Origin of the sequence: Pseudomonas retamae, from assembly GCF_043496865.1 — a bacterium.
Classification (GTDB): domain Bacteria; phylum Pseudomonadota; class Gammaproteobacteria; order Pseudomonadales; family Pseudomonadaceae; genus Aquipseudomonas; species Aquipseudomonas retamae.
The window spans coordinates 1-56,670 of the sequence record NZ_JBIEIL010000003.1 but is presented as its reverse complement, the minus strand read 5'-3'; the positions used below and the strand labels follow the sequence as shown (position 1 = coordinate 56,670).

Annotated in this window: 51 protein-coding genes and 1 pseudogene (1 of these 52 only partly in view); 25 read left to right on the top strand and 27 right to left on the bottom strand. The window is 59.8% G+C overall.

All coding sequences use genetic code 11. The annotated features are described in order from the left end of the window. The 3 genes from rpoD to rpsU form a co-directional block, all read right to left on the bottom strand. A protein-coding gene (rpoD, locus tag ACGSLL_RS05410; protein ID WP_394503902.1) for an RNA polymerase sigma factor RpoD crosses the window boundary here: on the bottom strand, positions 1–1,838 show its 5' portion. 10 nt of this gene lie to the left of the window's left edge; the window shows 1,838 of its 1,848 coding nt (coding positions 1–1,838); it begins with the start codon at positions 1,836–1,838; its stop codon lies off the left edge, out of view. A 67-nt stretch (positions 1,839–1,905) separates the two neighbouring features. Continuing rightward, positions 1,906–3,870 carry a DNA primase gene (dnaG, locus tag ACGSLL_RS05405; RefSeq protein ID WP_093097779.1) on the bottom strand — a complete coding sequence of 655 codons (1,965 nt, stop codon included), beginning with the start codon at positions 3,868–3,870 and terminating at the stop codon, positions 1,906–1,908. 485 nt (positions 3,871–4,355) lie between these two features. Beyond that, on the bottom strand, positions 4,356–4,571 hold the full coding sequence (gene rpsU, locus ACGSLL_RS05400) for a 30S ribosomal protein S21 (RefSeq protein ID WP_002551877.1): 216 nt from the start codon (positions 4,569–4,571) through the stop codon (positions 4,356–4,358). Positions 4,572–4,770: 199 nt separating this feature from the next. On the opposite strand from rpsU, the gene tsaD reads away from it, so the two are divergent. Further along, the gene (gene tsaD, locus ACGSLL_RS05395; protein WP_394503899.1) at positions 4,771–5,796 is read left to right on the top strand and encodes a tRNA (adenosine(37)-N6)-threonylcarbamoyltransferase complex transferase subunit TsaD; all 1,026 of its coding nucleotides are present in this window, start codon (positions 4,771–4,773) and stop codon (positions 5,794–5,796) included. 23 nt (positions 5,797–5,819) lie between these two features. Here the strand turns inward: tsaD and plsY are convergent, their stop codons facing one another. After that, positions 5,820–6,389 carry a glycerol-3-phosphate 1-O-acyltransferase PlsY gene (plsY, locus tag ACGSLL_RS05390; protein WP_394503897.1) on the bottom strand — a complete coding sequence of 190 codons (570 nt, stop codon included), beginning with the start codon at positions 6,387–6,389 and terminating at the stop codon, positions 5,820–5,822. A 74-nt stretch (positions 6,390–6,463) separates the two neighbouring features. Here plsY and folB point away from each other — a divergent pair, with 74 nt between their 5' ends. Together folB and folK are read left to right on the top strand one after the other, a co-directional pair. Then, positions 6,464–6,820, top strand: coding sequence for a dihydroneopterin aldolase (folB, locus tag ACGSLL_RS05385; protein ID WP_394503894.1), 357 nt, complete (start codon positions 6,464–6,466; stop codon positions 6,818–6,820). Further along, complete coding sequence (gene folK / locus ACGSLL_RS05380; protein ID WP_394503892.1) at positions 6,811–7,329, top strand: 2-amino-4-hydroxy-6-hydroxymethyldihydropteridine diphosphokinase; 519 nt, start codon at positions 6,811–6,813, stop codon at positions 7,327–7,329. Before folB ends, folK begins: the two co-directional genes overlap by 10 nt. A gap of 96 nt (positions 7,330–7,425) precedes the next feature. Here the strand turns inward: folK and ACGSLL_RS05375 are convergent, their stop codons facing one another. The 11 genes from ACGSLL_RS05375 to ACGSLL_RS05325 form a co-directional block, all read right to left on the bottom strand. Then, positions 7,426–8,655 carry a multifunctional CCA addition/repair protein gene (locus ACGSLL_RS05375; protein WP_394503890.1) on the bottom strand — a complete coding sequence of 410 codons (1,230 nt, stop codon included), beginning with the start codon at positions 8,653–8,655 and terminating at the stop codon, positions 7,426–7,428. A gap of 64 nt (positions 8,656–8,719) precedes the next feature. Then, the gene (locus tag ACGSLL_RS05370; protein WP_394503888.1) at positions 8,720–10,282 is read right to left on the bottom strand and encodes a SpoVR family protein; all 1,563 of its coding nucleotides are present in this window, start codon (positions 10,280–10,282) and stop codon (positions 8,720–8,722) included. Further along, positions 10,279–11,550 carry a YeaH/YhbH family protein gene (locus ACGSLL_RS05365; RefSeq protein WP_090286856.1) on the bottom strand — a complete coding sequence of 424 codons (1,272 nt, stop codon included), beginning with the start codon at positions 11,548–11,550 and terminating at the stop codon, positions 10,279–10,281. Before ACGSLL_RS05365 ends, ACGSLL_RS05370 begins: the two co-directional genes overlap by 4 nt. 117 nt (positions 11,551–11,667) lie before the next feature. Then, positions 11,668–13,590 carry a PrkA family serine protein kinase gene (locus ACGSLL_RS05360; RefSeq protein WP_090286853.1) on the bottom strand — a complete coding sequence of 641 codons (1,923 nt, stop codon included), beginning with the start codon at positions 13,588–13,590 and terminating at the stop codon, positions 11,668–11,670. Between the two features lie 295 nt (positions 13,591–13,885). Beyond that, positions 13,886–14,215: a thiosulfate sulfurtransferase GlpE gene (glpE, locus tag ACGSLL_RS05355; protein WP_394503885.1), complete on the bottom strand. Its 330-nt coding sequence runs from the start codon at positions 14,213–14,215 to the stop codon at positions 13,886–13,888. Positions 14,216–14,249: 34 nt separating this feature from the next. Next, positions 14,250–15,131: a symmetrical bis(5'-nucleosyl)-tetraphosphatase gene (locus ACGSLL_RS05350; protein ID WP_394503883.1), complete on the bottom strand. Its 882-nt coding sequence runs from the start codon at positions 15,129–15,131 to the stop codon at positions 14,250–14,252. Next, a complete protein-coding gene (gene apaG / locus ACGSLL_RS05345) occupies positions 15,131–15,511 on the bottom strand; it encodes a Co2+/Mg2+ efflux protein ApaG (RefSeq protein WP_394503881.1) in 381 nt (126 codons plus the stop codon). Before apaG ends, ACGSLL_RS05350 begins: the two co-directional genes overlap by 1 nt. Positions 15,512–15,624: 113 nt before the next feature. Beyond that, on the bottom strand, positions 15,625–16,443 hold the full coding sequence (gene rsmA, locus ACGSLL_RS05340) for a 16S rRNA (adenine(1518)-N(6)/adenine(1519)-N(6))-dimethyltransferase RsmA (RefSeq protein ID WP_394503879.1): 819 nt from the start codon (positions 16,441–16,443) through the stop codon (positions 15,625–15,627). After that, on the bottom strand, positions 16,440–17,429 hold the full coding sequence (gene pdxA, locus ACGSLL_RS05335) for a 4-hydroxythreonine-4-phosphate dehydrogenase PdxA (protein WP_394503877.1): 990 nt from the start codon (positions 17,427–17,429) through the stop codon (positions 16,440–16,442). The genes rsmA and pdxA overlap by 4 nt, the downstream gene beginning before the upstream one ends. Further along, positions 17,426–18,748 (bottom strand): peptidylprolyl isomerase SurA, encoded by a 1,323-nt coding sequence (gene surA, locus ACGSLL_RS05330; protein WP_208939535.1) that lies wholly within the window; start codon positions 18,746–18,748, stop codon positions 17,426–17,428. Before surA ends, pdxA begins: the two co-directional genes overlap by 4 nt. Next, positions 18,723–21,545 (bottom strand): LPS-assembly protein LptD, encoded by a 2,823-nt coding sequence (locus ACGSLL_RS05325; RefSeq protein WP_394503874.1) that lies wholly within the window; start codon positions 21,543–21,545, stop codon positions 18,723–18,725. Before ACGSLL_RS05325 ends, surA begins: the two co-directional genes overlap by 26 nt. A gap of 130 nt (positions 21,546–21,675) precedes the next feature. Between ACGSLL_RS05325 and ACGSLL_RS05320 the strand changes: the two genes are divergently transcribed. The 3 genes from ACGSLL_RS05320 to ACGSLL_RS05310 are packed head-to-tail and all read left to right on the top strand — an operon-like array spanning position 21,676 to position 24,132. Next, positions 21,676–22,695, top strand: coding sequence for an aminoglycoside phosphotransferase family protein (locus ACGSLL_RS05320; RefSeq protein ID WP_394503872.1), 1,020 nt, complete (start codon positions 21,676–21,678; stop codon positions 22,693–22,695). Beyond that, positions 22,692–23,363 (top strand): N-acetylmuramate alpha-1-phosphate uridylyltransferase MurU, encoded by a 672-nt coding sequence (gene murU / locus ACGSLL_RS05315; RefSeq protein WP_394503870.1) that lies wholly within the window; start codon positions 22,692–22,694, stop codon positions 23,361–23,363. Before ACGSLL_RS05320 ends, murU begins: the two co-directional genes overlap by 4 nt. Before the next feature lies 1 nt (position 23,364). Beyond that, positions 23,365–24,132: a TerB family tellurite resistance protein gene (locus ACGSLL_RS05310; RefSeq protein ID WP_394503868.1), complete on the top strand. Its 768-nt coding sequence runs from the start codon at positions 23,365–23,367 to the stop codon at positions 24,130–24,132. 124 nt (positions 24,133–24,256) lie between these two features. Here ACGSLL_RS05310 and ACGSLL_RS05305 read toward each other — a convergent pair whose 3' ends face one another. Further along, entirely contained in the window at positions 24,257–25,246 is a 990-nt protein-coding gene (locus ACGSLL_RS05305) for an alpha/beta hydrolase family protein (RefSeq protein ID WP_394503866.1), read from the bottom strand. Positions 25,247–25,319: 73 nt separating this feature from the next. On the opposite strand from ACGSLL_RS05305, the gene ACGSLL_RS05300 reads away from it, so the two are divergent. The 10 genes from ACGSLL_RS05300 (at position 25,320) to trpE (ending at position 37,888) form a co-directional block, all read left to right on the top strand. After that, positions 25,320–27,707, top strand: a complete 2,388-nt coding sequence (locus ACGSLL_RS05300) for a PAS domain-containing sensor histidine kinase (protein ID WP_394503864.1) — start codon at positions 25,320–25,322, stop codon at positions 27,705–27,707. A 113-nt stretch (positions 27,708–27,820) separates the two neighbouring features. Then, a complete protein-coding gene (locus ACGSLL_RS05295; RefSeq protein ID WP_090286829.1) occupies positions 27,821–28,450 on the top strand; it encodes a response regulator in 630 nt (209 codons plus the stop codon). 348 nt (positions 28,451–28,798) lie between these two features. After that, positions 28,799–29,923, top strand: coding sequence for an ABC transporter ATP-binding protein (locus ACGSLL_RS05290; RefSeq protein ID WP_208939542.1), 1,125 nt, complete (start codon positions 28,799–28,801; stop codon positions 29,921–29,923). Positions 29,924–29,971: 48 nt separating this feature from the next. Beyond that, positions 29,972–31,015, top strand: coding sequence for an ABC transporter substrate-binding protein (locus ACGSLL_RS05285; RefSeq protein ID WP_336356735.1), 1,044 nt, complete (start codon positions 29,972–29,974; stop codon positions 31,013–31,015). Between the two features lie 193 nt (positions 31,016–31,208). After that, a complete protein-coding gene (locus ACGSLL_RS05280) occupies positions 31,209–32,456 on the top strand; it encodes an ABC transporter permease (protein WP_203419715.1) in 1,248 nt (415 codons plus the stop codon). Positions 32,457–32,468: 12 nt separating this feature from the next. Continuing rightward, on the top strand, positions 32,469–33,293 hold the full coding sequence (locus ACGSLL_RS05275; RefSeq protein WP_093097808.1) for an ABC transporter permease: 825 nt from the start codon (positions 32,469–32,471) through the stop codon (positions 33,291–33,293). Positions 33,294–33,583: 290 nt separating this feature from the next. After that, positions 33,584–34,732 carry an iron-containing alcohol dehydrogenase gene (locus ACGSLL_RS05270; RefSeq protein WP_394503859.1) on the top strand — a complete coding sequence of 383 codons (1,149 nt, stop codon included), beginning with the start codon at positions 33,584–33,586 and terminating at the stop codon, positions 34,730–34,732. Positions 34,733–34,846: 114 nt separating this feature from the next. Continuing rightward, positions 34,847–35,521, top strand: coding sequence for a ribulose-phosphate 3-epimerase (gene rpe / locus ACGSLL_RS05265; protein WP_007918813.1), 675 nt, complete (start codon positions 34,847–34,849; stop codon positions 35,519–35,521). Further along, the gene (locus ACGSLL_RS05260; protein ID WP_394503856.1) at positions 35,518–36,336 is read left to right on the top strand and encodes a phosphoglycolate phosphatase; all 819 of its coding nucleotides are present in this window, start codon (positions 35,518–35,520) and stop codon (positions 36,334–36,336) included. The genes rpe and ACGSLL_RS05260 overlap by 4 nt, the downstream gene beginning before the upstream one ends. Positions 36,337–36,406: 70 nt before the next feature. After that, positions 36,407–37,888 (top strand): anthranilate synthase component I, encoded by a 1,482-nt coding sequence (trpE, locus tag ACGSLL_RS05255; protein ID WP_394503854.1) that lies wholly within the window; start codon positions 36,407–36,409, stop codon positions 37,886–37,888. A 174-nt stretch (positions 37,889–38,062) separates the two neighbouring features. Here trpE and estP read toward each other — a convergent pair whose 3' ends face one another. Beyond that, positions 38,063–39,970: an esterase EstP gene (gene estP / locus ACGSLL_RS05250; RefSeq protein WP_394503852.1), complete on the bottom strand. Its 1,908-nt coding sequence runs from the start codon at positions 39,968–39,970 to the stop codon at positions 38,063–38,065. A gap of 409 nt (positions 39,971–40,379) precedes the next feature. Here estP and ACGSLL_RS05245 point away from each other — a divergent pair, with 409 nt between their 5' ends. The 4 genes from ACGSLL_RS05245 to ACGSLL_RS05230 all read left to right on the top strand — a co-directional run bounded on the left by ACGSLL_RS05245 (position 40,380) and on the right by ACGSLL_RS05230 (position 43,691). Then, positions 40,380–40,973 (top strand): aminodeoxychorismate/anthranilate synthase component II, encoded by a 594-nt coding sequence (locus tag ACGSLL_RS05245; protein WP_258451390.1) that lies wholly within the window; start codon positions 40,380–40,382, stop codon positions 40,971–40,973. A 9-nt stretch (positions 40,974–40,982) separates the two neighbouring features. Next, a complete protein-coding gene (trpD, locus tag ACGSLL_RS05240) occupies positions 40,983–42,032 on the top strand; it encodes an anthranilate phosphoribosyltransferase (RefSeq protein ID WP_090286810.1) in 1,050 nt (349 codons plus the stop codon). Continuing rightward, positions 42,029–42,868: an indole-3-glycerol phosphate synthase TrpC gene (gene trpC / locus ACGSLL_RS05235; RefSeq protein ID WP_394503849.1), complete on the top strand. Its 840-nt coding sequence runs from the start codon at positions 42,029–42,031 to the stop codon at positions 42,866–42,868. Before trpD ends, trpC begins: the two co-directional genes overlap by 4 nt. A gap of 121 nt (positions 42,869–42,989) precedes the next feature. Beyond that, on the top strand, positions 42,990–43,691 hold the full coding sequence (locus tag ACGSLL_RS05230) for a lipoate--protein ligase family protein (protein WP_394503847.1): 702 nt from the start codon (positions 42,990–42,992) through the stop codon (positions 43,689–43,691). Positions 43,692–43,701: 10 nt separating this feature from the next. On the opposite strand, the gene crp is transcribed toward ACGSLL_RS05230, so the two are convergent. After that, the gene (gene crp / locus ACGSLL_RS05225) at positions 43,702–44,346 is read right to left on the bottom strand and encodes a cAMP-activated global transcriptional regulator CRP (protein ID WP_394503845.1); all 645 of its coding nucleotides are present in this window, start codon (positions 44,344–44,346) and stop codon (positions 43,702–43,704) included. Positions 44,347–44,593: 247 nt separating this feature from the next. On the opposite strand from crp, the gene ACGSLL_RS05220 reads away from it, so the two are divergent. Continuing rightward, positions 44,594–45,016 (top strand): OsmC family protein, encoded by a 423-nt coding sequence (locus ACGSLL_RS05220; protein WP_186620984.1) that lies wholly within the window; start codon positions 44,594–44,596, stop codon positions 45,014–45,016. Between the two features lie 237 nt (positions 45,017–45,253). Beyond that, positions 45,254–46,048, top strand: a complete 795-nt coding sequence (gene speD / locus ACGSLL_RS05215; RefSeq protein WP_090286802.1) for an adenosylmethionine decarboxylase — start codon at positions 45,254–45,256, stop codon at positions 46,046–46,048. A gap of 118 nt (positions 46,049–46,166) precedes the next feature. Here speD and coq7 read toward each other — a convergent pair whose 3' ends face one another. From coq7 to hemJ, 6 genes are all read right to left on the bottom strand, one after another. Beyond that, positions 46,167–46,814: a 2-polyprenyl-3-methyl-6-methoxy-1,4-benzoquinone monooxygenase gene (coq7, locus tag ACGSLL_RS05210; RefSeq protein WP_394503842.1), complete on the bottom strand. Its 648-nt coding sequence runs from the start codon at positions 46,812–46,814 to the stop codon at positions 46,167–46,169. Between the two features lie 194 nt (positions 46,815–47,008). Then, positions 47,009–47,347, bottom strand: a complete 339-nt coding sequence (locus ACGSLL_RS05205) for a histidine triad nucleotide-binding protein (protein ID WP_017128660.1) — start codon at positions 47,345–47,347, stop codon at positions 47,009–47,011. Positions 47,348–47,403: 56 nt separating this feature from the next. Beyond that, positions 47,404–48,192 carry an SDR family NAD(P)-dependent oxidoreductase gene (locus ACGSLL_RS05200; protein ID WP_394503839.1) on the bottom strand — a complete coding sequence of 263 codons (789 nt, stop codon included), beginning with the start codon at positions 48,190–48,192 and terminating at the stop codon, positions 47,404–47,406. A 61-nt stretch (positions 48,193–48,253) separates the two neighbouring features. Beyond that, positions 48,254–49,204 (bottom strand): DUF805 domain-containing protein, encoded by a 951-nt coding sequence (locus tag ACGSLL_RS05195; RefSeq protein WP_394503837.1) that lies wholly within the window; start codon positions 49,202–49,204, stop codon positions 48,254–48,256. Positions 49,205–49,283: 79 nt separating this feature from the next. After that, positions 49,284–50,252 (bottom strand): NAD(P)H-dependent flavin oxidoreductase, encoded by a 969-nt coding sequence (locus ACGSLL_RS05190; RefSeq protein WP_394503835.1) that lies wholly within the window; start codon positions 50,250–50,252, stop codon positions 49,284–49,286. A 32-nt stretch (positions 50,253–50,284) separates the two neighbouring features. Continuing rightward, positions 50,285–50,713, bottom strand: a complete 429-nt coding sequence (gene hemJ, locus ACGSLL_RS05185; protein WP_208939554.1) for a protoporphyrinogen oxidase HemJ — start codon at positions 50,711–50,713, stop codon at positions 50,285–50,287. A 134-nt stretch (positions 50,714–50,847) separates the two neighbouring features. On the opposite strand from hemJ, the gene argC reads away from it, so the two are divergent. Both argC and erpA read left to right on the top strand, forming a co-directional pair. Further along, positions 50,848–51,882: an N-acetyl-gamma-glutamyl-phosphate reductase gene (gene argC / locus ACGSLL_RS05180; protein WP_090286789.1), complete on the top strand. Its 1,035-nt coding sequence runs from the start codon at positions 50,848–50,850 to the stop codon at positions 51,880–51,882. A gap of 146 nt (positions 51,883–52,028) precedes the next feature. Next, positions 52,029–52,379, top strand: a complete 351-nt coding sequence (gene erpA, locus ACGSLL_RS05175) for an iron-sulfur cluster insertion protein ErpA (RefSeq protein WP_003176443.1) — start codon at positions 52,029–52,031, stop codon at positions 52,377–52,379. An 84-nt stretch (positions 52,380–52,463) separates the two neighbouring features. Here the strand turns inward: erpA and ACGSLL_RS05170 are convergent, their stop codons facing one another. Both ACGSLL_RS05170 and ACGSLL_RS05165 read right to left on the bottom strand, forming a co-directional pair. Next, positions 52,464–53,555 carry an anhydro-N-acetylmuramic acid kinase gene (locus tag ACGSLL_RS05170; protein WP_394503831.1) on the bottom strand — a complete coding sequence of 364 codons (1,092 nt, stop codon included), beginning with the start codon at positions 53,553–53,555 and terminating at the stop codon, positions 52,464–52,466. A gap of 3 nt (positions 53,556–53,558) precedes the next feature. After that, positions 53,559–54,986 carry a peptidoglycan DD-metalloendopeptidase family protein gene (locus tag ACGSLL_RS05165; RefSeq protein ID WP_394503829.1) on the bottom strand — a complete coding sequence of 476 codons (1,428 nt, stop codon included), beginning with the start codon at positions 54,984–54,986 and terminating at the stop codon, positions 53,559–53,561. Between the two features lie 212 nt (positions 54,987–55,198). On the opposite strand from ACGSLL_RS05165, the gene tyrS reads away from it, so the two are divergent. After that, on the top strand, positions 55,199–56,398 hold the full coding sequence (gene tyrS / locus ACGSLL_RS05160; protein WP_394503827.1) for a tyrosine--tRNA ligase: 1,200 nt from the start codon (positions 55,199–55,201) through the stop codon (positions 56,396–56,398). A gap of 87 nt (positions 56,399–56,485) precedes the next feature. Here the strand turns inward: tyrS and ACGSLL_RS05155 are convergent. Further along, positions 56,486–56,670, bottom strand: a pseudogene (locus tag ACGSLL_RS05155) (hypothetical protein); the annotation flags it as partial.

Genomic DNA, 56,670 nt, shown 5'->3' with positions numbered 1-56,670 from the left:
AGGAAGGAGCGCAGATGCTCGCTTCGCGTCGGGTGGCGCAGCTTGCGCAGCGCCTTGGCTTCGATCTGACGGATCCGCTCACGCGTTACGTCAAACTGTTTGCCCACCTCTTCGAGCGTGTGGTCGGTGTTCATGTCGATACCGAAACGCATGCGCAGAACCTTGGCTTCACGAGCAGTGAGGCCGGACAGTACTTCGCGAGTCGCTTCTTTGAGGCTCTCAACGGTGGCGACATCGATTGGCGACTGCATGGTCGAGTCTTCGATGAAGTCGCCCAGATGGGAGTCTTCGTCATCACCGATCGGGGTTTCCATGGAGATCGGCTCTTTAGCGATCTTCAATACCTTGCGGATCTTGTCCTCAGGCATTTCCATGCGTTCGCCCAGCTCTTCCGGGGTCGGTTCGCGACCCATTTCCTGCAACATCTGCCGGGAAATGCGGTTGAGCTTGTTGATCGTCTCGATCATGTGCACCGGAATACGGATGGTGCGGGCCTGGTCGGCGATCGAGCGAGTGATCGCCTGACGGATCCACCAGGTGGCATAAGTCGAGAACTTGTAACCACGACGGTATTCGAACTTGTCCACCGCTTTCATCAGGCCGATGTTGCCTTCCTGAATCAGATCGAGGAATTGCAGGCCGCGGTTGGTGTACTTCTTGGCGATCGAGATCACCAGACGCAGGTTGGCTTCAACCATCTCTTTCTTCGCGCGGCGGGCCTTGGCCTCACCGATCGACATGCGACGGTTGATGTCCTTGATTTCTGCGATGGTCAGACCGGTTTCGGTTTCCAGCGCGATCAGTTTCTGCTGGCAACGAATGATGTCCGGCTGTACGCGACCGATGGCTTCGGCGTACTTGCTCTTGCCTTTGGCCAGGGCGTCGGACCAGCTTTCGTCGACTTCGTTGCCCGGGAACTGACGCAGGAAATCGGCGCGCGGCATACGTGCATCACGTACGCACAATTGCATGATCGCGCGCTCTTGCTGACGCAGGCGATCCAGGGCGCTGCGAACACGCTCGACCAGGCCTTCGAATTGCTTCGGCACCAGTTTGATCGGCATGAACAGCTCGGCCAGTGCGAGCAACTCGGCAATCGCTGCCTTGTTGTTGCGACCGTGCTTTTTCAGGGCCTTGCGGGTGATTTCCATCTGGTCGGCGACGGCGCCAAAACGCTGCGCAGCGACGACCGGATCCGGACCACTTTCGGCTTCTTCTTCGTCATCGGAAGCTTCGGCATCATCGTCGTCGGTATCGTCGTCGGCCTTGACGGCCTTCGGGTCAACCGGCGGCGGCACTTCTGCCGCCGGCGGCGCAATGCCGTCGTCCGGGTCGATGTAACCGCTCAGCACGTCGGACAGGCGACCACCTTCGGTGGTGACACGCGTGTACTCGGAGAGAATGTGGTCAACCGTGCCAGGGAAGTGCGCGATCGCGCTCATCACTTCACGAATGCCTTCTTCGATCCGCTTGGCGATTTCGATTTCGCCTTCACGAGTCAGAAGCTCTACCGTACCCATTTCACGCATATACATGCGCACAGGGTCAGTGGTGCGACCGATATCGGTCTCCACCGCTGCCAACGCAGCGGCTGCTTCTTCCGCAGCGGCCTCGTCGGTATCGGCGTCGGCCAACATAAGGGCGTCCGCATCCGGAGCACTCTCGTGTACGGGGATCCCCATGTCGTTGATCATGCGGATGATGTCTTCCACCTGCTCAGGATCTGAAATATCCTCGGGCAGGTGGTCGTTGACCTCGGCGTAAGTCAGATACTTCTGCTCACGACCCAGTTTGATCAACTCAATAATACGAGACTGCTGTTGCGCTTTTCCGGACATAACACCCTATCCACTGAAGGTCTTGGCGGGCAAAAAACAAGCCGAGGATTATACCTGAGCTATGACCTCACGCGCCAGTTGAGGTCGGGTTTGATGCGGAAACATTGCGACTTAAAAGGTCGCGCAGTTGATTTTTCTCTTCGACGCTCAGTTCGCTTTGCCGCGCTTTCCTGAGTAACTGTTCGAGATTTCGCTCGCGTTGGCGGGCTGACAAGCTAGTAATGGTGTCGAAAAACTGTTGTTCAAGGTTCTCTCCGTCAATCAGCCACTCCTTTTCTGCCAGTGCCTTGAGCAAGCGTCCCTGTTCAGTGCCGTGCCATCGCGCGATCAACTGAAATGAGTTTAGCTGGGGATTCTTCTGTACGGCTTCGAGCAGTGCCACAAGTAACTGGGCATTGGTCTGATTTTCGTCGGCGATATGACCGGCATCTTCGACGCGCTTGGCCAATTGCGGGTGATGAAGCAGTGTGCGCAGGGCTGTCAGAGTCGGCGACTCGACACCGATTGGCGTGCGCGGACGCTGCTGATCACGATCGCCGCCACGCTTGCCGTTCTTGTCCCAGGGTTTCTTGTCCCACTTCTTGCCGCCGGCGCCGGGTTTCTTTGGCGTCCACTCCTGCTGGGGCACATACATGTCCTGTGCCTGCGGCTGATGGTAGTCGCTGTAGTCCGGCATGGCGTCGTAATCGATGCCGGGATCGTAGGCGGGTGGCGCTTCCTGGGGGGCGCTTTGCGCGAGCTGGCTGACGGTTTCGCTGCTCAGTCCAGTGATTTCGCTCAGGCGCTGACGCATCAGAATACGCAGGTTGGCACCCGGAACTTTATCGATCAGCGGGGCGGCGAGGGTGGCCATGTGGGCCTTGCCTTCGAGCGAGCGCGGATCAGCTTCTTCGGTGAGTTGCTGGAAAAAATAATCGGCCAGCGGCTGCGCATGCTGATTGATTCGTGCCTTGAAGGCATCGGTGCCCTCGGCGCGAACCAGAGTGTCCGGGTCTTCACCTTCGGGCAGAAACAGGAACCGCGCACGACGGCCGTCCTGCAGGCAGGGCAGGGTGGCTTCCAGTGCTCGCCAGGCAGCGTTACGGCCAGCCTGGTCGCCGTCGAAGCAGAACAGCACGTTCGGTACGACGCGGAAAAGCCGCTTCAGATGTTCTTCGCTGGTGGCGGTGCCGAGCGTCGCGACGGCATTGCGCAGGCCTTGCTGGGCGAGGGCGATGACGTCCATGTAACCTTCGACGACGATGATCTCGTCAAGGTTGCGATTATTCTTGCGGGCTTCATAAAGGCCGTAGAGTTCCTGGCCTTTATGAAATACCGGGGTTTCCGGGGAGTTCAGGTACTTGGGTTTGTCGTCACCCAGCACGCGGCCGCCGAAGGCGATGATCCGGCCGCGGGTGTCGCGGATCGGGAACATCACGCGATCGCGGAAGCGGTCGTAGCGTTTGCCGGTTTCGGCGTTCTCGATCAGCAGGCCGGCATCGATCATGGCCTTTTGTTGCAGGGTGTCGCTGCTCAAATGCTTGAACAGGTTGTCCCAGCCCGGCGGCGCAAAGCCGAGGCCGAAGTCCCGGGCGATCTCGCCGGTCAGTCCGCGGCCCTTGAGGTAATCGACCGCGGCTTTACGCGCGGGATGGCTCTTGAGCGCCTGTCGGTAAAAATCGGCGGCGGCGGTCAACAGTGGGTATAGCGGCGAGTCGGTCGGCTGGCGGGGCTTGCGCTCGCGGCCGCTTTCTTCGCGGGGAATTTCCATGCCGGCGGCTTTGGCCAGATCTTCGACGGCCTGGGGGAAATCCAGATTGTCGTGATCCATGAGAAAGCCGAGGGCATTGCCGCCGGCGCCGCAGCCGAAGCAGTAGTAGAACTGCTTGTCGGGGCTGACGCTGAAAGACGGGGTTTTCTCTTTGTGAAACGGGCAGCAGGCGGTGTAGTTCTTGCCGGCCTTCTTCAATTGCACGCGCGAGCTGACCACGTCGACGATGTCGGTGCGGTTCAGCAGGTCGTCAATGAAGCTCTGGGGTATCAGCCCGGCCATGGCGTTCTCGTCGTCTGCGCTGCAAAAAGTCCGTTGCGACAGGCTGTCGGACGCGGGTCTTTGTTGGAAGCGCGCAAAATGTGCGGCTCGACCGGTGTCGTCTGCATGATCGCTGTCGGGAAGTGTATCTGCCGAAAATCCACTGACGTTAGTACCTATCAGTCTTCGACCATATGAAAGTGTTGCGCTGAGTCCGCTGACGGCCGGTGAAAGGCCTCGGATAGCTCAATAAAGCGGGCACGCATGAGGTGCCTTGGGCTGATCGTCGTAAGAGGAATCAGTGGGTGTGCTCGTCAGTAGCCTTGAAAGGCTCGTCAGAAAAGACGTGCACCGCTGGCAAAAAAGCCAGGCCTGACGCGGTGAAGCGGATTTGTCTCGGTCGCATCTGCGGCGTCGACGATGAAGCATCAAGCGTTTTACGCAAATGCCATTAGCCCGGCAGTGAGCCGGGCTTAGGCAAGAAGCTTGCTACGAACGTCTGTGTATTAGTACAGACGAACGGCGCGGCGCTGTTCGCGCTGAACTTTCTTGGCGTGACGCTTGACAGCAGCTGCTGCCTTGCGCTTACGCTCAGAAGTTGGCTTCTCGTAAAATTCGCGGCTACGAACTTCAGCCAGTACACCGGCTTTTTCGCAGGAGCGCTTGAAACGACGCAGAGCTACGTCGAAGGGTTCGTTCTCTTTTACTTTGACGGCTGGCATCCAGAGCTACCTTCATTCATTACCGGGGTCAACATCCTCGCGGCAAAAGAGCACTTGAAGACGTCGGTTTTTAAGGGTTGCGGATGTTAACCCCTCATCGCTCGGAATGCAAAGCCTCTGATCGAAAACCGCTGGTCGGGGCATCCCGCGGCGACTATTATGCGCGCCTTCGAATTCAGCCTAAACAAGGCGCAAACCCATGCTAGTACTGGGATTAGAAACCTCCTGCGACGAAACCGGCGTCGCATTATATGACAGTGAACGCGGTCTGCTGGCCGACGCGCTGTTCAGCCAGATCGACCTGCACCGCGCTTACGGCGGCGTAGTGCCCGAGCTGGCCTCGCGTGACCACGTCAAACGCATGCTGCCCTTGATCCGTCAGGTGTTGGCCGAGGCCGACTGCGTGCCCACCGAGATCGATGCGATCGCCTATACCGCAGGTCCTGGCCTGGTCGGGGCGTTGCTGGTCGGTGCTTCCTGCGCCCAGGCGCTGGCGTTCGCTTGGGGCATTCCGGCGCTCGGCGTGCACCACATGGAAGGCCACTTGCTGGCGCCGATGCTGGAGCCGAAACCGCCGCAATTCCCGTTCGTCGCTTTGTTGGTTTCCGGTGGTCATACGCAGCTGGTTCAGGTCGACGGCATCGGCCAATACAGCCTGCTCGGCGAGACACTTGACGATGCCGCCGGCGAAGCGTTCGACAAAACCGCAAAAATGATGGGCCTCAATTATCCGGGCGGACCCGAAATCGCCAAATTGGCGGAGAAAGGAGTCGCAGGACGTTTCACCTTTCCGCGTCCGATGTGCGATCGCCCGGGTCTGCAATTCAGCTTCAGCGGTCTGAAAACCTCTGCTCTCAACGCCTGGCAGCAATGCGTGGGCGCCGGGGACGACAACGAGCAAGCCCGTTGCGACATCGCGCTGGCGTTCCAGCAGGCCGTGGTGGAGACTTTGACCATCAAGTGCAAGCGCGCACTGAAACAGGCGGGCATGAAGCGTCTGGTGATCGCCGGCGGCGTCAGTGCCAACAAGGCTTTGCGGGTTTCCCTGGAAAAAATGCTCGGTGATATGAAGGGCGATGTGTTTTATGCGCGCCCGGAATTCTGTACCGACAATGGCGCAATGATCGCCTTTGCCGGATGCCAGCGGCTGAAGGCCGGTCAGCAGGAAACCCTGGCGATCAGCGTGCAGGCGCGCTGGCCGATGGAGCAGTTGTCGGCGTTGTGATGAACGATGCTCGGCGGCGTTATTTAGAAATGCCGTTCGCGCCCGGCAAACAGGTCGCGTAGATTGCCGCGGTGGCGCCAGACGATCAGCAGCGTCAGTGCGCTCATCGGCAGCAGCGCTGCCGGTTCCTGCCAGGCCAGCAATGGCAGGGTCAGCGGCGTGGCAATCAGTGCCGCCAGCGAGCTGGTGCGGGTCAGGTAGAACGTCAGCAGCCAGGCGCAAACGGCCAGCAGCGCGGCGGGCGGATACAGCCCCAGTAGCATGCCGGCAGCAGTGGCGACGCCTTTGCCGCCACGGAAGCGGAAATACAGCGGGAACAGGTGACCGATCACGGCGCACACGCCGACCCACGCCTGGTCCTGCACCGAGAGGCCCGCAGCCGCTGCGATCAGTACCGGCAGCAGGCCTTTGCATAGATCACCCAGCAGGGTCAGGATCGCCAGTTTGCGACCGGCCAGGCGCAGCATGTTGGTGGCGCCGGCATTGCCCGAGCCACTCATTCGCGGATCCGGATTTCCGGTCAGGCGGCTGAGCAAAATGGCGAAGGACAGCGAGCCGAGCAGGTAGGCGAGAGTCGCCAGTAACCAAAACATGCTAACTATTCCGGGCGAGGACGCCCTGATTCTAACGGCGCATTGCGCCCTTGTCGTGCAGCGGAGAGAAGTGCTTGGACAGAGTGTTTATCGAGGGCCTGGAAGTCGACACCGTCATTGGTGCCTATGACTGGGAGCGCGGCATCCGCCAGTGCCTGCGACTTGATCTGAGCTTCGCCTGGGACAATCGCCCGGCCGCCGCCGGTGACGACCTGACCCTGGCCCTCGACTATGCCAGTGTTTCCGCGCGCATTCAGGCGTTTGCCGAGCAGGCACAGTTTCAGCTGGTCGAGACATTCGCCGAGCGTCTGGTTGAAGTGCTGATGGGCGAATTCAATATCACCTGGGTGCGGCTGAAATTGACCAAGCCTGGCGCGGTACCTGCGGCCAAGGGCGGCGTGGGTGTGGAGATCGAGCGCGGATGTCGCTGACTCAGGTCTATCTCGGGCTCGGTAGCAATATCGACCGCGAAACCCATTTGCGCGCCGGGCTCGACGCTTTGGCGACGTTTCTGGTGGATATCCGCTGTTCGGCGGTGTTCGAAAGTCAGCCGGTCGGTATCAAGAGCGGTCCGTTTTTCAATTTCGTGGTGTCGGCGCAGACCGACCTGCCGCTGATGGAACTGGATCGGCGACTGAAATTCATCGAGGCGGACAACGGCCGCTATGCCCCGGATCGCAAAGGCTTGCCGCTGGATATCGACGTGCTTTTGTATGGCGATCTGACCGGTAATTTCGATGGGCTGGTGCTGCCACGGGCGGAAATTTTGAAAAATGCGTTCGTGCTGTGGCCGTTGTCACTGATTGCTCCGGATCGGGTTCATCCGGGTGTAGGCAAAACTTTTGCAACGCTATGGGCCGAGGCGCAGATTGATCAGGTGCTGGCGCCGGTGGGGTTTGAGTGGCGAGGGCAACAGCTTACGCCTCCGGATTTGCGCTGAGTTCAAGGGCGCCATCGCGAGCAGGCTCACTCCTACAGAGGAACGCGTTCCAAAATGTGAGAGTGAGTCGCCTCCGGGCTGTGGTCCGACGAAGCTTTATGCAGTCGCCGCGTCTTTATAGGCTTTCAACACCTTTAGTCTTTCGCGCTTCAGCGCTTCGCCCAGCGCCGGTCCCGTGAATCCCTTTTCCAGCAACGGCTGCACCGCTACGCCGCGCGCTGCGGTTGCGGCGCCGCGCAGATAATCTGCCTGTGGATAACTTCGCTGTTCCAGACCTTTGCGTCCACGAGCGTCCATTTCGCAGGCTGCAATAAACTCTTCAAAACGCTGCGGGCGGCGATACACATCGAAACTCTGCAGCAACTCCAGCAGTGTCGAAGCCTTCAATTCCAGCGCCCGGTGACCATGGGTGTGGTAATGGCCGACCAGCAGTGCCAATTCCTGGCAATCCTTTGGTGCCTTGAAGCGCTCATTGACTGCTTTGATCAGCTTCAATCCGCTGTGCTCGTGGGCAATGTGTCGAGGCCACTCTTCTTGCGGCGTCAGTCCTTTACCGAGATCGTGCAGCAGACAGGCCCAGCGTACCGTCAGCGGTTGTTTGTGCAGCGCGGCCTGTTGCAGCACGCTGAGGGTGTGCAGCCCGGTGTCGATCTCCGGGTGGTGTGTTTCCGGCTGCGGCACGCCGAACAGTGCGTCGACCTCCGGCATCAGCACGTTCAACGCGCCGCAGTCACGCAGCACCTGAATGAACACCTGCGGCTGATCTTCCATCAAGGCTCGGGAAATTTCCTTCCAGCTGCGCTCAGCGGTCAATGCCTGCAGTTCACCGGAGGCGCTGAGCTGGCGCATCAACTCCACGGTTTCTGGCGCAACGGTAAAGCCAAGACCGGCATAACGCGCGGCGAAGCGGGCAACGCGCAGCACACGCAAGGGATCTTCGGCGAATGCCGGGGAAACATGGCGCAGGATTCGCGCTTCGAGATCGCGCTGGCCATGGTATGGATCGGTCAGATTCTGCTGATCGTCTTCGGCCATGGCATTGATGGTCAGGTCGCGGCGGACCAGGTCTTCTTCGAGGGTAACTTCAGGGCTGGCGTAAAACGTGAAACCGCCATAACCGCGGCCACTCTTGCGTTCCGTACGGGCCAGGGCGTATTCCTCGCCGGTTTTGGGGTGCAGGAATACCGGAAAATCCGCGCCAACCGGGCGAAAGCCCTGAGCGAGCATTTCTTCGGTCGTTGCGCCGACGACGACCCGGTCGATATCGGTGACCGGCAACCCCAACAGGCGATCGCGTACCGCGCCGCCAACCTTGTAAACCTGCATAAAAAAACCTCCGTTTGCCTGACAGGATAACCCTTGTGTCGGACTTTCGGAGGTCAGAACCGGCTCAAAGGTGAATCACGGCCAGATCGAGTCGACCGTAATCGCCTTCGCTGTGTTCGCTGCGAGGCGGAACGTGATGGGTTTTCATGATCTGATCGCCCTGCAGGGTTTCCAGGTGAATGTCGAAACCCCAGAGTCGGTGCAGGTGTTTGAGCACCTCATCAGTGGAGTCGCCCAGCGGTTTGCGGTCGTGCTGCTGATGGCGCAGGGTCAGCGAACGGTCGCCGCGGCGATCAATGCTATAGATCTGCACGTTCGGCTCACGATTGCCGAGGTTGTACTGCGCCGCCAGGGTTTCGCGGATGATCCGATAGCCGCTTTCATCATGAATGGCAGGCACGAGCAGATCGTCTTTCTGATCATCGTCGAGAATGCTGAACAGTTTCAGGTCGCGAATCACTTTCGGCGAAAGGTACTGCAGGATAAAACTCTCATCCTTGAAGCTGCTCATGGCGAACTTGATGGTCGACAGCCAATCGGTCCCGGCGATTTCCGGGAACCAGCGACGGTCCTCTTCGGTAGGCTCCTCACACATGCGCCGAATGTCACGATACATGGCAAAGCCCAGTGCGTAAGGGTTGATGCCGCTGTAATAGGGGCTGTCAAAACCCGGCTGGAACACCACACTGGTGTGCGAAGTGAGGAACTCCATCATGAAACCGTCGGTGACCAGCCCCTCGTCGTACAGATCGTTCATGAGGGTGTAGTGCCAGAACGTCGCCCAGCCTTCGTTCATCACCTGAGTCTGGCGTTGTGGATAAAAGTACTGGGCGATCTTGCGCACGATCCGCACGATCTCGCGCTGCCAAGGTTCCAGCAGCGGCGCGTGCTTCTCGATGAAGTAAAGAATGTTTTCCTGCGGTTCGGCGGGGAAGCGAGCGCTGTCCTTGTCGCTGTACTTGTCCGCGCCTTTGGGGATGGTGCGCCACAGATCGTTGATCTGCTTCTGCATGTGCTCTTCGCGATCCTTCTGCCGGCGCCGCTCTTCTTCGGCCGAGATCGGATAGGGACGCTTGTAACGGTCGACCCCGTAGTTCATCAGTGCATGGCAGGAATCGAGCAGGTCTTCTACCGCATCGATGCCGTGGCGCTCCTCGCATTGCATGATGTACTGCTTGGCGAACACCAGATAGTCGATGATCGAGCTGGCATCGGTCCAGGTGCGGAACAGGTAGTTGCCCTTGAAGAAACTGTTGTGACCATAACAAGCGTGCGCCACCACCAGCGCCTGCATGCAAATGGTGTTCTCTTCCATCAGGTAGGCAATGCACGGATCGGAGTTGATCACAATCTCGTAGGCCAGGCCCATCTGCCCGCGGCTGTAGGATTTCTCGGTGCTGAGGAAGTGCTTGCCGTAGGACCAGTGGTGGTAACCCAGCGGCATGCCCACCGAAGCATAGGCGTCCATCATCTGTTCGGCGGTGATCACTTCGATCTGGTTGGGATAGGTATCCAGCGCATAGCGGGCCGCAATCCGAGCGATCTCGCGGTCGTAGGTCTGGATCAGCTCGAACGTCCATTCCGAGCCGGTGGAAATGGGTTGGCGCTTCTGCTCTTTGGCGGTCATGTCACTAACCTGCGCTGGAAGAGTTCACGGAAGACCGGATAGATATCTCCGGCCGAGACCAGTTGCTGCTGGGCAAACGTGTCAGAAAAGGCTTCGGCGATGCGTTCATATTCGTACCACAAGGCCTGATGTTCGCGCGGGGTAATCTCCACGTAAGTGTAGTACTGCACGAACGGCATGATCTGGTTGATCAGGATGTCGCGGCAGATCGGCGAGTCATCGTTCCAGTTATCGCCGTCGGAGGCCTGAGCGGCATAGATGTTCCACTCGTTGCTCGGATAACGCTCGGCCATGATCTCCTGCATCAGTTTCAACGCGCTGGAAACGATGGTGCCGCCGGTTTCCCGCGAGTAGAAGAACTCTTCCTCATCGACTTCCCGGGCGCTGGTGTGATGGCGGATGAACACCACGTCGATCTTGTCGTAGTTGCGCTTGAGGAACAGGTACAAAAGGATGAAGAAGCGCTTGGCGATGTCCTTGGTCGCCTGGGTCATCGAGCCGGAAACGTCCATCAGGCAGAACATCACGGCTTTCGAGCTGGGGTTCGGTTGCTTGATCAGCAGGTTGTACTTCAAGTCGAAGGTATCGAGGAATGGCACGCGATGGATGCGCGCGCTGAGTTTTTCGATTTCCGCTTCCAGTTCCTGAATATCGCCGAAGTTGTCCGGCTCTTCGCGTCTCAGACGTTCAAGTTCCGCTTTGACTTCGCGCAGCTTGGCCCGGCTGCTACCGGACAGGGCGATACGCCGCGCATGGGCCGAGCGCAGGGTACGGATGATGTTGATGCGTGACGGGTTGCCTTCGTTGCTGATCCCGGCGCGCACGGTCTTGAAGGTGTCGGTGCCGCTGAGGTTGCGCTTGACCAGGTTCGGCAGTTCGAGGTCTTCGAACATGAATTCGAGGAATTCTTCCTGGGTGATCTGGAAGACAAACTCGTCCATGCCCTCGCCGGAGTTGCCGGCCTTGCCCGGACCGCGTCCGCCACCGCCGCCCGGCGGACGGGCGATGTGTTCGCCGGCGGTGAATTCCTTGTTGCCCGGATGAACCACGGTCTGTTTGCCGCCGCGGCCGTGGTGAAGCACCGGTTCGTCGATGTCGCGACCGGGAATGCTGATCTGTTCGCCGTGTTCCATATCAGTGATGGAACGCCGGCTGACCGCCTCTTCGACGGCCTTCTTGATGTGGTCACGGTAACGCCGCAGGAAACGCTGACGGTTCACCGTGCTCTTGTTCTTGCCATTGAGGCGTCGGTCGATCACATAGCTCATAGGCCCCTCCGGGGAGCTTCAAGTTTTGAGCTGCAAGCTGCAAGTAGAAGCGAGTGGCCCTGATTCAGGGGTTGAGCGCTCTTTCTTGCAGCTTGTGGCCTGTAGCTTGCAGCTGCCTCACTGCGACTTGCGGACCCGCAGGTACCATTCGGACAGCAGTCGTACCTGTTTATCGGTGTAGCCACGTTCAACCATGCGTGTAACGAAGTCGTTGTGTTTTTGCTGATCCTCTTTGCTGGCCTTGGCGTTGAAGCTGATGACGGGCAGCAGGTCTTCGGTGTTGGAGAACATTTTCTTCTCGATGACCACCCGCAATTTTTCGTAGCTGAGCCACGTCGGGTTCTTTCCGTTGTTGTTGGCCCGGGCGCGCAGGACGAAGTTGACGATCTCGTTGCGGAAATCCTTCGGATTGCTGATGCCGGCCGGTTTTTCGATTTTCTCCAGTTCTTCGTTCAGCGCGACGCGATTGAGGATTTCGCCGGTTTCCGGATCGCGGTATTCCTGATCCTGAATCCAGAAGTCCGCGTAGAGCACGTAGCGGTCGAAGATGTTCTGACCGTATTCGCTGTAGGACTCGAGGTAGGCAGTCTGGATTTCCTTGCCGATGAATTCGATGTAGCGCGGCGCGAGGTATTCCTTCAGATAACGCAGATAGCGCTCGCGGGTCTCGGCCTGGAACTGTTCCTGTTCGATCTGCTGTTCCAGCACATAAAGCAGGTGCACCGGGTTGGCGGCGATTTCATGCGGATCGAAGTTGAATACCTTGGACAGAATCTTGAAGGCGAAGCGGGTCGACAGGCCGTTCATGCCCTCGTCGACACCGGCAGAGTCGCGGTATTCCTGAATCGACTTGGCCTTCGGATCGGTGTCCTTGAGGTTTTCGCCGTCGTAGACGCGCATCTTCGAATAGATATTGGAGTTTTCCGGCTCCTTGAGACGCGACAGCACGGTGAACTGCGCCAGCATCTTCAGGGTGTCCGGCGCGCAGTGCGCCTTGGCCAGAGAACTGTTGAACAGCAGTTTGTCGTAGATCTTCACTTCGTCGCTGACACGCAGGCAATACGGCACTTTGACGATGTAGATCCGGTCGATAAAGGCTTCGTTGTTCTTGTTGTTGCGGAAGGTGTGCCACTCCGACTCGTTGGAGTGAGCGAGCAGGATCCCGGTGAACGGGATCGCGCCGAGGCCTTCGGTGCTGTTGTAGTTACCTTCCTGTGTAGCCGTCAGGAGCGGGTGCAGCACCTTGATCGGTGCCTTGAACATTTCGACGAATTCCATCAGGCCCTGGTTGGCCCGGCACAGCGCACCGGAATAGCTGTAGGCGTCGGCGTCGTTCTGTGGGTATTCCTCGAGTTTACGGATGTCGACCTTGCCGACCAGTGCGGAAATGTCCTGGTTGTTTTCGTCACCCGGTTCGGTCTTGGCCACGGCAATCTGATTAAGGATCGACGGATACAGTTTGACCACGCGGAACTGGCTGATATCGCCGCCGAATTCGGCCAGGCGCTTGGTCGCCCACGGCGACATGATGGTATTGAGGTAGCGCCGCGGGATACCGAAATCTTCTTCGAGGATCGCGCCATCTTCGGTGGCGTTGAACAGACCCAGTGGCGATTCGAATACCGGCGAACCCTTGATCGCATAGAAGGGCACTTTTTCAATCAGCTGTTTCAGCTTCTCGGCCAGGGACGATTTACCGCCGCCGACGGGGCCGAGCAGATAAAGGATCTGTTTCTTCTCTTCCAGGCCCTGAGCGGCGTGGCGGAAATACGAGACGATCTGGTCGATGCATTCTTCCATCCCATGGAAGTCTTCAAAGGCCGGATAGCGGCGGATCACCTTGTTGGAAAAGATGCGCGACAGCCTCGAGTTGGTCGAGGTGTCGAGCAGTTCCGGTTCGCCAATCGCCAGCAGCAGACGTTCGGCAGCGGATACATAGGCGCTGCGATCCTTTTTGCACAGTTCCAGGTATTCCTGCAGAGAGAATTCTTCCTGGCGTGTGGATTCGAAGCGTTGTTGGAAGTGGCTAAAGATACTCATGACGTCACCTCGCTCGATACGTGGAGCCGACGCCGGATCACTCAGTCGATGCTGGCAACAGCCACAGTGGCAGCCGTTGTTTACCCCCCAGAACTCTCCCGCAGTGGACAACCACGGAAGCTACTCCCGATGACCCGTGCGCCGGTGTACCGGCTCTCCCCTGTTTTGGATGGCCTGCGCTTAAGGATAGTTGGGAATTCGAGAGGTAAAGGCGAGATACGTAATTAGTTGTGGCAGACCGTTCGTCTGCCTCGCGCAGGCCCGCGGAAGCCGGGGGCTGCGCGTGACAAAAAAATTATTCGGCGCTGCCTTGCGCAGTTTCCGAAGGATAGGTCGTACGCCACAGCTCAAAGCCACCGTCCATGCTGTAGACCTCGGAAAAGCCTTGGCTGATCAGGTAGGCCGCAGCGCCCTGACTGGAATTGCCGTGGTAGCAGACCACAACGGTCGGTGCATCGAGGTCGGCGCCCTGAATGAAAGCGTGCAGCGAATGATTGTCCAGATGCTTCGAACCGCTGATGTGCAGGGCGGCAAAAGTCGCCGGGTCACGCACGTCGACCACGACGGCGCCTTGTTCACGAAGGGCCTGGGCCTGTTCCGGGGGGATGCGTTTGAACTCGGTCATGACAGTGTTCCTGTTGCTCAACTGATAACGCAGTCTAACGCGGCGCGTTGACTGGCGAAGTTTCGGGATCAAGCGGTGCGACTGACGGAGCGAGTCCGCCGCGTTCATCGCATTTGCACGACAGGCGTTCACCGCTGTCGACGTTCATCAGGGTCAGGCTGCCACCCCAGACACAACCGGTGTCCAGCGCCGAGATACCCGGTTCGTGGATGTTGCCCTCCAGCGCCGCCCAATGGCCGAAGATGATGCGCAGGCCGCGGGTCTTGCGTTCCTTGTGCTGAAACCACGGTTTATAGCCTGGCGGCGCGGCATCGAGACCTTCCTTGCTCTTGAGATCGAGCTTGCCTTCGGCGGTGCAGAAACGCATGCGCGTGAAATAGTTGGTGATGACGCGCAAACGCTCGACGCCTTTGAGATCGCTGTCCCATTTCGCCGGATCGTTGCCGTACATGCCGTCGAGAAACGCCGGCAACATGTTGTCATCACGCAATGCCGTCTCGACTTCGGCGGCGCACTTCAGGGCGCGGCGCAGCGACCATTGCGGTGGAATACCGGCGTGAACCATGGCGACATCGCGTTGCTCGTCATAGTGCATGAGTTTTTGCTGGCGTACCCATTCGAGCAGTTCGGCACAGTCCGGCGCTTCGATGATTTCACGCAAGGTGTCGGACTTTTTCAGACGCTCGATGTTTTTCGCGGCAGCGAGCAGGTGCAGATCGTGATTGCCCAGTACGCAGACCAGTGACTCGCGCATGCCATAGAGAAAGCGCAGGGTTTCCAGCGATTGCGGGCCACGATTGACCAGATCACCTACCAGCCATAGACGGTCAAGCTGTGGATCGAACGCCACTTGCTTGAGCAGGCATTTGAGCGGTTCGAGGCAGCCCTGCAGGTCGCCGACGGCGTACGTCGTCATCAGTGCAGGGCTCCGGGCACGGCAAGGCGGAACGGTTTGATGATCGCGTCGAAATGCTTGCCGTCGTCGGCGACCATTTCATAGGAGCCCTGCATGGTGCCGACTTTGGTGGTCATTACCGTGCCGCTCGTATATTTGTGGCTCTCGCCAGCGGCGATCAGTGGCTGCTCGCCGACAACGCCTTCACCGCGGACTTCTTCGACATGGCCGTCACCGTCAGTGATCACCCAGTGCCGGGACATAAGCCTGGCGGGAATCTGACCGTTGTTCTGCACAGTGATGGTGTAGGCGAAAGCGAAGCGGTCATTTTCGGGTTGCGATTGTTGTATCAGGTAGCGGGTGACAACGCTGACATCAACCTTATAACGGGAATCGGACATGCAAAAAGGCCTTAACGAAGCGGAACGCGGGGCGTAGCTGATGGGGATTCAGTCTAGGCAAGTATCGGGCAGTAAACCAGAGTGGTGTGCTACCCGATAGCGTTCATCGCCGGTCAGTCGGCGGCAGGGGCGGCCGGGACTTGTATGGCGAGCTGGTCGGCCAGGCGCACGAATGCGGCCAGGTCCAGTTGCTCGGGGCGCAGGCTGCCGTCGACGCCGGCGGCTTCGATTTCGGCATTGCTGAGCAGTTGCTTGAGGGTATTGCGCAAGGTTTTGCGGCGCTGATTGAACGCTTCGCGTACAACACGCTCCAGCAACTTGTGGTCCTTGGCCGGGTGCGGCAGCACGGCGTGCGGCACCAGACGAACGATCGCCGAATCGACTTTCGGCGGCGGGTTGAACGCGCCCGGGCCGACATTGAACAGGTGTTCGACGCGGCAGTGGTACTGAACCATGATCGACAGACGACCCCAGTCACCACCGCCAGGGCCTGCGGCCAGACGCTCGACTACTTCTTTCTGCAGCATGAAGTGCATGTCGCGAATGATGCCGGCGTTGTTCAGCAGGTGAAAAATCAGCGGCGTCGAGATGTTGTACGGCAGGTTGCCGACTACGCGCAGGCTGTTCGGAGCGGCGTTGAGCGTGTTGAAATCGAACTTCAGCGCATCGCCCTGATGCAGGTTGAAGTTGCTCTTGCCGGCAAACTGCTGGTTGAGGATCGGGATCAGATCCTTGTCCAGTTCCACGACATCGAGCTGCGCGCCGGAGGACAGCAGACCGGCGGTCAGTGCGCCCTGGCCCGGGCCGATTTCCAGCAGACGGTCGTCAGTCTTGGCATGGATGGAGCGCAGGATGCGGTCGATAACGCCGGCATCGTGCAGGAAATTCTGGCCAAAGCGTTTGCGCGCCTTGTGTTGGTATTGCTCGTTCATAAACGGGTCTCGGCCATCTGGTAGGCGGTTTCCAGGGCGACTTGCAGGCTGCCGGTGTCGATCTTGCCGCTGCCGGCCAGATCAAGCGCGGTGCCGTGGTCGACCGATGTGCGGATGATGGGTAGGCCCAGCGTCACGTTGACGGCTGCGCCGAAGCCTTTGTACTTCAGCACGGGCAGGCCCTGGTCGTGGTACATCGCCAGCACTGCGTCGCAGTGCTCCAGATATTTGGGGGTAAACAGAGTGTCGGCAGGCAGCGGGCCACGGAGGTCCATGCCCTCGCCGCGCAGGCGTTCCAATGTCGGTTCGATGATGTCGATTTCTTCACGGCCCAGATGACCACCTTCGCCGGCGTGCGGGTTGAGTCCGCACACCAGAATCCGTGGCTGGGCGATGCCGAATTTGTTTTGCAGGTCGGCATGCAGGATGCGCGTAACCTGCTCCAGCCGCTCCGGTGTGATCGCGTCGGCAATCTCGCGCAGGGGCAGGTGAGTGGTGACCAGTGCCACGCGCAAACCGCGTGTGGCGAGCATCATCACCACTTGCGCGGTGTGAGTCAGGTCAGCGAGAAATTCGGTGTGCCCGGAGAACGCAATGCCTGACTCGTTGATCACGCCCTTGTGCACGGGTGCGGTAATCATCCCGGCGAAGTCGCCGTTCAGGCAGCCGTTGCCGGCGCGGGTCAGGGTTTCGAGGACGAACGCCGCGTTGGCCTTGTCCAGTTGCCCGGCGACCACGGGGGCGCTCAGTGGCGTATCCCAGACATACAGGCTGTCGGCGGGCGCCGGAGCGTCCGGCCAGTTATCAGGGCCAACATCCAGCAGATCGACAGCCAGCCCCAACTGCGCGGCCCGCTCAAAGAGCAGGTCGCGGCTGGTGATGGCGATCAGGGGGTGTGGCTGGGCTTGCGAGGCGAGCAGCAGGCACAGGTCGGGACCGATGCCGGCTGGTTCGCCGGGTGTCAGCGCGAAACGCTGGGGTTTCACTGCGCTGCCTGGTCTGCACCAGGAAGTTTGATCTCTACGTACGCTTCGTCACGGATCTGACGCAGCCAGGTTTGCAGCTCTTCGTCGTATTTGCGGTTACGCAGGACGGTCATGGCTTGCTGCTCACGGGCCTGTTCAGTGCTGTCGGTGGCGCGACGGCCGAGGACTTCCAGAACATGCCAGCCGTATTGGGTCTGGAATGGCTTGGACAGTTGACCTTGCGGGGTCTTGGCCATCACTTCGCGGAATTCCGGAACCAGTACGTTCGGATCGATCCAGTTGAGATCGCCGCCGTTGAGCGCCGAACCCGGGTCTTCGGAGTAATTTTTCGCCAGGGTGGCGAAATCTTCCCCGGCGGTGATGCGCTCATACAGCGACTTCACCAGCGCCTCGGTCTTGGCTTCGTCGCGAATCGGGCTCGGTTTGACCAGAATGTGACGAACATGCACTTCGTCGCGCATCTGCGCTTCGCCGCCACGTTTGCCCAACAGTTTCAGGATGATGAAACCGCCCGGCGTGCGTGCAGGTTGAGTGATGTCGCCAACGGCCATGCTGCTCAGCTCACGGTCGAACGGCGGTGGCAGTTGTGCGGCTTTACGCCAGCCCATGTCGCCGCCTTCCAGTGCGTTGTCGCTACCGGATTTGGCCACGGCCATCTGACCGAAGTCGGCGCCTTGCTTGAGCTGCTGGTAAACCTCCATGGCCTGACGCGCGGCGCTCTGAATGGCTTCGGAGTTGGCGCTTTCCGGGGTCGGAATCAGGATGTTGGCCAAGTGCAGTTCTTCAGACAGTTGCATCTTGCCCAGGTCGGAGGCGAGGAAGTTCTTCACTTCCTGCTCGGAGACCTGAATGCGTTCTGCCACACGACGCTGACGCACGCGGCTGATGATCATCTCGCGGCGGATCTGGTCGCGGGCGTCGTCATAGGACAGGCCGTCGCGCGCCAGAGCCGCACGGAACTGGTCAATGCTCATGTTATTGCGCTGGGCAATGGTACCGACCGCCTGGTTCAGTTCTTCATCGGTGATGCGGATGCCGGAACGTTCACCGATCTGCAACTGCAGGTTTTCGACGATCAGGCGCTCGAGCACCTGTTGGTCCAGCACGCCCGGAGGCGGCAAGCCGCCGCCACGCTTGGCAATGGTCTGCTGCACTTCGTGAACACGCTGGTCCAGTTGGCTCTGCATGACCACGTCGTTGTCGACGATCGCTACCACTTTGTCGATGGACTGCACGGCGGCGTTGGCCGCCGTACCCAGGAACAGCGCGCCCAGCATCAGCGGGCGCAGACAATCAGAAAGCTTGGTCTTCACGTTCACGATAACCTTGAATGCCTTTGTCGAGGAAGCTCTCTACCTTGGCGCCGGTGAGGCCGCCGAGTCCCTTCAGAACAATTTGGAGGAAGACGCCATGGTCGCCTTTTTCGTTTTGCGGAGCTTCCTGGCTGAACTCGTCATAGGAAACCCAGTAACGGTTGATCAGGCGCAGTTTCCAGCAGCAGTTGTCGTACTCGAAACCGCCGAAGGCTTCCAGCGTGCGGTTGCGGTTGTAGTCGTACTGCCAGCGGCTGATCGCGTTCCACTGCGGAACGATCGGCCAGATGACCGAGAAATCATGCTGCTGGATCTTGTAGTAGTCCTTCACGTAGCCAGGGGTGCCCGGCGTGCCGTAATCACCGCCGCCCACCGACCATTTGCCGGTGTTCTGATCGTAACGAACCTGGTCATTGCGATAGCGATAGCCGGCGTTGATGACCTTGTTCGGATTGTCGGCTGGCTGGTAGTGGAACATCGCACTGCCGGAGCGAGGGCTGCGGCTGTCCGGGTCCCAGTTGTAATCAGCCGTGGCGCGCCAATCGCGGTTCCAGCGGTATTCATATTCCAGAGCGTATGGCGAAACGTTTGACTTGGCATCGTCACGGGTTTTCGCATCGATACCCGGCAATTGGACTTCACGATCCTTGAAGTACAACGCCTGACCAACACTGATGCGCTGGCGCTCGAAACCGTTGTCTTCGATCCAGCGGCTGGTCACGCCCAGCGACAATTTGTTCTCGTCGCCCACACGATCAGCACCGGTAAAGCGGTTGTCGCGGAACAGTGAGGAATAGCTGAACGTGGTTTCGCTGGTGTCGAAGACCGGAATGTCTTCCTGGTCCACCTCAGGTACATAGAGGTAGAACAATCGCGGTTCCAGGGTCTGACGGTAGTTCTTGCCAAAGTACGAAGTGTTGCGGTCGAAGTACAGGCCACCATCGATGCTGGCGATTGGTACGCCGCGGTTCTGGTTGCTGTCGAATTCGCCGTTGAGCTTTTTCTGCTCGGCGGTCAGCGCATCGATCTGCGATTTGCCGGTGTTGTCCAGATCAAGCTGGTACTGAGTGTACTGATACTTCAGCGATGGCTTGAGGAAGCCATACGTCCAGTTCATCGGCAGGCTGACACCCGGCTTCAGATTCAGACGGTCGCCGTTGGCGCGGGCGAGGCCGGTAATGTTGTTGTCCAGACGCGGAGTGCCTACAGTGCCGTTAGCGTTGATCGGCCCGCCATCTTTATCCACGTAGTTACCCGTCAAAAGATCACGATCGAAACGAACCAGCTCGGTCTCGTAATCGAAGTTCAAGCCTTCAGGGTGGTAGGGCAGTTGACCGTTGAAGGTGATCTGCGGCAAACGACCATAAGGCGTAATGTTGGAAACGGTCGCCAGCTGGTACTGCTGAGCATTCAGGCGTGCGGTATAGCTGTCACCACGGTAGGTGACTGCGCCCTGCTGATTCACGTAGTCAGAGCTTTTCACACCGATCTGGTCGGTCTGCAGATCCTGGAAGTAATACGGATCGCTGATCTTGGTGTAGTCAACTTCGGTGAGCACGCGGGAGTCGAGACCGCCCTTGTGCTGCCAGTTGTACATGTAGCGAGTCTTATCGTAGTCAGTCTGAGCTTTGCGATCGTCATCCTCGTCATTGAGGTAAGCCGCACCGAACTGACCTTCGCTCGACTTGGTCAGATAGCGGAATTCGCCTTCGACCAGCATGCCGCGCTTGCTCATGTAGCGCGGGTACAACGTGGCGTCGTAGTTCGGCGCCAGGTTGAAGTAGTACGGCGTGACCAGCATGAAGCCGGTATCGCTGCCGCTGCCGATGGTCGGCGGCAGGAAGCCCGACTGACGACGGTCATCGATCGGGAAGTAGATGTACGGCGTGTACAGGATCGGTATGTCCTTGACGCGCAATGTCACGTTGGTCGCAGTACCGAAACCGGTGGCCGGGTTCAGGGTGATGTTGTTGCCCTTGAGCTGCCACGCGTTGCTGTTCGGTTCGCACGTGGTGTACGTGCCGTCCTTCAAGCGGATGATCGCGTTCTCGGCACGCTTGGCGTACAGCGCGTTACCGCGGATGCGTGATTTGTGCATCACGTATTCGGCGTTGTCGACCTTGGCTTCGCCGGTGTCGAGCTGCACATCGGCGTGGTCGCCGACGATCAGCGCGCCGTTGTCGCGAATGCGTACGTCGCCATTGAGTTCGGCGCGGCTCTCGGCCTGATACAGGCTGGCCTCGTCGGACTCGACCTGCATGCTGCCCTGACGCAGGACGACATCACCGGCCAGCGTACCGACTTGATCATCGGTGTTATAGCGCGAGGCTTTTGCGCCGATAAAGGTCGGAGCATCGCTTTTGTTCGTCTTGTCGTTCATGCCAGGACGAGTCGGCTCGATGTAGGCGCCGGAGCAATAAGGCCCCGTCTCGGCCAGTTGGGCGGCGGTGAGCTTCTCGCGCGGGACCCAGTCGAGGTGACTGTAGTCTTCGCTACGGGATTTCAGACCGCGGCCCTTGGCTTCGGTGACGAGTGCGGTTTTCGGGCCGGTGTCGGCCGTCGAACCGTTCTCGCTCGGCGCCTCGCCGGTGGCGCTGACGGCACTGCCGTCATGCACCGGGCGCGGCGGCAACGCAGCGGCCGGTGATTTGGGCGCACAGTCCCAACCACCCGTAGCCGAGACGGAGCAGTCATACTGCTCGGCGGCAACAACGAATTGACTGGCCAGAGGTTGCATAGCCAGCAGACTGCCGGTTACCAACAACGGAAATTTTTTACGAAACGCGGGGGATTTCAATGCCATCTTATTAGTCCGGGCTTCCTGCGTGCCATCTGCCCGCGGTGTGGGCCGCACGCCTCTCGATGGTCTGAAAAAGATGCTGGATAATAAAGCATGACCCGCTTGACGGCTAGCGCCGTCGGAGACCCTTGCAATGCCTGACCAAGATGTACGCTTGCAACACCTGAAAGTTTGGCTCGATGAGCAGTTGGCGAATCTGTTTGCACAACAGGGCTGGGGCTCCGTGCCCCCGGCCACGTTGACCGCGGCCAGCAGCGACGCGAGTTTTCGCCGTTACTTCCGCTGGGAAGGTGAGGGTCGCAGCTTCGTCGTGATGGACGCGCCGCCGCCGCAGGAAAACTGCAAACCGTTCGTGGATATCGCCTTTTTGCTGGCGAAATCCGCAATCAACGTGCCGAAAATTTATGCCGAAGACCTCGAACGCGGTTTTCTTTTGCTCAATGACCTGGGCAACCAGACCTATCTCGACGTGATCGATGGCGAAAATGCCGACGCCTTGTTCGATGATGCGTTGCAAGCCTTGCTGGCTTTTCAGCAATTGCCGATGGTTGCGCCACTGCCGAGCTACGACGTTGCCTTGCTGCGCCGTGAGCTGGAACTGTTCCCCGAGTGGTATGTGAAGCGCGAACTCGGTGTCGAGTTCGATGCGGCTCAACAACAGCAATGGCAGCACATCAGCGATCTGCTGATCGACAGTGCCCTGGCCCAGCCGAAAGTGCTGGTACACCGCGACTACATGCCGCGCAACCTTATGCTCAGCGAGCCCAACCCTGGCGTGCTGGATTTCCAGGATGCGGTCTACGGCCCGGTGACCTATGACGTCACTTGCCTGTTCAAGGACGCCTTCCTCAGTTGGCCTGAAGAACGCGTGCACGGATGGTTGAAAAAATACTGGCAGCAAGCGCTGGCGCTGAATATTCCGGTGCAGGCCGATTTTGACGATTTCCTGCGCGCCAGCGACCTTATGGGCGTGCAGCGTCATCTGAAAGTCATCGGTATTTTCGCGCGCATCTGCCACCGCGATGGCAAGCCACGTTATCTGGCAGACGTACCGCGCTTCTTCTCTTATATAGAAGCGGTGATTGCCCGTCGTCCCGAACTGGCGGAACTGCAAGCGCTGTTCAGCAGCTTGCGTGCTGGAGCGACGGCATGAAGGCAATGATTCTGGCGGCAGGCAAAGGCGAGCGCATGCGCCCGCTGACCCTGACCACCCCTAAACCACTGGTGCGTGCCGGCGGCGTGCCGTTGATCGAATATCACCTGCGCGCCCTCGCGGCGGCTGGCTTCAACGAGATCGTGATCAACCACGCTTGGCTCGGTCAGCAGATCGAAGACCATTTGGGGGATGGCTCGCAGTTCGGCCTGAGCATCCAGTACTCACCGGAAGGTGAGCCACTGGAAACCGGCGGCGGGATTTTTCGTGCGCTGCCGCTGCTCGGTGACGATGCGTTTCTGGTGGTCAACGGTGATATCTGGACCGATTACGACTTCAGCGTCCTGCATCAACCGATCACCGGACTGGCGCATCTGGTACTGGCCGACAATCCGGCGCATCACCCCAACGGCGATTTCTCTCTGGACGACGGCAAGGTGCTGGACGGCCAGCCGAATGCACAGACCCTGACTTACAGCGGCATCGCCGTGCTCCATCCGCAATTGTTCGACGGCTGCAGCGATGGCGCCTTCAAACTCGCGCCGCTGCTGCGCAAAGCCATGGCGGCCGGCGAGGTCAGCGGCGAGCGTTTGAAAGGGCACTGGGTGGATGTCGGCACACACGAGCGTCTGGCCGAAGCTGAAACCTTGATAAAAGCGAGTCGCTGACATGTTGTGGCCAGGGACTCTGATTGGAGCCGGAGCGGGTTTTGCAATTGCCAGCATTCCGGGGGCCATGCTTGGAGCGTTGTTGGGGCAGGCGCTGGACCGGCGCCTGAATCTGCAGAGCTGGGGGCATTTGCGGGAAAGACTCGGCGGTCGGCCGATGTTGCGCAACGACGAGCTGTTGTTCGTGTTGCTCGGGCGGCTGGCCAAAAGCGACGGTCGAGTGACCGACGGGCATATCCAGCAGGCGCGCAATGAAATGCGCGCCCTGGAAATGAGCGAGCCGGCCACGCGTCGAGCCATTGCTGCGTTCAACCGTGGCAAGTCGGGCAGCGACAATCTGCGCGGTTATCTGCGCCGTCTGAGCGCGCAGCCGCATGCCACCGAAGGTGTGTTACGCGCCTGCTGGCGGATGGTCTGGGCTGATGGTCGCGCTGGTGTCAGTGAACGTGAGCTGCTGGCGCAGTGGGGCAAGTGGTTGGGCTGGACGCCGCAGCAGGTACAGGCGCTGGCCAGTGATTACGAGCCGGGCAAGCGGCCGATCGTCAGCGCGGCGGTGAGTTATCAGGAAGCGATGAAGTTGCTCGGCGTCTCGGCGAGCAGCGAACCGGCGCAGATCAAGCGCGCTTATCGGCGCCTGCTCAGTCGCCATCATCCGGACAAGATCGCCGGCAGCGGGGCGTCAGCGGCGCAGGTGCGCGAGGCGACCGAGCGTACTCGCGAACTGCATAACGCCTATACATTGATTCGCGAGCGGCGAGATTTTCGCTAGTCGTCAGATGTGTGTGGTCTGATCTGGCCCCTTCGCGAGCAGGCTCGCTCCCACAGTGGATTGTGAACGCAGATCCAATGTGGGAGCGAGCCTGCTCGCGAATGAGGGCAACTCGGTTTAACAGTCAGTCCGCGCTCTGCGGGTTCAACCATCCCCGTACCCGACGCAGCAGCTGCTCCTCCTCGGCCTTTTTGTCCGGCAATGCCTTGAGCGCCACCTGGCTGAACGCCGAAGTCTTCAGGCGTTTGCTCGCCTGCATGCGCTCCAGTGCGGCGTTGCGATCCAGCGGCTTGTCCATGTAGAAAATATCTACGGTCGGCAGCTTCAAGGTCGGCGTTAGCTCGGCCAATGGCGGCAGGGCCTTGGCCGGTGCCTGCGCATCAACCATGACGAACTTCTCGACTTGCGCCGTTTGCTTCTCGCTCAGATAGCGCCCCGCCCAGTAAGCGCCGGTGCCATGGCCGAGCACGACGATGCTGCGCGCGCTCTGCTGTTCGGCGTAGGCAATCGCCGCGTCGATGCGCGCGAAGATCCGTTCGGCGTCAGCCCGGGATTGTTCCTCGGTGGTTTCGGCGACGACCTGATCGGCGACTTCGGCTTCGCCACCCGCGGCCTGTTCGATCGGCTGCGCGGTGGTTGAATCCTTGCTGCCGGACTCAGGCGCTTTCGGCGCCGCGGCGGGCTCGATGACCCGCGGTGCGATGGCATCGCTTTGCAGGTCGGGCAGGGTGATACTCAGGCTGCTCCATTGCGCGTTCGGCAGTTTGCGCCGCAACGGGCCGATTGCCTGGGGCCAGTCTGCGGTTTCGCCGGCACCGGGAATGATGATCACCGCGCCCTTGGGTTCGGCCGTGTTGGCCGGTTTCCACAGTGCCAGGAAGGTTTCGCTGCCGGCCTGCAGTTGTTGTTGCTCCTGCGCCGGCAAGAGACGTTCCAGTGCAGCGGCTTCTTCCTGACTACGCTCAAGCAAGGGCTGGCGTTCGACCGGTTTCTCTTCGGCGGGTTTTTCTGCCGTGGCGGCAGGCGCCGGATCGGCGGCTTCGACGGAAAACGCACAAGGCAGGATCAGCGACAGGCACAATGCTGGCATTGCCAGGCGATTAACAAAGGGCATCGGTTATTCCAGGCCAGAAAGTTTCCCGGCAGCCTAATGGGTTGGTCAGAATTTGTCAGTGTATGAGACTTCAATGAAGCGATTTTGCTGCCTGTGGGTTATCGGCTGTTTGTGGTTTCCCTTGATGGGCTGGGCCGCGCCTGCACACCTTGCGCAATTGTCGGCGAGCCAACAGCAATGGCTGGCGCTGCACAATGAGCTGCGCGTCGGTCTGGTCTTGCAGGCGCCGTACGCGACGTACGATCGGCGTTTGCAGCGATTGTCAGGCGCCAATGTCGAGCTGATGAAACTGTTGGCCAAGGCGTTGAATATCGAGCTGAGCTGGCGCAACTTTCAAGACCTCGGACAATTGGAAAACGCCTTGCGCGACGGCGAAATCGACATTGCCCCCGGCCTGAGCCAAACGCCGAGCGCGTTGCGCCTGTGGCAATTTTCAGATCCCTATATGCGCGTACCGCAACTGGTGGTCAGTGACCAGAAAGGCGCCGGCGTGGTCGATCTGGAAAAACTCGACAGCCAGACCCGCGTTGCCGTTCGCATGCCGAGTACCACCGCCGATTACCTGCGCAGCAACTATCCGCACCTGAACCTGCAAGGCGTGCCGCTCGAGCGTCAGGCGTTGCAGTTGCTGTTGAGCCAGCAAGCCGCCTACGCCGTGGTCGATGAAGCCCAACTGGGGCGCCTGTCGGTCGAGCCAGAGTTCGCCGAGCTGGTGGTGGTCGGCGATATCGGTCTGCCGCAACTGCTGCGAGTGGCCTCACGCCGTGATTGGCCGGAACTGGCCGGCATCGTCCAGAGTGCTTTACGCGCGATTCCGGCCAAGGATCTGGAACAGCTGCACAACCAGTGGCTGCAACCTAAATACCCCCGGTTGTCGGAATCGCCGGGGTTCTGGCAGAACCTCAGCCTGTTGTTTGCGGTGATGCTGCTCAGTTGTGCCGCCATCGTGTTCTGGCAGCGGCGCCAGCAGCACAGCCTGGAACAGCGCCTGCTCGCCGCGCGTGAAGACATCGCCCTGCGTACCGCCAGTGAAGAGGCCTTGCGTCTGACGCAGTTTTCCATCGATCAAAGCACCGTCGGCATCCTCTGGGTCAACTGGGACAGCCATGTGCGCTACGCCAATCGCGCGGCCGAAAGCATGCTTGGCTATCCCGCCGGTGGTTTGATCGAACGCCCGCTGATCGACTTTGAGCCGGGCCTGCACATGGATCGCTGGCTCAATCTGTGGAAGCGCGCGCGGACCAGTGAAGAGGGGCCGCTGAGTTTCGAAACCAGTTGCGTGCGCGCTGACGGCAGTGTTCTGCCGGCGGACGTGTCGCTGAGTTTTCTGCGTTTTCGCGACAGTGAATACCTGGTGGTCTACCTCACCGACGTGACTGAACGGCGTCGCGCCCTGGCGGCCTTGCAGGAAAGTGAAGCGCGGCTGCAGGGCATCGCCGCCAACGTGCCAGGGCTGGTGTTTCGTCTGGAGCGGGCGCCAGTCACCGGGCAGATCGATTTCGCCTACATCAGCGAAGGCAGCGAAAGTCTGGTCGGTTACGCCCCGGCCGTCATCGCCCATCGCGACATGGGCCTGCGCGGTCTGGTGCACCCGGACGACAAGGCCAGCTATCACCGCACCCAGGATCAGGCGCTCGACAGTGACAGCGACTGGTCCTGGCAGGGACGAATCCTCACGCGTCAGGGCGAGCAGCGCTGGGCCGAGATCAAGGCGATCACCCGGCAACTGGAGGACGGCGCGTATGTCTGGGACGGCATCGTCTGGGACATCAGCGAGAGCAAGCGCATCGAGCTGGAACTGGCTGCCTCGCGTGAACAGCTGCGTGAATTGTCGGCGCACCTTGAAAGCGTGCGCGAAGAAGAGAAGGCGCGAATCGCCCGCGAAGTTCATGATGAGCTGGGGCAGATGCTCACGGTGCTGAAACTGGAAACCTCGATGTGCGAGCTGGCTTATGCGCAACTCGATCCCGGTCTGCATGAGCGACTCAACAGCATGAAGCGCCTGATCGCCCAGTTGTTTCAACTGGTGCGGGATGTGGCGACGGCGCTGCGGCCACCGATTCTCGATGCCGGGATTGCCTCGGCGATCGAATGGCAGGCGCGGCGGTTCGAGGCGCGTACGCAGATTCCGTGTCTGGTGCAGGTGCCGGACAATCTGCCGGCGCTCAGCGATGCCAAAGCGGTGGGGCTGTTCCGGATTTTGCAGGAAGCACTGACCAACGTGATGCGCCATGCCCAGGCGCACACGGTGGAACTGACGCTGGCGCTGGAAGGCGAGGAGTTGTGTCTGACGGTCAGCGATGATGGCGCAGGATTTGTCGCAGCTACCGGTCGGCCGACTTCGTTTGGCCTGGTCGGCATGCGCGAGCGGGTGCTGATCATGGGCGGGCAGCTGCTGCTTGAGAGTGTGCCGGGGGAGGGCACCAGTCTGGTGGTGCGGGTGCCGGTGGGTGAAGTCTGAGATTTTATTCTGTGGGTGGCGGCGCCTTCGCGAGCAGGCTCGCTCCCACAGGGGAATGCATTTCAGGGTGGGAGCGAGCCTGCTCGCGAAACAGGTTATCTGAGGGGAAGAATGTGATCCGTGTACTGGTAGCCGAAGACCACACCATCGTCCGCGAGGGCATCAAGCAGTTGATTGGCCTGGCCAAGGACCTGCAAGTGGTCGGTGAGGCGAGCAATGGTGAGCAATTGCTGGAAACCCTGCGCCATGTGCCGTGCGAAGTGGTGCTGCTGGACATCTCCATGCCCGGGGTCAATGGCCTGGAGGCGATTCCGCGCATCCGCGCGTTGAACAATCCGCCAGCGATTCTGGTGTTGTCGATGCATGACGAAGCGCAGATGGCCGCCCGTGCATTGAAAGTCGGCGCGGCCGGTTATGCGACCAAGGACAGTGATCCGGCCCTGCTGCTCACGGCGATTCGCAAGGTTGCCGCGGGCGGACGTTACATCGACCCGGAGCTGGCCGACCGCATGGTGTTCGAAGTCGGCCTGACCGATGCGCGGCCGCTGCATTCGCTGCTGTCCGAGCGCGAGTTCTCGGTATTCGAGCGCTTGGCTCAGGGCGCCAATGTCAACGATATCGCCCAGCAACTGGCGCTGAGCAGCAAGACCATCAGCACGCACAAGGCGCGCCTGATGCAGAAGCTCAACATCACCTCGCTGGCCGAACTGGTGAAGTATGCGATGGAGCACAAACTCCTCTGAGCCCACCACAAAATCCTGTGGGAGCTGGCTTGCCAGCGATGAGGTAATGTCAGTCACATCTATGTCGGCTGACCCACCGCTATCGCTGGCAAGCCAGCTCCCACAGGGTTCTCTGTTTAGCCTGAGAATGTAGGCATATCCATTAGCGACAAGTGCTTTTGCCGTTGCTTGCGGCTTGCAGCTCAACCCTCGCAACTGCCTTGTCCATTAGCGCCATTCTTGTAGGGCAATCCCTACCCCGAACCTTCCATCCGGCTTAAGCCATTCTCTCCTGCGCCCCGATTTGCGCGGCTGTCAGCAGCCACTAGGCTTACCCCACAAGCAGTCATCAACAACAAAGGTGCGGGTATGAGCCAGGTCGATTCAAACGCAGGGGCCAGTGATGTGCTGGTCAGCTTTCGTGGTGTGCAGAAGAGCTACGACGGCGAGAACCTGATCGTCAAAGACCTCAACCTCGACATTCGCAAAGGCGAATTTCTCACCCTGCTCGGGCCGTCCGGTTCCGGCAAGACCACCAGCCTGATGATGCTCGCCGGTTTTGAAACGCCAACCGCCGGCGAAATCCTGCTGGCCGGGCGCTCGATCAATAACGTGCCGCCGCACAAGCGCGACATCGGCATGGTGTTCCAGAACTACGCGTTGTTCCCGCACATGACCGTCGCGGAAAACCTCGCCTTCCCGCTGACCGTGCGTGGCCTGAACAAAAGCGACGTCAGTGAGCGGGTGAAGAAAGTCCTCAGCATGGTCCAGCTCGATGCCTTCGCTTCGCGCTATCCGGCACAGTTGTCCGGTGGTCAGCAGCAGCGAGTGGCCTTGGCTCGCGCGTTGGTGTTCGAGCCGCAACTGGTGCTGATGGACGAACCGTTGGGCGCGCTCGACAAACAACTGCGCGAACACATGCAGATGGAAATCAAACACCTGCACCAGCGCCTCGGCGTGACCGTGGTCTATGTAACCCATGATCAGGGCGAAGCGTTGACCATGTCTGACCGTGTCGCCGTGTTCCATCAGGGTGAAATCCAGCAGATCGCCCCGCCACGTACGCTTTATGAAGAGCCGAAAAACACCTTCGTCGCCAACTTCATCGGCGAGAACAACCGCCTCAACGGTCGCCTGCTCAGCCAGAGCGGCGAGCGCTGCGTAGTCGAGCTGGGCCGTGGCGAGAAAGTCGAGGCGTTGGCGGTGAACGTCGGCCAGACCGGCGAGCCGGTGACCCTGTCGATCCGTCCGGAGCGGGTCAGTCTCAACGGTTCCAGTGATCAATGCGTCAACCGCTTCTCAGGGAGGGTGGCGGAATTCATCTATCTGGGCGACCACGTCCGGGTGCGCCTGGAAGTCTGCGGCAAGACCGACTTCTTCGTGAAACAACCGATTGCCGAGCTCGATCCAGCGCTCAGCGTCGGCGACGTGGTGCCGCTTGGCTGGCAGGTCGAGCACGTACGCGCGCTCGATCCTCTTTCAGAGGCGCATTAAGCGCCCCGGCAATACCAACACCAACCCTGCACGTGGAGAGAACAATAAATGTTGAGATCCCTGAAGTTCACCGCCCTGACCCTGGGCCTGATGGGTGCGACCGGCGCAATGGCCGCCGGCCCGGATTTGACCGTGGTGTCGTTTGGCGGGGCGAACAAGGCTGCGCAAGTCAAAGCCTTCTATGCACCGTGGGAAGCGGCGGGTAATGGCAAGATTATCGCCGGCGAATACAACGGCGAAATGGCCAAGGTCAAAGCCATGGTCGACACCAAGAGCGTGTCGTGGGACTTGGTCGAAGTGGAATCGCCAGAGCTTTCCCGTGGTTGCGATGAAGACATGTTCGAGCAACTCGACCCGGCGTTGTTCGGCAAGACGGAAGACTACGTCAAAGGCGCGATTCAGCCATGCGGCGTGGGCTTCTTCGTTTGGTCGACCGTACTGGCGTACAACGCCGACAAGCTGAAAACCGCACCGACCAGCTGGGCCGATTTCTGGGACACCAAGAAATTCCCGGGCAAGCGTGGCCTGCGCAAAGGCGCCAAGTACACCCTCGAGTTCGCTCTGATGGCCGATGGTGTGGCGCCGAAAGACGTCTACAAAGAGCTGGCGAGCAAGGGCGGTCAGGATCGCGCCTTCAAAAAGCTTGATGAGCTGAAACCAAGCATTCAGTGGTGGGAGGCCGGTGCACAACCGCCGCAGTACCTCGCGTCCGGTGACGTGGTGATGAGCTCGGCCTACAACGGTCGTATCGCTGCGGTGCAGAAAGAATCCAACCTGAAAGTGGTGTGGAACGGCGGCATCTACGACTTCGACGCCTGGGCCATCCCGAAAGGTCTGGACGCCAAGCGTGCCGAAGCGGCGAAGAAATTCATCGCCTACTCGGTGCAGCCGCAGCAGCAGAAGACCTACTCGGAAAACATCGCCTACGGCCCGGCCAACACCCAAGCCGTACCGCTGTTGGCCAAGGACGTCCTGAAAGACATGCCGACTACCCCGGAAAACATCGCCAACCAGGTGCAGATCGACGTCAGCTTCTGGGCGGACAACGGCGAGCAACTGGAGCAGCGCTTCAATTCCTGGGCTGCCAAATAAGCAAGGTCCAGTGGGGTGGGCTTGCCTGCCCATGTGGGAGCGAGCCTGCTCGCGAAAGCGCCAGTACAGCCAGCATCCATGTTGAATCGGCTGGCCTCTTCGCGAGCAGGCTCGCTCCCACAGTTAGCGGTGTTCCAACACAACAGAGGTGGCTCGCCACCTCTGTAACGATCAAAGATTTGCGGAGTACGTCATGGCCATCGCCGTTCCCCTGAACGAGGGCGCCAGCCCCACCTTGAAGCAGAAGCTCAAGCGCGCCGAGCGGGTCAACCGCTGGAAGGCGCAAGCGCTGATTGCGCCGCTGGTGCTGTTTCTGTTGCTGGTGTTTCTGGTGCCGATCGTGGCGCTGCTCTACAAAAGCGTCGGCAACCCTGAGGTGGTCGGCGGCATGCCGCGCACCGTGACCGCCATCGCTGCCTGGGACGGCCGCGGCCTGCCCGCCGAACCGGTGTACAAAGCCGCCAGCGAAGACCTCGCCGAAGCACGCAAAAACCAGACGCTGGGCGATCTGTCCAAGCGCTTGAACATGGAGTTGGCCGGCTATCGCAGCCTGCTGACCAAAACCGCCCGGGCGCTGCCGTTCGCCAGCGAACCGGCCTCGTACAAAGAAGCCCTCGAAGGCCTCGATGAGCGTTGGGGCGACCCGGCCTACTGGCAAGCGGTCAAACGCAACACCAGCAGCATCACGCCTTATTACCTGCTGGCGGCGGTCGACCATCGTATCGACGACCTCGGCGAACTGGCCCCGGCAACCCCGGACCAGGCGATTTATCTCGACATCTTCGCCCGCACTTTCTGGATGGGCCTGGTCATCACGGTGATCTGCCTGCTGCTTGCTTATCCATTGGCCTACCTGCTGGCGAACCTGCCTTCACGGCAGAGCAACCTGCTGATGATTCTGGTGCTGCTGCCGTTCTGGACCTCGATTTTGGTGCGGGTCGCGGCGTGGATCGTGCTCCTGCAATCGGGCGGCCTGATCAACAGTGCACTGCTGGCGATGGGCATCATAGACAAGCCGCTGGAACTGGTGTTCAACCGCACCGGCGTGTACATCTCGATGGTGCACATTCTGCTACCGTTCATGATCCTGCCTATCTACAGCGTGATGAAAGGCATCTCGCCGACCTACATGCGCGCAGCGATCTCCCTTGGCTGCCACCCGTTCGCCAGTTTCTGGCGGGTGTACTTCCCGCAGACCTACGCCGGTGTCGGCGCCGGCTGCCTGTTGGTGTTCATTCTCGCTATCGGCTACTACATCACCCCGGCGCTGCTCGGCAGCCCGAACGATCAAATGGTCAGCTACTTCGTCGCGTTCTACACCAACACCAGCATCAACTGGGGCATGGCCACCGCACTCGGCGGGCTGCTCTTGCTGGCGACCGTGGTGCTTTATCTGATCTACAGCTGGCTGGTCGGCGCCAGTCGCCTGCGCTTGAGCTAAGGGGAATTTGAAATGCTCAGTCCTTACATGTCGCCCATCGAACGGGTGTGGTTCTACAGCCTGCGGATTCTCTGCGGCCTGATCCTGCTGTTCCTGATCCTGCCGGTGCTGGTGATCGTGCCGCTGTCGTTCAACTCCGGCAGTTTCCTGGTCTATCCGCTGCAAGGCTTTTCATTGCAGTGGTACCACGACTTCTTCGCCTCGGCGGAATGGATGCGCGCACTGAAGAACAGCATCATCGTCGCCCCGGCCGCTACGGTGCTGGCGATGATTTTCGGTACGCTGGCGGCGATTGGCCTTACCCGTGGCGATTTCCCTGGCAAGTCGCTGGTGATGGCCTTGGTGATTTCGCCGATGGTGGTGCCGGTGGTGATCATCGGCGTGGCGAGTTACCTGTTCTTCGCACCGCTCGGGCTGGGTAACAGCTTCTTCTCGCTGATCGTTGTACACGCGGTGCTCGGTGTGCCGTTCGTGATCATTACGGTGTCGGCGACCTTGCAGGGTTTCAATCATAATCTGGTGCGCGCCGCCGCGAGCCTCGGTGCTTCGCCACTGACCGCATTTCGCCGCGTGACCTTGCCGCTGATTGCGCCGGGGGTGATTTCCGGGGCGCTGTTTGCCTTTGCGACGTCGTTTGATGAGGTGGTGGTGACGCTGTTTCTCGCCGGTCCCGAGCAGGCGACCTTGCCGCGGCAGATGTTCAGCGGGATTCGCGAGAACCTCAGTCCGACGATTGCGGCGGCGGCGACGTTGCTGATTGCGTTCTCGGTGATCTTGCTGCTGACGCTGGAATGGCTACGCGGGCGTAGTGAAAAATTGCGTACCGCCCAGGTTTAACGGCCAGATCAAAAGCTACCCCCTCACCCCAGCCCTCTCCCCAAGGGGGCGAGGGGGAAAGGGAGCCGATCTCGGTGTGCTTCAAAATCTGTGTTCGACTCGGTATCGCACGTCGGTGTACTTCTCCCAAACAACTCGGTCAGTCCCCTCTCCCTTTGGGCGGTCCGACGTTTCGGGAGGGCTAGGGTGAGGGGCTTTTGCTTTTGATTATTCACTACCTGAATAACAGACAACCTCAAAACCCCAGCTAATCTTGTGCCCAGCTCCCCTATTTATAAGAGGCTGCGCCCATGAATCTGTCCCAGTTCAAAATCGCTCACAAACTGATCACCGGTGCCGCAGCCATCGAACAACTGGCCGCCGAGCTCACCCGCCTTGATGTCGATAACCCATTGATCGTGACCGACGCCGCGCTGGTCCAGTCCGGCACCGTCGAGCTGGCGCTGGCGCAACTCGGCGGGCGTGACTACGAGCTCTTCGACCGCGTACTGCCCGACCCGGAAATCGCCATTGTCGAAGACTGCATGCGCGCCTATCGCGAGGGCGGGCATGACGGCTTGATCGGGCTCGGCGGCGGCAGTGCCATCGACATTGCCAAGAGTGTTGCCGCCTATGCCGGTTACCACGGCGCGCTGGAAGATCTGTTCGGCGTCGACCAGGTGCCGCGCAAAGGCCCGCCGCTGATCGCCATCCCGACCACCGCCGGCACCGGTTCCGAGGTGACCAACGTGGCGATTCTTTCCGACAAGGTCGCGCAACTGAAGAAAGGCATCGTCAGCGACTATCTGTTACCGGACGTGGCGCTGGTCAGCCCGCAGATGACCCTGACCTGCCCGCGCAGCGTTACCGCCGCCAGCGGTGTCGATGCGCTGGTGCACGCCATCGAATCCTATTTATCGGTGAATGCCTCGCCGATCACCGACGCCCTGGCCATCGGCGCCATCAAGCTGATCGCCAAGGCTCTGCCCAAGGCCTATGCCAACGGTGCCAACCTGCAAGCCCGCGAAGACATGGCCACCGCCAGCCTCATGGCGGGCATGGCGTTCGGCAATGCCGGGGTCGGCGCGGTGCATGCGCTGGCGTATCCGTTGGGCGGGCGCTTCAACATCGCGCACGGCGTGAGCAACGCTTTGCTGCTGCCCCATGTGATGACCTGGAACAAGATGGCCTGCGTCGAACGGATGCAGGATATCGCCGAAGCCATGGGGCTGAAGACTGCGCATCTGAGTGCGGCCGAAGCGGCGGACAAAGCCGTGCAGGCGATGGCCGATTTGTGCACGGCGGTGGAAATTCCGGCCGGGTTGCGCAGTTTCGGCGTGCCGGAAGCGGCGATCCCGGCGATGGCCGTGGAGGCCGCCGGGATCGAACGGCTGATGCGCAACAACCCGCGCAAGCTCAGCGCCGCGGACATCGAGAAGATCTACCGCGCGGCCTACTGAGTCACTGCCGAACCGGCGTCATGGCACAACCCAATCATCGCGGTCACGGTGCGTGCGCACAAACTTGAGGTATACAATGCGCGCCATCGTGATTTAGCTCAGCACAGGTGCGTCATGCAGCCCTTCGTAATTGCTCCGTCGATCCTCTCCGCCGACTTCGCCCGCCTCGGCGAAGAAGTGGACAACGTTCTCGCCGCTGGCGCTGACTTCGTCCACTTCGACGTCATGGACAACCACTACGTGCCGAACCTGACCATCGGCCCGATGGTCTGCGCGGCGTTGCGCAAGTACGGCGTGACCGCGCCGATCGACGCACACCTGATGGTCAGCCCGGTGGATCGCATCGTTGGCGACTTCATCGAGGCCGGCGCCACCTACATCACCTTCCACCCGGAAGCCACGCTGCACGTCGATCGCTCGCTGCAGCTGATCCGCGAAGGCGGCTGCAAGTCCGGTCTGGTGTTCAACCCGGCGACCCCGCTGGACGTGCTCAAGTACGTGATCGACAAGGTCGACATGGTTCTGCTGATGAGCGTCAACCCAGGGTTCGGCGGGCAGAAGTTCATTCCCGGCACCCTCGACAAACTGCGCGAAGCGCGGGCGATCATCGATGCCTCGGGGCGTGACATCCGTCTGGAAATCGACGGCGGCGTCAACGTCAACAACATCCGTGAAATCGCCGCCGCTGGCGCCGACACCTTCGTTGCCGGCTCGGCGATCTTCAACGCACCGAACTATCAGGAAGTCATCGACAAGATGCGCTCCGAACTGGCGCTGGCCCGCCCATGAGCGGGTTCGAGCAGCTGTTCCCGGGAAAACTGCCACGGCTGGTGATGTTCGATCTGGATGGCACGCTGATCGATTCGGTTCCCGACCTGGCAGCGGCGGTGGACAACATGCTGCTCACCCTCGGTCGCGAGCCTGCGGGCATCGAAGCGGTGCGCCAGTGGGTCGGCAACGGCGCGCCGGTGCTGGTGCGTCGGGCGCTGGCCGGGGGTATCGAACATTCGGCGGTGGATAATGCCGAGGCCGAACGCGCGCTGGAAATTTTCATGCAGGCCTACGGCGCCAGCCATGAGCTGACCGTGGTCTACCCCGGTGTGCGCGACACCTTGAAATGGCTGCACAAACAAGGCGTGGCCATGGCGCTGATCACCAACAAGCCGGAGCGCTTCGTCGCGCCGCTGCTGGATCAGATGAAGATCGGTCGCTACTTCAAATGGATCATTGGCGGCGATACCTTGCCGCAGCAGAAGCCCGATCCGGCGGCGCTGTTCTTCGTGATGAAAATGGCCAATATCCCGGCCTCGCAATCGTTGTTCGTCGGCGACTCGCGCAGCGACGTGCTGGCGGCGAAAGCGGCGGGGGTCAAGTGTGTGGCGCTCAGTTACGGCTACAACCATGGCCGGCCGATCGCCGAGGAATCGCCGGCGCTGGTGATCGACAATCTGCGCGAGTTAATTCCCGGTTGCCTCGGTTCAGCCGCTGAGATAACGTTGCCCGACGCTGCTCAATCCCGTTCTGGAAACGCCATCGTGGTGGTCACTCGCAAACTCTGGATGAAAGTCATCAAGGCCCTGGCCCGCTGGCGTTGGCGCGCCTGACTTGTTCCTGGCCGGCCCGCCGGCGCGTTTGCATACCTGACCGATTGCCCCTCACACCACGAGGCACCTCATGATCCGCGAAGAATTCCTGCGCTTGGCCGCTGACGGCTACAACCGCATTCCGCTGGCCTGCGAAACCCTGGCCGACTTCGACACACCGCTGTCGATCTATCTGAAACTGGCCGATCAGCCCAACTCCTACCTGCTCGAATCGGTGCAGGGCGGCGAGAAATGGGGCCGTTACTCGATCATCGGTCTGCCGTGCCGCACTGTACTGCGCGTGCATGACCATCACGTCAGCATCACGGTGGATGGCATCGAAACCGAAAGCCATGACGTTGAAGACCCACTGGCCTTCGTCGAAACCTTCAAGGCACGCTACAACGTGCCGACCATCGCCGGCCTGCCGCGCTTCAACGGCGGCCTGGTCGGTTACTTCGGTTACGACTGCGTGCGTTATGTCGAAAAGCGCCTGGGCAAATGCCCGAATCCCGATCCGCTGGGCGTGCCGGACATTCTGTTGATGGTCTCCGACGCCGTGGTGGTGTTCGACAACCTCGCCGGCAAGATGCATGCGATCGTGCTGGCCGACCCGGCGCAGGCCGATGCCTTTGAACAAGGTCAGGCACGTTTGCAGGAGTTGCTCGAGCAACTGCGCCAGCCGATCACGCCGCGTCGTGGTCTGGACTTCAGCAAGCAGCAGTCAGCTGACCCGGTATTCCGCTCAAGCTTCACCCAGAACGATTACGAAAAAGCCGTCGACACCATCAAGGAATATATCCTTGCCGGCGACTGCATGCAGGTGGTGCCGTCGCAGCGCATGTCGATCGATTTCAAGGCTGCGCCGATCGATCTGTACCGCGCCCTGCGTTGCTTCAACCCGACGCCGTACATGTACTTCTTTAACTTCGGCGACTTCCATGTCGTCGGCAGTTCGCCGGAAGTGCTGGTGCGCGTTGAAGACAATTTGATCACCGTGCGTCCGATCGCCGGTACGCGCCCACGCGGCGCCACGGAAGAAGCCGATGTGGCGCTGGAGCAGGATCTGCTCTCCGACGACAAGGAGATTGCCGAGCACCTGATGCTGATCGATCTGGGCCGTAACGACACCGGACGTGTTTCAGAAATCGGCTCGGTGAAGCTCACCGAAAAAATGGTCATCGAGCGTTATTCCAACGTGATGCACATCGTTTCCAACGTCACCGGCCAGTTGAAAGCCGGGCTGACCGCGATGGACGCGCTGCGGGCGATTCTGCCGGCGGGCACCTTGTCGGGCGCGCCGAAAATCCGCGCGATGGAAATCATCGACGAACTCGAGCCGGTCAAGCGGGGCGTGTACGGCGGCGCGGTCGGCTACTTCGCCTGGAACGGCAACATGGACACCGCGATCGCCATCCGCACCGCGGTGATCAAGGACGGCGAACTGCACGTACAGGCCGGCGGCGGCATCGTCGCCGACTCGGTGCCGGCGCTGGAATGGGAAGAAACCCTGAACAAACGCCGGGCGATGTTCCGCGCCGTGGCGCTGGCCGAACAGACCCCGGACGCCTGAGACACGCAATTTCCCCTGTGGGAGCGAGCCTGCTCGCGAAGAGGGTGTGTCAGTCACCATTGATGTTGGCTGACTCAGCGCTTTCGCGAGCAGGCTCGCTCCCACATGGGGTTTTGTGTCGAAGCATAAAAAAGCGGCGCTTGTGAAGGCGCCGCTTTTTTTTACATCTGCAAATCAGAAGTCGAGCACCACCCCGACATTCAACCCCTGCTGCTTGAAGTCGTCATCCTTGCGCAACGTGTACCCGCCGCGCAGCGCCAGATCCGCGGTGAGCTTGTGGCTGATGCCCAGGCTCAGACGGTTCAAGTGGCTGGCCGGTGTGTAGCCTTCCAGGGTGAAGTCATTCGCCGGCAGGGTGTTGAGCGCGATATTGACCTTCTGCGCGTCATCTTCGTACTCGCGCTCGTGGGCGTACTCGCCGTACACCTGGGTTTGCGGGGTGAAGTTGTACTTGCCCTGCAAACCAAGCCCGAGACGTTTCGAATCGCGGCTCTGATCGTCGAAGGTCAGCGCGGTGGCGCGGTTGCTCTTCTCTGAATAGCCGTCGACGTCGACGCTGGCGTAGTCGGCGCTGACGAACGGCGACAAGTGCCACTCGCTGCCCGGCTGGGCAATGTCGTAACCGACGCGGGTAGTGAACGCCCAAAGGCTGCCGTCGGTATCGCCTTTCTCGGCACCTTCGCTGGCGCCCAGGTCGAACTTGCGCTTGAGGTTGTCGTAGTCGAGCTTGCCGCCGGTCAATGCCGCGTCGGCCCACCAGCGATTCTGCTGGAACTGGGCAAATGCCGTGGCCATGTAGCTATTGAGTTTGTAATCCGAGTCGTTATGCCCAGCCTCCAGGTTCTGCCGGTACAAACCTGCCGCCACGCCCACGCGCCAGGCGTCGTTCAGGCGATAGCTGCCGCCGACGTTGAGGTTGTAACCGCTGCCGTCGGCGCTGGCGCCGCTGCTTTGGCTGTCGACATCCAGATGCTGACCGCCCGCCGAGACGATCGCGCGCCATTGGCCGACCGCTTGCCAGTTTTCCCAATCGGCCTGCCATTGGCTGCGCAGTTCGTCCTGATGCGCGCGCACGGTGGAGTGGGCCATTTCCGGCAGCAGGGTCAGCTCCCACGGCGCCGCGAGCAGCGAATAGGCGTAGTCGGCAATCAGTTTTTGCCCGGATTCAGTCGGGTGTACGCCGTCGTTGTAAATCAGTTTGGTCGGATCTGGCGTAGCGCTGTTGATCCCGTAGCGGGCGTTTTCCGGGCAACCGCTGCCGCTGAAGCACGTTGCGGTCAGGTTCTGGTCAGTTGCCAGACCGAAGCGCCCCGGATCGGCGAACACTTCCGAGAGCAGCACCGGAATGTTCAACGGAATCACTTCGGCATTGATGCCCTGCAGGCGTGTCACCAACTGGCTGTTGAACTGGTTGGCGAGGGTGCTGCTGAATGCTTGCAGCGGCGTACCGTTAAGCGCCGGAGTCAGGCCTACGTCGGGCAGGAGCCAGACCATTACGTACTTGGCACCGGCGGTCTGCAGGGTTTGCACACTGTCGGCCAGCCGATCAGCGGCGGCATTGGCCTGGGGCAGGCTGAGAATGCGCCCCTGCAGGAAATCATTACCGCCCCCGGAGATGTAGTAGAGCGCATTCGGGTCGGCGCGAAAGCCGTTCGACGGCAGGTAACCTGGGCGCGTGCGTTCGCCGGTGGCCGACTGGCTGGTGATCGAATCGAGTATCTGGTCGGTGCGATAACCGCCGACCGCCCAGTTGTTGCCGTCGGGCTGGCCGTTCTCGGCGCGCACGGCGGAGCTGGAAGACGCTGTCTGATCTGCGCTGAAGCCCAGACGTCCGCCAAGCAGCTGTGTGGAGTTCAACGAATACGCTTCACCGCTGCCATCCCGATAGACCGGCCCGGTGCGGTTGGTATAACGCTCGGTCGAGCCTGCCGGGCCGCCAGTGTCGGCGAACGTGCCAGCATCGTTGAGGCTATCGCCGAAAACCACGAAATTCGAATAAGGATTAGGTGCTGCATTCGCCTGAGCACAAGCCAGTGCAAGCAGGCATCCGGCCAGCGGTACAAACAGCGTCTGTCTGATCATGAGCAAGTCCGTTTATTTATTGTTGTAGGTGAACGAAACGACAGTACCAAAAACTCCCGGCGTTTTGCCATCGGTCGCGAATCTCTGCGTAGGATTTATCCCCCCGTGCCCCGGCCATATTGCACGCTCCGTCCAGCTAAGTTACTGTGCCGGAACGCATGAACGAGACCTTTCCCGTGTTGATCACCAGCAAACTCCTGGATCAAGTCATCAAGGCACACGCCCGCTGGCGTTGGCGCGCCTGAATCTTTTCTGCCGGCCCCGCCGGATCTGTATCGCTTTGCCTTCCTTGCCTGTCTGAAATGCCGCTGTGCCGACGCACCTGACTGCGTCCGACATCGTGCAGCGCCCTGCGGGCAAGTGTTCTGAAGGCTGTTTTCAAATCAGAATTCAAGAGGTTCGACACGCCATGTTGCTGATGATCGACAACTACGACTCCTTTACCTACAACGTTGTGCAATACCTCGGCGAGCTGGGTGCCGAGGTCAAAGTGGTGCGCAACGACGAATTGACCATCGCCGAAATCGAAGCGCTCAACCCCGAGCGCATCGTGGTGTCTCCCGGCCCGTGCACGCCGACCGAAGCGGGCATTTCCATCGATGCGATCAAGCACTTCGCCGGCAAGCTGCCGATTCTCGGTGTCTGCCTTGGCCACCAGTCCATCGGTCAAGCGTTCGGCGGCGATGTGGTGCGGGCACGGCAAGTGATGCACGGTAAGACTAGCCCGGTATTCCACGAGGACAAGGGCGTCTTTGCTGGCCTGAACCATCCGCTGACCGTCACCCGCTACCATTCGCTGATCGTCAAGCACGAAAGCTTGCCCGATTGCCTGGAACTGACCGCATGGACACAGCACGATGACGGTTCGGTCGACGAAATCATGGGCCTGCGTCACAAGACCCTGAACATCGAAGGCGTACAGTTTCACCCCGAGTCGATCCTCACCGAACAGGGCCATGAACTGTTTGCCAACTTCCTCAAACAAACCGGCGGCACGCGCTAAGGACTTTGCATGAACATCAAGACAGCCCTGAGCCGTATCGTCGATCACCTCGACCTCAGCACCGATGAAATGCGCGATGTGATGCGCGAAATCATGACCGGCCAATGCAGCGACGCGCAGATTGGCGCGTTCATGATGGCCATGCGCATGAAAAGCGAGAGCATCGACGAGATCGTCGGCGCCGTGTCGGTCATGCGTGAGCTGGCCGACCAGGTCGAACTCAAGACCCTTGACGGCGTGGTCGATGTGGTCGGCACCGGCGGTGACGGTGCGAATATCTTCAACGTGTCGACCGCTTCTTCTTTTGTTGTCGCGGCAGCCGGTTGCACCGTCGCCAAGCACGGCAACCGCGCCGTCTCGGGTAAAAGCGGCAGCGCCGACCTGCTCGAAGCCGCCGGCATCTATCTGAACCTGACGCCGGTACAAGTGGCACGCTGCATCGACAACGTCGGCATCGGTTTCATGTTTGCCCAGACCCACCACAAAGCCATGAAATACGCCGCCGGCCCGCGCCGCGATCTCGGCCTGCGCACGCTGTTCAACATGCTCGGCCCGCTTACGAATCCGGCCGGTGTGAAACATCAGGTGGTGGGCGTGTTCACGCAGGCACTGTGCCGGCCATTGGCTGAGGTCTTGCAGCGTCTGGGCAGCAAGCACGTGCTGGTGGTGCATTCGAAGGATGGGCTGGACGAGTTCAGTCTCGCCGCGCCGACGTTTGTCGCCGAATTGAAGAACAACGAAATCACTGAATATTGGGTCGAGCCGGAAGATCTCGGCATGAAGAGCCAAAGCCTGCACGGCCTGTCGGTCGAAGGCCCGGAAGCGTCGCTGGCGCTGATCCGTGATGCCCTCGGCAAGCGCAAAACCGAAAACGGCCAGAAAGCCGCCGAGATGATCGTGCTCAATGCCGGTGCTGCGTTGTACGCCGCCGATCTGGCAAGTAGTTTGAAACAGGGCGTGGAGCTTGCGCACGACGCTTTGCACACCGGCCTCGCTCGGGAGAAACTCGAGGAACTGGGTGCCTTTACCGCGGTATTCAAAGTGGAGAATGAAGGATGAGTGTACCGACGGTTCTGGAAAAGATTCTGGCCCGCAAGGCTGAGGAGGTGGCCGAGCGTAGCGCCCGGGTCAGCCTCGGCGAGCTGGAGAATCTGGCCAAGGCGGCGGATGCGCCCCGTGGTTTCGCCGATGCGCTGCTGGCGCAAGCGAAGAAAAAGCAGCCGGCGGTGATTGCCGAAATCAAAAAGGCCTCGCCGAGCAAGGGCGTGATCCGCGAAGACTTCGTGCCCGCCGAGATCGCCAAGAGTTACGAAAAGGGCGGGGCAACCTGCTTGTCCGTGCTGACCGATATCGATTACTTCCAGGGTGCCGACGCGTATCTGCAGCAGGCTCGCGCAGCGTGCAAACTGCCGGTGATCCGCAAGGATTTCATGATCGACCCGTACCAGATCGTCGAGGCCCGCGCATTGGGCGCGGACTGCGTGCTGCTGATCGTCTCCGCGCTGGATGACGTGAAGATGGCCGAGCTGGCCGCCGTGGCCAAAGGCGTCGGTCTCGACGTCTTGGTGGAAGTGCACGACGGTGACGAACTTGAGCGCGCGTTGAAAACCCTCGACACGCCACTGGTTGGCGTCAACAACCGCAACCTGCACACCTTTGACGTCAGCCTGGAAACCACCCTCGACCTGCTGCCGCGCATCCCGCGCGATCGCCTGGTGATCACCGAAAGCGGCATTCTCAATCGGGCCGACGTCGAGCTGATGGAAATCAGCGACGTGTACTCGTTTCTGGTCGGTGAAGCGTTCATGCGCGCGGAAAATCCGGGCATTGAATTGCAACGTCTGTTCTTCCCGGAACGAGGTGGTCCGGTAGTAAGCGGTTCGACCCTCGACTGAGTCGACCCCATCGCGAGCAGGCTCACTCCTACATTTGGAACGCGTTCCCCCTGTAGGAGTGAGCCTGCTCGCGACGGGGCCTTCGAATCCGCTAAAGAGACTCAACTTGCCGGAGCACACCATGTCGCTGCCAACCCCGCTGACCATCGAATCCGGCCTGCAAGCCGAACAGGACTTGCTGGCCTCGGTCTGCGCTGGTGACGCCGAATTTGGCCTGCTGTTCTGGCAACCGACGGACCGCGCGCTGGTCATGCCGCGCCGCCTCAACCGTCTCCCGCAATTCGACCACGCCTGCGAAGTCTCCGCTGCGGCTGGCTGGCCGGTGCTGCTGCGCGAGACCGGCGGCGAACCGGTGCCGCAATCCGCTTCGACCCTCAACATTGCCTTGGTCTACGCCCCGCCTCGCAGCGAAGGCGACTTGAACCGCATCGAAACCGGCTACCGCCGTCTGTGCGATCCGATCTGTCAGTTGCTGGATGAGCTAGGTGGCACCTCATCGGTCGGGGAAATCGACGGTGCGTTCTGCGACGGGCGCTTCAACGTCAATCTGGACGGACGCAAAATGGTCGGTACCGCGCAGCGCTGGCGTCAGAGCCAGGGCGGCCAGCGTCCGGTCGGGCTGGTGCACGGTGCGATGCTGATGGATGACGAGCGTGAGTCGATGGTTGCAGCGGTGAATCGCTTCAATAAGGCCTGCGGCCTGGAGCAACGGGTGCGAGCGCAAAGCCACATCGCCCTGCATGAGAAATTCAACGCGCCACAGGCCTTGGCGCGTCTGGATGAGTTGTTTCGTCTGATGCTGGCGCAGATCTACAGCGCCTGAATCTGCGCAGTCAACGCGTACCGAAAACCACCATGGTCTTGCCTTTCACATCGACCAGGTTGCGTTCTTCCAGATCCTTGAGCACCCGACCGACCATCTCCCGCGAGCAGCCGACAATCCGCCCGATTTCCTGACGTGTCACCTTGATCTGCATGCCGTCCGGGTGGGTCATCGCGTCCGGCTGCTTGCACAGCTCCAGCAGGCAGCGGGCGACTCGGCCGGTGACGTCGAAAAACGCGAGGTCGCCGACTTTGCGCGTGGTGTTGCGCAAGCGTTGTGCGATTTGTCCGCTGAGGGCGTAAAGAATGTCTGGATCCTGCTGCGATAACTCGCGGAACTTGGCGTAACTGATTTCCGCGGTTTCGCATTCGACCTTGGCCCGCACCCAGGCGCTGCGTTCCTGCTCCTGACCTGCTTGCTCGAACAGACCCAGTTCGCCGAAGAAATCCCCGGCGTTGAGGTAGGCGATGATCATTTCGCGGCCGTCATCGTCCTCGATCAGAATCGTCACCGAGCCTTTGATGATGAAATACAGCGTGTCCGAGCGATCGCCGGCACAGATGATGTTGCTCTTGGCTGCATGGCGACGGCGCTGACAATGCATCAACAACTTGTCGAGATTCTTGATTCTGGATGTGGGGGTAATAGCAACCATGGTTGTATCCCGAAAAGACTGCACGGTGATGTTTGGTTTTTTTATGAGGCGCTGAAGAGGGTCGCTGCAACAGCTGACGAACGTGCTGACATGGGCGCCAGCGAATTGGCGCCAGCTTAACAGACACTTCGTCGCAAATTCGAGAAATTACCTACAGGCCAGAGGCGTGCGTCCTAAGACACCGCTCCTGTCGGGGCAAATCGCTGTGCTAAGCTGGCGACCCTTTTTTTACAGTGGAGTCTGGGCGATGAAGGCACGCATCCAATGGGCTGGCGAAGCCATGTTCCTCGGTGAATCCGGCAGCGGTCATGTCGTGGTGATGGACGGTCCGCCGGACGCCGGTGGTCGCAATCTGGGTGTTCGGCCGATGGAAATGCTCCTGCTGGGTGTCGGCGGTTGCAGCAACTTCGACGTGGTCAGCATCCTCAAGAAGTCGCGTCAGGCTGTTGAGAGCTGCGAAGCGTTTCTGGAAGCCGAGCGCGCCACCGAAGATCCGAAGGTTTTCACCAGGATCCACATGCATTTCGTCGTCAAGGGGCGTGGCCTGAAAGAAGCCCAGGTCAAGCGTGCCATCGAGCTGTCCGCCGAGAAGTATTGCTCGGCGTCGATCATGCTCGGTGCGGCTGGCGTGGCGATTACCCACGATTACGAAATCGTCGAACTCGGTTGAACCGACATTCAACTATCATAAAAGCAGTGCAGACTCTGGCGATCCCCCGCTGACGTCTGCATAATGCGCCACTTTTTTCAGGGCAGTGATCGGTCAGCCGACGGGTCATCCGCCTGAACAGACAACCAAAATCGCCATCGCGAAGAGGTGTTAACCGTCCTACGCAGGTGCGTCGTTCGCACTTGACGGGCATGCTTGATCACGCGGCCGGGCCGCATACATAGAGAGTTTTTAACGGTGAAAAGCAAACTCAAGCTCCACGGGTTCAATAACCTGACAAAGACCTTGAGCTTCAACATCTATGACATCTGCTACGCGGAAACCCCGCAAGACCAGCAGGCTTACGTCGAGTACATCAATCAAGAGTACAACGCGAAACGCCTGACGCAGATTCTCACGGAAGTTGTCGAGATCATTGGTGCCAACATCCTGAACATTGCCAGTCAGGACTACGAACCTCAGGGCGCCAGCGTCACGATTCTGATCTCTGAAGAGCCGGTGACCCCGACTGACAGTCAGATCGAAGAATCGCCGGGCCCGTTGCCCGAAATTATCCTGGCCCACCTCGACAAGAGTCACATCACGGTGCACACCTACCCGGAAATACATCCGGACGACGGTATTGCAACTTTCCGTGTGGACATCGACGTGTCGACCTGTGGTGTCATTTCACCGCTTAAGGCACTCAACTTCCTCATTCACCAGTTCGATTCGGACATCGTGACCGTGGATTATCGTGTGCGCGGCTTCACCCGTGACGTTGAAGGCAACAAGCACTTCATCGACCACGAGATCAACTCGATCCAGAACTATCTGTCCGAAGACACTCGCGACGCGTATCAGATGACCGACGTGAACGTGTATCAGGAAAACCTGTTCCACACCAAGATGCTGCTGAAGAACTTCGAACTGGACAACTACCTGTTCGGCGACGCCACCAGCAACCTGTCCCCTGAGCAACGTGCTCAAGTGACCGACCGGGTGAAACACGAAATGCTCGAGATCTTCTACGCGCGCAACATGCCTGCGTAAGACTCCCGGGCACAAAAAAGGCGACTCCCTCACGGCAGTCGCCTTTTTTATTGCTGTGATGCAGAACCCTGTGGGAGCTGGCTTGCCAGCGATGAGGGCCTCCCGGTCACCGTAACGATCAGATCCGATAAGTACTCTTGGTCATCACCTTGGCCAGAATACTCATCCCGAACTTCACCGGCGCCGGAAAGCGAAAACCACCCGCATCCAGCGCACTCTCCGCATGATGTTCTTCGTCGATGCGCATTTGCTGCAGAATCGCCCGGGACTTCTCGTCCTCGGCTGGCAGTTGCTCCAGGTGTTCGTTCAGATGTTTGCACACCTGATGCTCGGTCGCCGCGACAAAACCCAGGCTGACCTTGTCGCTGATCAGTCCGGCAACTGCACCGATCCCGAACGACATGCCGTAGAACAACGGATTCAGCACGCTGGTATGACTGCCCAACTGATGAATGCGCTGTTCGCACCAGACCAGATGATCAATCTCTTCTTCGGCCGCATGCTCCATCGCCTCGCGCACCTGCGGCAGTTTGGCGGTCAGCGCCTGCCCCTGATACAACGCTTGAGCGCAGACTTCGCCGGTATGGTTGATGCGCATCAGTCCGGCGACGTGGCGTGTGTCTTCGTCGCTCATTGGCGTGTCCGGCTGCAGGATAGCCGGTGACGGGCGGTACGGCTGGCCACTGAAGGGCAACAGAGTGCGCATTGCGGCATCGGCTTGCAGCAGAAGACGGTCAATCGGCGAGTAGTGACGTTGGGTAGTCATGCTGACCTCCGGTAAAAATCTCGACGGCCAGTTTAACCGAATCGGCCGGCGAAGGTTTGCGTTGGGTCATTGGGCGCGCGGGCAGGCTTTATGTGGGAGCGAGCCTGCTCGCGAAAGCGGACTGTCTGGAATTCAAATGTCGAATGTACCGAAGCCTTCGCGAGCAGGCTCGCTCCCACAGGGGCTGGTGTAGCTTAGCCCGGCGGCCAGTTCATCTGGCGCTGACCCAGTACATGCATATGAATGTGATAGACCGTCTGCCCACCGAGTTCATTGCAATTCATCACCACCCGGAAGCCTTCTTCGCAGCCAAGCTCCAGTGCCAGGCGCTGCGCGGTGAACAGGATGTGTCCGGCCAGTGCCTTGTCGTCTTCGGTCAGGTCGTTGAGGGTGCGCACCGGTTTCTTCGGGATCACCAGGAAATGCACCGGTGCCTGCGGGGCGATGTCGTGGAACGCCAGAACCTGGTCGTCCTCGTAAATGATCTTCGCCGGAATTTCCCGGTTGATGATCTTGGTGAACAGAGTATCCACTGCTGTTTCTCCGTTGTAGAAATTGGATCGAGTGTACCGCGTTGAATTCGGAATTTTCAGCGCGGGCAATAAGCTTTATTGACCATGCCAACGATAGTTCGGTTGAGCCAGCGCGAGCCGAACCGCGGCAAAAACGCCAGCCAGCGGTTACGTCGTCCCGGAATGATGATGGCGCGGTTCCTTTCGAGGGCGCGCACGGTGTAGAGCGCGACTTCCTCGGGGCTCATCAGACTGGCACTGTCATCGAGTTTTTCGCTGTTGAGCTGTGCCGTCCGGAAAAAGGCCGTGCGTGTCGGGCCGGGGCAGAGCACCGAAACCTTTACCGCACTTTGTTTGAGTTCAACCCGCAGGGCTTCGGAGAAATTCAGCACATACGCCTTGCTCGCGTAATAAGTGCTCATCCACGGTCCGGGGCTGAAAGCCGCCACCGAGGCGACATTGAGGATCTGCCCGCCACCCTGCAGCGCCATGCTGTTGCCGATGGCGTGGCAGAGGCGGGTGAGCGCGAGGATGTTCACCTCGATCAAATCCTGCTCGGTCATCCAGTCTTGCGCGAGAAACGGACCGCAGGTGCCGATGCCGGCGCAATTCACCAGCAAATCGATCTGGCGGTCGCCTTCCTCGAGTTCCAGCAGGAAGCCGGACAGACGCAGCGGCTCGCCGAGATCGCAGGCGCGAAACAGCACTTCAACGCCGAAGCGTTGGGTCAACTCCAGGGCGATACTTTCCAGCTGATCACGCTGTCGAGCCACCAGAATCAGGCTGCGGCCGCGGCGGGCCAGCGCTTCGGCCATGGCCAGGCCGATGCCGCTGGAAGCGCCAGTGATCAGAGCGTAACGGGTCATGCAATTCTCCATCGCAACAGCTCCGCGCCAGCGACGCGGGTGTCACGGCGGGGAGCGCTGTTCATTCTTGCGCAGAGTCTACAGGGGGCTGCGCCGCTTCGGCTGCATCATCACTGGAAATCACGGGTGGTTCGACCTCCACGTCTATTTCATCGGTGGTCACTGAACCACTGTCATAACTGCTTTCGACGTTGCTTTCGTATTCCTGCTGAACGGCCGAGATGCCACCCAGCATCCCGCCGACGAAAATCAGTGCGAAGAACACGATCCACAGCGAACACAGGACTTTGACGGCGGTGCTGTTGGGCGGCGGCGGTGGCCCGTAACGGTTGGCACCGTTGTTGCCCGGCACGACCATGATCACCAGCGGAAAGAAGCTGCCCACGAACGGCACCAGGTTCAGCAGCCAGAGCCAGCCCGACCAGCCGATGTCATGCAGGCGCTGGACACTGAACAGGATGCTGACGATCAGGAACGCAACGAACAGGAAGAAAGCGAGAATCCCGCCAATGATCAGGCCGGTGGTGGAGTCGCCCGCGACCAGCCCCAGAGCCATCAGGGCGAACACGCCGACAATCGGCAGCGTCACCAGGCTCAGGACCATTGTCCAGGCGAGAAAACGCAGGCGGCCAATTCGCCCTTCGACGCTAAACGGCTTGAGCGTGGCGAACGCCGGCATATTTTCGCCGACGCTGGCGCGCGGTGGTGCGTAAGGGGAGTCAGGTTCCGCGATCGCCGCAGATTGTTCATGGACGTCGGACAGGTTCAGGTCGATGACGGTTTCGCTTTCGATCCGTGCATCAATGCCGGTCTTGTTGAGTGCCTGCAGATAGGTCTGTGCATCGCTGTGCGACAGGTCCCGCTTGAGCGCGACGGTGCGGCCATTGAACAGGCGCTCGATGGCGGCAACATCGCTTTTGAACAGGTCCGCCAGATTGAGTTTGGCGGTGGTGAGATCGACACCGGGCTGCAGAGCGCCGTCGAAGACGATCTTGTAACGGGGTTCGCTCATGGTCGAGGCATCCTTGTCGCGAATTGTTTGGAAGGTTGGCAGTGTAAGGCCAGTCCGCCGGAGCAGGCCCGGTTTTTTCTCAGCGTGGCCAGCGGCTCGGTAGCTGTGCTGCGCGACTCTGCGCCTGGCGGTACTCGGCGTCCAGTCGTGCAATCAATTGATCGACTGTCGGCAAGTCGTCGATCTGCCCGACGCCTTGACCGGCCGACCATACGGTTTTCCAGGCTTTGGCTTCGTCGCTGATCGGCTTGAGCTTGTCGCCGAAATTCACCTCGCCTTTACCTTGTAGGGCGGCCATGTCGAAACCGGCCGCTTCCAGGCTTTGGCGCATGAAACTGGCGGGTACTCCCGAGACCGCTGGAGTATGGATGATGTCCGCGGCCTTGGCTGTCAGCAGCATCTGCTTGTAAGCGTCAGGCGCATGACTTTCGGTCGTACCGATAAATCGCGTCCCGAAGTAGGCCAAATCCGCGCCGAGCAGTTGTGCAGCGAGAATCTCATGGCCGTGGTTCAAACATCCTGCAAGCAGCAGCGTTTTGTCGAAGAACTGGCGGATCTCGGCGATCAGCGCAAACGGACTCCAGGTGCCGGCATGCCCACCGGCGCCGGCCGCAACCGCAATCAAGCCATCGACTCCGGCTTCGGCGGCTTTCTCGGCATGTCGCCGCGTCGTCACATCGTGGAACACCAGGCCGCCATAGCTGTGCACCGCGTCGACCAGCTCCTTCACCGCACCGAGGCTGGTGATCACGATCGGCACTTTATGCTCGACGCAGATATCCAGGTCGGCCTGCAAGCGTGGGTTGCTGTTGTGCACGATCAGATTCACCGCATACGGTGCCGGGTTTTCCAATGCGGCGAGTCCCGCCTCGATCTCTTCCAGCCAGGCCTTGAAGCCGCTGCTTTCGCGCTGGTTCAACGCGGGAAAGCTACCCACAACGCCATTGCGGCAGCAGGCGAGTACCAGTTGCGGGTTGGATATCAGGAACATCGGCGCAGCCACTACGGGCAGACGCAGACGTTGTTCGAGCAAAGCGGGCAGCGACATTGGAGTACCCCGAAATGATGTAGTTATCGAAACTAGAATGGCCGGACCACGACCAGAATGACGATAGCCAGCAATAGCAGAACCGGCACTTCATTGAACCAGCGATAAAAGACATGGCTGCGGGTGTTTTCGCCACGGGCGAAGCGTTTTACCTGCGCGCCACACATGTGGTGGTAACCGATCAGCAGCACGACCAGGGTCAGTTTGGCGTGGATCCAGCCGCCTTGACTGAAAATCGTCGGGTTAAGGTAGATCAGCCAGCCGCCAAAGATCAGGGTGGCGATCATCGCCGGGCCCATGATGCCGCGATACAGCTTGCGCTCCATGACGCTGAAGCGCTCCTTGCTGGTCGTGTCTTCGCTTTGCGCGTGATAAACGAACAAGCGCGGCAGGTAGAACAGCCCGGCGAACCAGCAGACAACACTGACGATATGCAACGCTTTGATCCACAGATAGAGCATTTTGGTGATTCCCTCATTCACGGTAAGTCAGATAGTAGAGGCTTGAGCGTCCGCACGTCACCTTGACGGTTGTCGCAGGGGCGTGCGGCCCCTATTATCGACGGCTTTCCAGTGGTTTCGTTGAGGGCAGGTTTATGGTCAAGGTCGGTATCGTCGGCGGCACGGGTTACACCGGTGTCGAACTGCTGCGTCTGTTGGCACAGCATCCGCAGGCAGAAGTGGTGGTCATCACTTCCCGATCCGAGGCCGGTCTGGCCGTGGCTGACATGTACCCGAACCTGCGCGGCCACTACGATGGCCTGGCATTCAGCGTGCCGGACGTGAAAACCCTCGGTGCTTGCGACGTGGTGTTCTTCGCCACCCCGCACGGTGTTGCGCACGCATTGGCGGGTGAATTGCTGGCGGCAGGCACCAAAGTCATCGACCTGTCGGCAGACTTCCGCCTGCAGGACGCCGAAGAGTGGGCCAAGTGGTACGGCCAGCCTCACGGCGCTCCCGAACTGCTGGATGAAGCGGTCTACGGCCTGCCGGAAGTCAATCGAGAGCAGATCAAAAAGGCACGCCTGATTGCGGTGCCGGGTTGCTATCCGACCGCGACACAACTGGGTTTCCTGCCATTGCTGGAAGCCGGACTGGCTGACGCTTCTCGCCTGATCGCCGACTGCAAATCCGGGGTCAGCGGTGCCGGCCGTGGTGCGGCGGTAGGCTCGCTGTACTCTGAAACGTCGGAAAGTATGAAGGCGTACGCGGTGAAAGGTCACCGTCACCTGCCGGAAATTCGCCAGGGTCTGCGTCGTGCGGCGGGCAAGGATGTCGGTCTGACGTTCGTCCCGCACTTGACTCCGATGATTCGCGGCATCCATTCCACGCTTTACGCGACGGTGGTCGATCGTTCGGTGGATCTGCAAGCGCTGTTCGAAAAACGCTATGCCAACGAACCGTTCGTCGACGTGATGCCGGCCGGCAGCCATCCCGAAACCCGTAGCGTGCGTGGCGCCAACGTCTGCCGCATCGCGGTGCACCGTCCTCAGGATGGCGACCTGGTGGTAGTGCTGTCGGTGATCGACAACCTGGTCAAAGGCGCGTCGGGGCAGGCAGTGCAGAACATGAACATCCTGTTCGGCCTGGACGAACGCTTCGGTTTGTCCCACGCCGGCATGCTGCCTTAAAAGCAGCTGCGAACTATAAGCCGCAAGCTTGAAGCTCATCGCTTGAAGCTTGCGGCCGCTCTCTAATAGTTGACCAATTTTCTAGGACAAGCGGATAATGCGCGTCATCACGCATTATGGCGGCGTAACGCCGGGAGATAGTCAGCATGAGCGTCGAATCCTTCACCCCCACGGCTTTGCAATTCACCCACGGTGCTGCGCACAAGGTGAAGAGCCTGGTCGATGAAGAGGGGAATGATCGCTTGAAGCTGCGCGTATTCGTTACGGGCGGCGGTTGTTCAGGGTTTCAATACGGTTTCACCTTCGATGAAGATGTGGCCGATGACGACACCATCGTCGAGCGCGAAGGCGTGAGTCTGGTGGTCGATCCGATGAGCTTCCAGTACCTGGCCGGTGCGGAAGTGGATTATCAGGAAGGTCTGGAAGGTTCGCGCTTTGTGATCAAGAACCCGAACGCCACCACGACGTGTGGTTGCGGGTCGTCGTTCTCGATCTGATTGCTGCTTTCAGAACTTTCGATCCAAACATCAAAACGCCGCAGAGCCTCACGGTTCTGCGGCGTTTTGTTGTCTGCGATTCACTCAGGCCGGATAGATGGCGCCGAGCACGCGAAGACCGCGGGCGCCGGTGACACTCGGGCGGTTGGCGGCGATGCCTTCGAGACAGCAATGAGCCAGCCAGGCGAAGGCCATCGCTTCGACCCAGTCCGGGTCGACACCGTGGCTGGCGGTGCTGGCGACCGTAGTGTCGGGCAGCAGCGCGGCCAGTCGCCTCATCAGCGCTGAGTTGTGTGCACCGCCGCCGCAGACCAGCAGTTCCTGGGTATCGGTTTGAGCGCTTTGCAGCGCTGTGACGATGGTCAGTGCGGTCAGCTCAAGCAGTGTGGCCTGCACATCTTCCGCGGCAACCGCGGGAAAACGTGAAAGGTGTTGTTCAAGCCAGGGCAGGTTGAATACCTCGCGCCCGGTGCTTTTCGGTCCTTGGGTGATGAAGAACGGATCGCTGAGCAGGGCTTCGAGCAGTTCGGGTTCAACGGTGCCTGTCTTGGCCCAATTGCCATCGCGGTCGTAGTTTTCGCCACGTTGTTGCTGAATCCAGGCGTCCATCAGAACATTTCCCGGGCCGCAGTCGAAACCGGCTACAGGTCTGGTCGGCTCAATCAGACTCAAATTGCTGAAACCGCCGACATTCAAGACTGCCTGATTACCGCTACGCTCTTCGAACAACGCCTCATGAAAGGCCGGCACCAGCGGCGCACCCTGGCCGCCGGCCGCGACGTCGCGACTACGGAAGTCACTGACGACCGTGATGCCGGTCAGTTCGGTGAGCAGGGCCGGGTTGCCGATCTGCACCGTAAAACCGCGCGCCGGTTCATGGCGAATGGTCTGGCCGTGACTGCCGATCGCGCGAATGGCTTCAGGCTTGAGGTGTTGGCTGTTCAGTAATGCTTGTATGCCCTGCGCGGCGAGCTTCACCCAGTGTTGCTGGGCGATGGCCGAACGGGCGATTTCGTCAGCGCCGCTGGCGCACAAGCCAAGCAGCTCGGCGCGCAGGGAATCGGGCATGGGAATGTAATGGGTGGCGACCAGCCTGATCGCCGAGGTCTGCTCGATCAGGGCAATGTCCAGCCCATCGAGACTGGTTCCAGACATTACCCCGATATACAAGGCCATGAGTTAACGCTTGCTCGAAGCCAGCATGGTGGCCTTTTCTTGGTCCATGCGTGCCATCAAAGGCTGACTTTGAGCGAGGAAACGAGCGCGTTCGGACTTGGCGATCGGATCGGCCATTGGCAGTTTCTGGCCCAGCGGATCGACGTGCACGCCGTTGACCTGGAATTCATAGTGCAAGTGCGGACCAGTCGACAGGCCTGTGGTGCCGATGTAGCCAATCACCTGGCCTTGCTTGACGGTACCGCCGGTTTTCACGCCCTTGGCAAAGCCTTGCATGTGGCCGTACAGGGTGCGGTAAGTGTTGCCGTGCTGAATGATTACGGTGTTGCCATAACCGCCGCGACGGCCGGCGAGCAGCACTTTACCGTCACCGGCAGCCTTGATTGGCGTGCCACGTGGCGCAGCGTAGTCAACGCCTTTGTGGGCGCGGATCTTGTTGAGGATCGGGTGCTTGCGGCCCATCGAGAACTTGGAGCTGATGCGGGCAAAATCCACCGGAGTGCGAATGAACGCCTTGCGCATGCTGTTGCCATCGGCAGTGTAATAGCTGCTGTTGCCTTGCTTGTTGGTGTAACGCACGGCGGTGTAGGTCTTGCCGCGGTTAGTGAAACGGGCTGAGAGGATCGGTCCATTACCGACCGCTTTGCCATTGATCACTTTCTGCTCGTAGATCACGTCGAATTCGTCGCCTTGACGAATGTCCTGGGCGAAGTCGACGTCATAGCCGAAAACGCTGGCCATATCCATGGTCAGGCTGTGCGACAGGCCTGCGCGAGCTGCGGATTGCGACAGCGAACTGTTGATCACGCCGTGAACATAAGCGGTGCGAACGGTCGGTTTTGCGGTGACGCGATTGAATACATAGCCCTTGTCATTGCGGTTCAGGGTGATGGTTTCGACGTCGCTGACCTTGCTGTGCAGGCTGGTCAGTTGGCCTTCGGGGCTCAATTCGAATTCGAGTTTCTGGCCACGCTTGAGTTGGCTGAACTGTTTGGCTTGTTTATCGCTGGCCAGCACTTCATGCACCGAAGCGCTTGGCAGACCGACCTTTTCAAACAGGGTGGACAGCGTATCGCCCTTGGCTACAACGACTTCGCGATGGCCCGGGGCTTTTGCTTTCTCGTCAACTGGAGGTACTGGGGCAGGGGCCGCATCCGCGGTTTGTGCGTCGCTTTCGTCAGTGCTTTCGATTTGCGCAAACGGTGATGCGACGGGGTCATTTGTGGCTTGAGCCGCATCGGCAGCGTCTTGATCCTGAGTCAGTTGTTCAGCAGGACTTTCCAGTTCAAGGCTCAGGGTCGTCTTTTTGGCTTCAACATCACTGGAAGGGAATACCAGGAGCGCCAGGCTGAGAAGGGCGGCGATTCCACTTGCGGCAAGCAGGTGGGTCTTCGGGTAAAGCGGGGGCGCTTTAGACGGTTCTGTGGTCATAGGTAATTTTGACTTTGAAAAATGATGAATTGGAAAAGATGAATGACATGATGAAGATGAAATAACTGTATAAAATATAACCAAATCATCTCTGAAGCAAGTCTACAGACAGTGAGTCTGTGGATTGGTGTCCGTGCGCCGGGCAAAACTTGTAATTGGTGCGCGATCTTGTATGGTTGGTTCCCTTTGAATCTGAGCCTTGCGGGTCTGTTATGAAGTCGGTTGAAGAGCAGCTAGCGCTGATAAAACGTGGTGCGGAAGAACTACTGGTCGAGTCCGAGCTGATCGAGAAGCTCAAGCGCGGCCAGCCGCTGCGTATCAAGGCTGGTTTCGATCCGACCGCGCCGGATCTGCATTTGGGTCACACCGTGCTTATTAATAAGCTGCGCCAGTTCCAGGAGTTGGGGCATCAGGTGATTTTCCTTATCGGTGATTTCACCGGGATGATCGGTGATCCGAGTGGCAAGAGCGCTACACGCCCGCCGTTGACTCGCGAGCAGGTTCTGGAAAACGCCGAGACGTACAAGACTCAGGTGTTCAAGATTCTCGATCCGGCGAAAACCGAAGTCGCGTTCAACTCCACCTGGATGGATCAGATGGGGCCGGCGGACTTCATTCGTCTGACTTCGCAGTACACCGTCGCGCGCATGCTTGAGCGTGACGATTTTGACAAGCGCTACACCACCAATCAGCCCATCGCTATTCATGAGTTCCTTTATCCGCTGGTCCAGGGTTACGACTCGGTGGCTTTGCGTGCGGATGTCGAGTTGGGCGGTACCGATCAGAAGTTCAATCTGCTGATGGGGCGCGAGCTGCAACGTGGTTACGGTCAGGAAGCTCAGTGCATTCTGACCATGCCGTTGCTCGAAGGTCTGGATGGCGTGAAGAAGATGTCCAAATCGTTGGGCAACTATGTCGGTATCCAGGAAGCGCCGGGTGTCATGTACAGCAAGCTGGTTTCGATTCCGGATGCGCTGATGTGGCGCTACTTCGAGCTGCTCAGCTTCCGCTCGATGGACGAAATCAATGCATTGCGAGCTGATGTCGAGTCGGGTGCCAATCCGCGTGATGTCAAAATCAAGCTGGCGGAAGAAATTGTTGCGCGCTTCCATGGTGAGGATGCCGCGGCCAATGCTCACCGTGCTGCAGGTAACCGCATGAAAGATGGCGAGCTGCCAGATGACTTGCCGGAGATCGAATTGGCTTCCGCTGAGGATATGCCGATTGCCGCTGTCCTTAATAAAGCAGGGCTGGTGAAGAACTCGGCGGCTGCGCGCGACCTGCTGGCGTCTGGCGGTGTTCGCGTTGATGGTGAAGTGGTCGATCGCTCCTTTATATATGTACTGGGTACGACCCACGTTTGCCAGGCCGGTAAAAAGGCAGTTGCGCGCATCACGCTTAAATCCGAGTAATCTTTCAAATAGGTGTTGACGGCGAATTTTAGATGTCTATAATTCGCCCCACTTCCGGCGCAGTCGAAACGGAAAACTCCTTGAGATTCAACGAGTTAAGTAAGTTTCGGCAGTAGGCGGCTTCAGTTCATCGAAGCCCGAAAGGAAGTTGAAAAAGAGGTGTTGACAGCAGCGTGTAACGCTGTAGAATTCGCCTCCCGCTGACGAGAGATCGGAAGCGCAAGTGGTTGAAGTTGTTGAAGAAATCTTCGAAAGCTTCTGAAAATAATCAC

Bases quoted from the DNA above. Each gene is read 5' to 3' on its own strand.
- murU (WP_394503870.1), top strand. From the start codon at position 22,692: ATGAAGGCAATGATTCTGGCGGCAGGCAAAGGCGAGCGCATGCGCCCG.
- rsmA (WP_394503879.1), bottom strand. From the start codon at position 16,443: ATGAACGAGCAATACCAACACAAGGCGCGCAAACGCTTTGGCCAGAAT.
- erpA (WP_003176443.1), top strand. From the start codon at position 52,029: ATGAGCGTCGAATCCTTCACCCCCACGGCTTTGCAATTCACCCACGGT.
- coq7 (WP_394503842.1), bottom strand. From the start codon at position 46,814: ATGACTACCCAACGTCACTACTCGCCGATTGACCGTCTTCTGCTGCAA.
- ACGSLL_RS05325 (WP_394503874.1), bottom strand. From the start codon at position 21,545: ATGGCATTGAAATCCCCCGCGTTTCGTAAAAAATTTCCGTTGTTGGTA.
- rpe (WP_007918813.1), top strand. From the start codon at position 34,847: ATGCAGCCCTTCGTAATTGCTCCGTCGATCCTCTCCGCCGACTTCGCC.
- ACGSLL_RS05285 (WP_336356735.1), top strand. From the start codon at position 29,972: ATGTTGAGATCCCTGAAGTTCACCGCCCTGACCCTGGGCCTGATGGGT.
- trpE (WP_394503854.1), top strand. From the start codon at position 36,407: ATGATCCGCGAAGAATTCCTGCGCTTGGCCGCTGACGGCTACAACCGC.
- ACGSLL_RS05290 (WP_208939542.1), top strand. From the start codon at position 28,799: ATGAGCCAGGTCGATTCAAACGCAGGGGCCAGTGATGTGCTGGTCAGC.
- ACGSLL_RS05165 (WP_394503829.1), bottom strand. From the start codon at position 54,986: ATGACCACAGAACCGTCTAAAGCGCCCCCGCTTTACCCGAAGACCCAC.
- ACGSLL_RS05245 (WP_258451390.1), top strand. From the start codon at position 40,380: ATGTTGCTGATGATCGACAACTACGACTCCTTTACCTACAACGTTGTG.
- ACGSLL_RS05305 (WP_394503866.1), bottom strand. From the start codon at position 25,246: ATGCCCTTTGTTAATCGCCTGGCAATGCCAGCATTGTGCCTGTCGCTG.
- ACGSLL_RS05320 (WP_394503872.1), top strand. From the start codon at position 21,676: ATGCCTGACCAAGATGTACGCTTGCAACACCTGAAAGTTTGGCTCGAT.
- estP (WP_394503852.1), bottom strand. From the start codon at position 39,970: ATGATCAGACAGACGCTGTTTGTACCGCTGGCCGGATGCCTGCTTGCA.
- tsaD (WP_394503899.1), top strand. From the start codon at position 4,771: ATGCTAGTACTGGGATTAGAAACCTCCTGCGACGAAACCGGCGTCGCA.
- ACGSLL_RS05310 (WP_394503868.1), top strand. From the start codon at position 23,365: ATGTTGTGGCCAGGGACTCTGATTGGAGCCGGAGCGGGTTTTGCAATT.
- hemJ (WP_208939554.1), bottom strand. From the start codon at position 50,713: ATGCTCTATCTGTGGATCAAAGCGTTGCATATCGTCAGTGTTGTCTGC.
- ACGSLL_RS05370 (WP_394503888.1), bottom strand. From the start codon at position 10,282: ATGACCGCCAAAGAGCAGAAGCGCCAACCCATTTCCACCGGCTCGGAA.
- ACGSLL_RS05195 (WP_394503837.1), bottom strand. From the start codon at position 49,204: ATGAGCGAACCCCGTTACAAGATCGTCTTCGACGGCGCTCTGCAGCCC.
- apaG (WP_394503881.1), bottom strand. From the start codon at position 15,511: ATGTCCGATTCCCGTTATAAGGTTGATGTCAGCGTTGTCACCCGCTAC.
- ACGSLL_RS05260 (WP_394503856.1), top strand. From the start codon at position 35,518: ATGAGCGGGTTCGAGCAGCTGTTCCCGGGAAAACTGCCACGGCTGGTG.
- argC (WP_090286789.1), top strand. From the start codon at position 50,848: ATGGTCAAGGTCGGTATCGTCGGCGGCACGGGTTACACCGGTGTCGAA.
- ACGSLL_RS05200 (WP_394503839.1), bottom strand. From the start codon at position 48,192: ATGACCCGTTACGCTCTGATCACTGGCGCTTCCAGCGGCATCGGCCTG.
- ACGSLL_RS05190 (WP_394503835.1), bottom strand. From the start codon at position 50,252: ATGTCGCTGCCCGCTTTGCTCGAACAACGTCTGCGTCTGCCCGTAGTG.
- folK (WP_394503892.1), top strand. From the start codon at position 6,811: ATGTCGCTGACTCAGGTCTATCTCGGGCTCGGTAGCAATATCGACCGC.
- trpD (WP_090286810.1), top strand. From the start codon at position 40,983: ATGAACATCAAGACAGCCCTGAGCCGTATCGTCGATCACCTCGACCTC.
- ACGSLL_RS05220 (WP_186620984.1), top strand. From the start codon at position 44,594: ATGAAGGCACGCATCCAATGGGCTGGCGAAGCCATGTTCCTCGGTGAA.
- ACGSLL_RS05360 (WP_090286853.1), bottom strand. From the start codon at position 13,590: ATGAGTATCTTTAGCCACTTCCAACAACGCTTCGAATCCACACGCCAG.
- ACGSLL_RS05365 (WP_090286856.1), bottom strand. From the start codon at position 11,550: ATGAGCTATGTGATCGACCGACGCCTCAATGGCAAGAACAAGAGCACG.
- plsY (WP_394503897.1), bottom strand. From the start codon at position 6,389: ATGTTTTGGTTACTGGCGACTCTCGCCTACCTGCTCGGCTCGCTGTCC.
- dnaG (WP_093097779.1), bottom strand. From the start codon at position 3,870: ATGGCCGGGCTGATACCCCAGAGCTTCATTGACGACCTGCTGAACCGC.
- ACGSLL_RS05275 (WP_093097808.1), top strand. From the start codon at position 32,469: ATGCTCAGTCCTTACATGTCGCCCATCGAACGGGTGTGGTTCTACAGC.
- tyrS (WP_394503827.1), top strand. From the start codon at position 55,199: ATGAAGTCGGTTGAAGAGCAGCTAGCGCTGATAAAACGTGGTGCGGAA.
- glpE (WP_394503885.1), bottom strand. From the start codon at position 14,215: ATGACCGAGTTCAAACGCATCCCCCCGGAACAGGCCCAGGCCCTTCGT.
- ACGSLL_RS05300 (WP_394503864.1), top strand. From the start codon at position 25,320: ATGAAGCGATTTTGCTGCCTGTGGGTTATCGGCTGTTTGTGGTTTCCC.
- trpC (WP_394503849.1), top strand. From the start codon at position 42,029: ATGAGTGTACCGACGGTTCTGGAAAAGATTCTGGCCCGCAAGGCTGAG.
- ACGSLL_RS05350 (WP_394503883.1), bottom strand. From the start codon at position 15,131: ATGACGACGTACGCCGTCGGCGACCTGCAGGGCTGCCTCGAACCGCTC.
- ACGSLL_RS05170 (WP_394503831.1), bottom strand. From the start codon at position 53,555: ATGGCCTTGTATATCGGGGTAATGTCTGGAACCAGTCTCGATGGGCTG.
- ACGSLL_RS05375 (WP_394503890.1), bottom strand. From the start codon at position 8,655: ATGCAGGTTTACAAGGTTGGCGGCGCGGTACGCGATCGCCTGTTGGGG.
- ACGSLL_RS05280 (WP_203419715.1), top strand. From the start codon at position 31,209: ATGGCCATCGCCGTTCCCCTGAACGAGGGCGCCAGCCCCACCTTGAAG.
- crp (WP_394503845.1), bottom strand. From the start codon at position 44,346: ATGGTTGCTATTACCCCCACATCCAGAATCAAGAATCTCGACAAGTTG.
- ACGSLL_RS05230 (WP_394503847.1), top strand. From the start codon at position 42,990: ATGTCGCTGCCAACCCCGCTGACCATCGAATCCGGCCTGCAAGCCGAA.
- rpsU (WP_002551877.1), bottom strand. From the start codon at position 4,571: ATGCCAGCCGTCAAAGTAAAAGAGAACGAACCCTTCGACGTAGCTCTG.
- ACGSLL_RS05270 (WP_394503859.1), top strand. From the start codon at position 33,584: ATGAATCTGTCCCAGTTCAAAATCGCTCACAAACTGATCACCGGTGCC.